The following is a 57,385-nucleotide window of genomic DNA, read 5'->3' on the forward strand; positions in this document are numbered from 1 at the left end:
CGACCCGGTCGACGGGACCGCCAACCTCCTGCACGGCATCCCGCTGTGCGGCGTCTCCCTGGGCCTGGTCGACGGGGACCTGCCCCGGCTCGGCGTGATCGAGCTGCCGTTCCTCGGCTCCCGCTACACCGCGGTGGAGGGCGGCGGGGCGCGGGCCGACGGGGTGGCGATCCGGGCGAGCGGCGCGCAGGACCCGCAGGCCGCGGTGGTCGCCGTCGGCGACTACGCGGTGGGCGACGGCGCCGAGGCCCTGAACCGCCCCCGGCTGGCGCTCACCGCGGGACTCGCCGCCCGCGTGCAGCGGGTCCGCATGTTCGGGTCCGCGGCCGTCGACCTCGCCTGGGTGGCGGAGGGGCGGATCGACGCCGCCGTGATGCTCAACAACCGGCCGTGGGACACGGCGGCCGGAGCGGTCATCGCCCGCGAGGCCGGAGCCGCGGTCGTGGACCTCGACGGCACCCCGCACACCATGCGCTCGCGGATCACCCTGGCCGCGAGCCCGGACCTGCTGGCCTTCCTGCTCGGGCTCGTCGCGAACGCGCACGGGTAGGCGGCACCCGCAGGTCCCGCGACGCCCGGGCACGCAGGTCCCGCGACGCCGGGCCGCGCCGAGAAGGCCGGGCGCGGCCCGGTCGGTCAGATGCCGCCGGGGGTCGTCGGCTGCATCAGGCGGCGGGCCGCCTCGGTGACGGACCCGGACAGCGACGGGTAGACCGCGAAGGTGTGCGCGAGCTGGTCCACGGTGAGCCGCTGCTGCACGGCGACCGAGACCGCCAGGATCAGCTCCGAGGCGCGCGGAGCGACCACGACGCCGCCGAGGATGATGCCGGTGTGCGGACGGCAGAACAGCTTCACGAAACCGTCGTGGAAGCCCTGCATCTTCGCGCGGGCGTTGGTCGCCAGCGGGAGCTTGACCACGTTGGCGTCGATCTCCCCGGCCTCGATCGCCCGCTGGGTGACGCCCACCGCGGCGATCTCGGGGTCGGTGAAGATGTTGGAGGCCACGGTGGCCAGGCGCAGCGGCTGCACGGCCTCGCCGAGGGCGTGCCAGACGGCGATCCGGCCCTGCATCGCGGCGACGGAGGCGAGCATCAGCACCCCGGTGCAGTCACCGGCCGCGTAGACGCCCGGCGCCGAGGTGCGGGAGACCTTGTCCACCTGGATGAACCCGCCCCGGTCGAGGGTGACCCCGGCCTCCTGCAGGCCGATCCCGGCGGTGTTGGGGATCATGCCGACCGTCATCAGGCAGTGGCTGCCCTCGGCGGTCCGGCCGTCCTCCAGGGTGACGACCACGCCGTCGGCGGTGCGCTTGACCGACTCGGCGCGGGAGCGGCCCATGACGTTCATCCCGCGGCGCCGGTAGACCTCCTCCAGGACCTCGGCGGCGTCGGCGTCCTCGTTCGGCATCATCCGGTCGCGCGACGAGACGAGGGTCACCTCGGAGCCGAGCGAGCGGTAGGCGCCGGCGAACTCCGCGCCGGTGACGCCGGAGCCGACCACGATGAGGTGCTCGGGCAGCTCCGCCAGGTCGTACATCTGCCGCCAGGTGAGGATGCGCTCCCCGTCGGGCTCGGCGGTCGGCAGGATGCGCGGGGTCGCGCCGGTCGCCACGATGACCACGTCGGCCCGGATCGTCCGGTCGCCCGCCCTGACCACCTGCGGGTCCACCAGCCGCCCGGGCGCCCGGACCACCTCGACGCCCTCGGCGGCGAGCCGCGCCGCGATGTCGGTGGACTGCGCCCGCGCCAGCTCCTTCACCCGCCGGTTGACCAGCGGCATGTCGGCCACCGGGGTCCCCACGTCGCCGTCGGGGCCCCCGCTGTAGTGCACGCCCAGCGCCGCCGCGTCGAGCAGCGCCTGCTTGCGCGCGGAGGTCGCGATCAGGGTCTTGGAGGGCACGCAGTCGGTGAGCACGCAGGCGCCCCCGGGCCCGTCCTGCTCGACCACGGTGACCTGCGCGCCCAGCTGCGCCGCCACCAGTGCCGCCTCGTATCCGCCGGGTCCGCCACCGATGATCGCGATCCTTGTCACCACCCCATTCTCCCGCATCCCCGGAGCAACCACCGCTCCGGTCCCCTTCGGAAAACACGGAAAGCCTTTGCCGTCCGGGGAAATCGACGACATGGCGCGCGGGGACGGGCCTGCGGGCGATCTTGGATTAGTCTTGGGCACCGTGCCTGTCTACGCCGCCTACGGCAGCAACATGGACCCCGAGCAGATGGCCCAGCGGGCCCCGCACTCCCCCGTCCGGGGGTCGGGCTGGCTGCAGGGCTGGCGCCTGACCTTCGGCGGGGACGACCTCAGCCGGGACGGCGCGCTCGACGGCGCGCTCGCCACCATCGTCGAGGACCCCGACGAGCACGTCTTCGTCGTCCTCTACGACGTCCCCGAGTGGGACGAGACCTCCCTCGACCAGTGGGAGGGCGCCACCCGCGGCCTCTACCACAAGGTACGGCTGCGCGTGCAGACCCTGGACGGCGAGGTCGTGGCCTGGTTCTACGTGCTCGACGGCTACGAGGGCGGCCTGCCCTCGGCGCGCTACCTCGGCATCCTGTCCGACGCCGCCGAGAAGGCCGGCGCCCCCGACGACTACGTCAAGGCGCTCCGCAACCGCCCCTGCACCTCCTTCGGCGGCTGACGCCCACCACCGGCGCGGGACCCGCGGCGGACCACCACCGGCGCGGGACCCGCGGCGGACCGCGACCGGTGGCACGCCGTCGTCCCTGCGGTCCGCCGCCGGTCCGGCGGGTCGCGGCCTCCGGAGTCATGGCGTGGGCGGCCCGGCGAGTACGCTCGGTGAGGTGACCAATGACCCTTATGCACTCGCCACGGACGCCGCGACCGCTTTGCGGAGCGCCACCGGAGTCGAGTCCTTCGACGTCGCGCTGGTGATGGGGTCGGGCTGGGTCCCGGCCGCCGACGCGATCGGTGAGACCGTCGCCGAGATCCCGGTGACCGACCTGCCCGGTTTCGCACCGCCCGCCGTGGCCGGCCACGCCGGCAAGGTCCGCGCCGTGCGGACCGAGTCGGGCAAGAACGCGCTGATCTTCCTCGGCCGCACCCACCTCTACGAGGGCCGGGGCGTCGAGCCCGTCGTGCACGGCGTGCGCACCGCCGTACGGGCCGGGGTCCGCACGGTCGTGCTGACCAACGCCGCGGGCGGCCTGCGCCCGGAGACCCAGGAGATCGGCGAGGCGGTGCTGATCAGCGACCACATCAACCTGACCGGCGCCAACCCGATCACCGGCGCCACCTTCGTCGACCTCACCGAGGTCTACTCCCGGCGCCTGCGCGACCTGGTCCGCGGGGTCGAGCCCACCATGACCGAGGGCGTCTACGTCGCCTTCCGCGGCCCGACCTACGAGACCCCCGCCGAGATCCAGATGTGCCGGGTCCTCGGCGGCGACATGGTCGGCATGTCCACCGTGCTGGAGGCCGTCGCGGCCCGCGAGGCCGGAGCCGAGGTGCTCGGCATCTCCCTGGTCACCAACCCGGGGGCGGGGCTGGTCGGCAAGCCGCTGAACCACGAGGAGGTGCTCCAGGTCGGCCGCACCACCGCGGCCCGGATGGGGGTCCTGCTCGCCGGGATCGTCAGCAAGCTGTAGCGCCCGGCCCGCGGGTCCCCGGACGGGACCCGCGGGCGGGCCGGTAGGGGACAACCGGCGGGGGGACACGCCCTCCCCGCCCGGAGCGTGAGGTGATCATGAGCAGCGATCTCGTACGGCTCGCCCAGGAATGGCTGGCCCAGGACCCGGACCCGCGGACCCGGGAGGAGCTCCGCGCGCTCCTCGACGAGGGGGACGAGGAGGCGCTGCGCGAGCGGTTCGGCGCCAAGCTGGAGTTCGGCACCGCCGGTCTCCGCGGCGAGCTGGGCGCCGGGCCCAACCGGATGAACCGGGTCACCGTCATGCGCGCCGCCGCCGGGCTGGCCGCCGTCCTCGGCCCGGACCGGCACGTGGTGATCGGCTACGACGCCCGGCACAACTCCGACGTCTTCGCCCGCGACACCGCCGCCGTACTGACCGGCGCCGGGCTGCGGGCCTCGCTGCTCCCGGCCCCCCTGCCCACCCCGGTGCTGGCCTTCGCCGTCCGCCACCTCGGCGCCGACGCGGGCGTGACCGTCACCGCCAGCCACAACCCGCCCCGGGACAACGGCTACAAGGTCTACTGGGGTGACGGCTCCCAGATCGTGCCGCCGATCGACGCGGGCATCTCCGCCGCCATCGACGCCGTCGGCCCCGTCTCCGCGCTGCCCCTGGGCGCCCCCGGCGACCCCGGGTGGACCGACCTCGGCGAGGAGATCGTGGCCGCCTACCTGGACGCGGTGACCCTGCTCCCGCTCGGCGACGCCCGCGAACTGAAGGTCGCCTACACGCCCCTGCACGGCGTCGGCGGCGTCACGCTCACCTCCGCGTTCCTGGCCGCCGGGTTCCCGAGCCCGGTGACCGTCGAGGTCCAGGCCGACCCGGACCCCGACTTCCCGACCGTCGCGTTCCCCAACCCGGAGGAGCCGGGCGCGATGGACCTCGCCCTGGAGCTGGCCGAACGGATCGGCGCGGACCTCGTGCTGGCCAACGACCCCGACGCCGACCGCTGCGCCGTGGGCGTGCCCCTGCCGGAGGGCGGCTACCGGATGCTCACCGGCGACGAGCTCGGCGCGCTCCTCGGCGAGCACGTCATCCGGCACACCTCCGGCGACGACCGCCTGGTCGCCACCACCATCGTCTCCTCCTCCCTGCTCGGCCGGATCGCCGCCGAGCACGGCGTGGACTACGCCGAGACCCTCACCGGCTTCAAGTGGATCATGAAGGCCGGGGGCGGGCGCGGGAACCTGGTCTACGGCTACGAGGAGGCGCTGGGCTACAGCGTCGGCGCGGACGAGGGCCTGCCGGTCCACGACAAGGACGGCATCGGCGCGGCCCTGACCGTCGCCGGTCTCGCCGCCCGGGCCAAGCGCGACGGCCGCACCCTGCTCGACCTCCTCGACGACCAGGCCCGCCGGTACGGCCTGCACGCCACCTCCCAGCTCTCGGTCCGGGTGCGCGACCTGTCCCTGATCGCGGGGGCCATGGCCCGCCTGCGCGCCGCCCCGCCGGTGGAGCTCGGCGGCCGCAAGGTCGAGTCGGCCGAGGACCTGAGCCTGGGCGTGGCCGGCCTGCCGCCCACCGACGGCATCCGCTACCGCCTGGCGGGCGGCGCCCGGGTCGTGGTCCGCCCCTCGGGGACGGAGCCCAAGCTCAAGTGCTACCTGGAGACCGTCGTGCCGGTGACCGGCGAGGTCGCCGACGCCCGGGCGCAGGCCGTACGGGAGCTGGGCGCGCTGACCGCCGACCTGTCCGCGGCGCTGGGCCTCTGACGGAACGGAGCCGCCTCCGGGCGGATGCGGAACCGTCTCTGGGCGGATGCGGAACCGTCCCCGGGCGGATGCGGAACCGTCCCCGGTCAGACGCGCGACCCCCTCCCGGCGAGGCGGAAGCGTCTCCGGTCAGACGCGGAACCGGTCGACCAGTGTCCGCAGGTCGGCCGACATGCGGGCGAGGTCCTCGGCGGCGCGCCCGGCCTCGGCCACGCCGCTGCTGGTCAGCCGGACCGTGCCGGCCACGTCGGAGACGGTCTCGGCGATCCGCCCGGTGCCGGAGGCGGCCTGGGCCACCCCGCGGTTCATCTCCTCGGAGGTGGCGGTCTGCTCCTCCACCGCGCTGGAGATGGCCAGCTGGTAGTCGTTGATGCGGGAGATGATCTCGCTGATCTCACCGATCGCCGCCACCGCGTCGCCGGTGTCGGCCTGGATGGCCTCGATCCTCCGGGCGATGTCGTCGGTCGCCTTGGCGGTCTCCTGCGCCAGGTCCTTGACCTCCCCGGCGACCACGGCGAAGCCCTTGCCCGCGTCCCCGGCCCGCGCCGCCTCGATGGTGGCGTTCAGGGCGAGCAGGTTGGTCTGCTCGGCGATGCTCGTGATCGTCTTGATCACGCTGCCGATCTCCGCCGACGAGGCCCCCAGCTTGGCGACCGTCTCGGTGGTGGAGACCGCCGCCGAGACGGCCTGCGAGGCCACCTCGGCCGCCTGGCCGGCACTCTGCGCGATCTCCCCGATCGCCGCGCTCATCTGCTCGGACCCGGCCGCGACGGAGTGCACGTCATCGGAGACCTGCTGGGCGACGGCGGCGACCGCGCCGATCTGGGCGCTGGCCGCCTCGGCTCCGGCGGCGATCTGGCCGCTGGTGACGGTCAGTTCCTCGGAGGCGGTGGCCAGTCCGCCCACCGAGGCGTCGATGGTGTGCACGGCGGTGCGCATGTGCTCGATCGCCTGGTTGAGCGCCTGGGCCATGCGGCCGAGCTCGTCGCGGGAGGAGACGTCGGCGCGCGGGGTGAGGTCGCCTTCGGCCACCGCGGCCAGGACCCGGCCGATGCGGTGCACCGGCCGGGTGATGGAGCGTCCCAGCGGGACGCACAGCGCGACCAGCAGCGCCACCCCGCCGATCCCCACCAGCAGGGAGACCAGGCGGGTCTGCGCGACGGAGTCCTCCATCCCGGCGCGGGCGGCCTCGATCGCGGCGTCCACCGCGGCGTGCACCTCCTCCAGCTTGTCGTCCACCACGCTGTTGCGCTCGGCGATCTGCTGCCGGCGCTCGCGCACGGCGGCCCGGTCGCGCTCGGCATCGGCCACGAACGCCGACACGAAGGCGTTGAAGTCCTCGATGTCGGGGCGCACCGCGTCCAGCCGCTCCCGCACCTGCTCCGGCAGGGCCAGGGCGTCCAGGTCCGCGACGGCCTGCTCCACCGACGCCACGTCCTCGGGCAGGTCCGCGCGCACGTCCCCCAGGTCCGGCTCGCTGATCGCCCGGTAGGCGTCGACCTTCAGCTCGGCCTCGCGGGTGTCGAGATGATTGAGCACCGCCTTGGCGTGCTCCATGGTCCGCAGCCGGTCGGCGTCGCCGATCAGCTGGCTCTGGGAGTACACGCCGATGCCGACGACGGAGCCGACCGTCATCGCTCCGGCGCTGAAGATCAGCGCCAGCCGTTGCGTGACGCTGAGGTTCGCCACTCGTGCCGCCATGGCTTCCTCCAAGGGGTCGGCGGGGACAACACCCGGCCTATCGGCTCCGTTCCCTCGGGACTGAGCGTTCCGCTCCGGGACGAAGGTCATCGGACGCTCCGGCCATGGGCCCGGCGGCACGGCAGGGACCGCGCCGGCGGCGGCTCCGCAGGGGACGGCCGCCGAAGCCGTCCGCACGTGGTTCCCGCGCTCAGGAAAGGCTCGGCCTGGAAACGTCCATCCGGGACGTCACCGCAGGTGAGACGGCGAGCCGCGGGGATACCACGGAAAAGGGTCTCGCCGGTGAGACTCTCACGAACGAGACCGTCGGGGAGCGATGGCCCGGTTCATCGGCAGAGAGCACGAGCTGTCCCGGCTGGAGCGCCTGCTGGGCAGGGTCGCGACGGGCGGCCGGGCGGGACGCCCGGGCCGGGCGGTCCTGATGCGCGGCCGCCGCGGAGTCGGCAAGTCCCGGTTGGTGGAGGAGTTCGTCCGGCGCGCGGACGTGCCCTGCGTCTTCTCCACCGCCTCCCCCGGCACGCGGGCCGAGCAGGTGGCGGGGCTGCTCGCCGAGGGCGCCGCGTCCGGCCTCCCCGGCGCCCGGATCCTGGCGGAGCGGTCCGCCGGGTCGTGGGAGGACGCGCTCCGGCTCCTGGCGGTGGCCGTCCCCCAGGAGTCGCCGAGCGTCGTCGTGCTCGACGGGCTCCCCGTGCTGCTGGCGACCGCCCCCGAACTGGAGGGCGTGCTGCAGGTGCTGTTCGCCCGGGAGCTGTCCCGCCGCCCGGTGCTGCTCGTCCTCGTCGGCTCGGACCAGGAGGCGATGGAGGCGGTGAACCGGCCGGGCCGTCCCTTCTACATGCGCGCCACCGAACTGGTCGTCCACCCCCTCACCCCGGCGGACGTGGCGGACGCGGCGGAACTGCCCGCCGCCGAGGCGATCGACGCCCGGCTGGTCTCCGGCGGCCTGCCGCTGATCTGCCGGGAGTGGCCGCCGGGGCTGCCCGTGCGGGAACACCTCCGGCAGGCCCTGGCCGACCCCGCCTCACCGCTGGTGATCACCGGGGAGCGCGTCCTGGCCGCCGAGGCACCGCCGGGCACCCAGGCCCGGACCGTCCTGAACGCCGTCGGCGCCGGGCACCGCACCCACTCGGCGATCGGCCGCGCCGCGCCGGGGGTGCCCAGGGCCTCGCTCAACCGGGCGCTGCAGTCCCTCGTGGAACGGCGGCTGGTCACCGCCGCGGTCCCGCTCTCCACCCGGCCCTCGCGCGAGACCCGCTACCACGTCGCCGACACGCACCTGCGCTTCTGGCTCGCCTTCGTCGGCCCTGGGCTGGCGGAGATCGAACGGGACCGCGGCGACCTCGCCCTCGCCCGCCTCCTGCGCTCGTGGGACGCGTGGCGGGAGGCGGCCGTCACGCCCCTGGTCCGCCGGTCGCTGCGGCGGATGGGCGGGCTCCCCGGCGAGACGGGCGCGATCGGCGGCTACTGGACCCGCACCGACGACCCGGAGATCGACATCGTGGGGACGGACCGCGAACCGGTCGGGCGCACGGTCACCCTGCTGGGCTCGGTCGTGTGGCGGGAGGACCGGCCCTTCGAGCGGGGCGACCTGGACGCGCTCATCGTCCGCCGCTCCCGGATGCCGGGCGCGGCCCCCGGCACACCGCTGCTCGCCGTCTCCCGGAGCGGCTCGGCGACGGCGGAGGTCGCCCTGGTCACCCCGGAGGACCTCGTCGCCGCCTGGCGGCCCGGACCGCCCTGACCCTGCTCACACGAGGAAGGCGGCCACCACCAGGGCCAGGGCGGCGCCCAGCACGACCAGGGCGCTCGGCGCCCAGGTGATCCTCAGCACCGCGGGCCCCGCACCGGCCTCGGTCGCACCCGCGCCCGCGCCGGCCTCGGTCGCACCCGCGCCCGCACCGGCCTCGGTCGCACCCGCGCCGGTCCGCGGCCTGGCCGCCTCGGCGCGCCGCCTGATCTGCTCGGCCGCCCAGTCGGCGTGCGTCCTGCCCGCCAGCGCCTCGGCCGCCGCCTGCTCCCCCCTGCTCCGGACCGGCTCCGTCGCCGGACCGCCGCCCTCGGAGCCGGAGCGCCCGCGCCGTACGGCCGCCGCCCGCTCCCGCGCGGTGGTCTGCGGCGTCCAGCAGCGGACCACCGCGTCACCGGAGGTGATCGCGATCGCGTGCCCGACCGCCACGCCGTCCACGGCCGTCCAGGGCACGAAGGCGTCCCGGAGCGGGTTGCGGACCAGCACGCCCCCGTCGGTCAGGACGACCGCCGGGCGGATGCACGTCACGAAGACCAGTGCCGTCAGCACCGCCAGGACCGCCCCGGCGGCCAGCGAGGGCGGCCCGCTGTAGCGGACGACCAGGTCGACCGCGTTGAGCGCGGCGAACGCCACCCACACCCAGCCGAGGATCAGCGCGGCCTTCGACCGGAACACCTCTCTCGCAGCGCCGCTCACCGTGCCCGTCCCGCGCCCGCGGTCCCGCTCACGCCTGCCATTTCAGGCGCGCGAAACCCGGCTTGATCACGCCGTTGATGAGGGCCAGCCGGTCGTCGAACGGCAGGAACGCCGACTTCATCGCGTTGACCGTGAACCACTGCAGGTCGTCCCAGTCGTAGCCGAACGCCTCCACCAGCTTGGCGAACTCCTCCGAGACGCTGGTCCCGCTCATCAGCCGGTTGTCGGTGTTGACCGTCACCCGGAAGCTGAGGCGGCGGAGCAGGCCGATCGGGTGATCGGCGATGGAGGGCGCGGCCCCGGTCTGCAGGTTCGAGGTCGGGCACATCTCCAGCGGGATGCGCTTGTCGCGCACGTAGGCCGCCAGGCGGCCGAGCTTGGGCTCGCCGTCGCCGGACACCGCGATGTCGTCGATGATCCGCACGCCGTGGCCGAGCCGGTCGGCGCCGCACCACTGGATCGCCTGCCAGATCGACGGGAGCCCGAACGCCTCGCCGGCGTGGATGGTGAAGTGGGCGTTCTCCCGCTGGAGGTACTCGAAGGCGTCGAGGTGGCGGGTGGGCGGGTAGCCCGCCTCGGCCCCGGCGATGTCGAACCCGGCCACGCCGACGTCGCGGTAGCGGACCGCGAGCTCGGCGATCTCCATGGACCTGGCCTGGTGGCGCATCGCGGTGAGCAGCGTGCCCACCTTGATCCCGCGGCCCTCCGAGCCGGTCCTGAACCCCTCCAGGACCGCCTCGATGACCTCTTCGAGGCTCAGGCCCCGCTCGGTGTGCTGCTCGGGCGCGTAGCGCACCTCGGCGTAGACCACGCCGTCGGCCGCCAGGTCCTCCGCGCACTCGGCGGCGACCCGGACCAGCGCCTCGCGCGTCTGCATGACGCCGACCGTGTGGTCGAAGGTCTCCAGGTAGCGCTCCAGCGAGCCGGAGTCGGAGGCCTCCCGGAACCAGGTGCGCAGCGCGCCGGGGTCGGTCGTGGGCAGTCGGTCGTAGCCGGTCTCGCGGGCCAGCTCGACGATGGTCTCGGGCCGCAGACCGCCGTCGAGGTGATCGTGGAGCAAGACCTTCGGAGCCCGGCGGATCTCCTCAAGAGTGGGTAGCTGCTGGCTCATCTCGTCATCCTACCGTCCGGTATCCAATCGGCGATCTTGCGGAGACCGCCGGAGGTCGCGCGGGCTATCCGTCACGACGTGCCGTCTCCGGGGAGAAGGCGGGCAGGCAGACGGCGACGTACTCGGCGCCCTCGGGGCCGCAGCTGTAGCGGACCTTCTCCCCCGGCTCGCAGGCGAACGCCTGGCCGGCGCGCACCTCGGTCGTGCCCCCGGCGTGCTCGACGACGACCGTCCCGGAGAGCACCACGGTGTACTCCGCGAACTCCGGCGTCTGAGCCGGCTCGTCCCAGCCCGCGGGGGCCTTCATGTGCGCGATCGAGACCCCGGCGTCACCGCTGTTGACCCGGCCGACGTACTCGTCGATGACCTTTCCCCCGGGTACGGGGATCCGCGTCGCGCTGTCGATTCTCCTCACCATCGGACCATCTTGCCACCGCGCCCGACGCTCGGGCTCAGTGGGCCACGTCGATGACCAGGCGGTTCGGCCGCCTCTGCTCGGTGACGCGGAATCCGGCCCTGCGCTCCAGCACGATGCCCACGCCCACCACGGCCTCGAAGTCCCCGGTCTTCACGACGCTGCGCACGTTGCCCAGCCCCGCCTGGAGGATCGGCCCGCCCGTCAGGGTGGGGGTGCCCGACTCCGTGTGCGCGTTCGCCGGGAGCATCGTCACCTGCAGGTAGGCCCCGCCCTCGACGTCGATCGGCTCGCCCGACCCGTCCTGGACCAGCTCGGGCACCCAGTCCACGGTGTATCCGGGCGGGTCCCCCCTGAAGTCGATCACCACCCGGTCGTAGCCTCCGTGCTCGGCGAAGCGCACGGCGGTGACGAGCGGCGGCTCGCCGGGGTTCCGCTCGACCCGGACCGCCGCGGTGCTCGTCGGCGGCTCCGGACCGGTGGGCGGCGCCTGCGGGGCGGAGGTCCTCCCCCGCGGGCTCCGCGCGCCCGGAGAGTCCTGTACGGCGGGCGGATCCTCGGCACCGGGCGAGTCCTGCACGGTCGGCGGGGCCGACCCGGTCCCGCCGGTGGCGGCGACCCCGGAGGAGGGGGATCCGGTGGCCCCGCCGGCCCGACCGGCCGGGTCCGCCTGGCCGGTCGAGCCGCCGCAGCCGGTCAGCAGGGCGAGGGGGATGAGCACGAGTGCGGCGCGAGAGCGGTTCATGTGGGCCTCCTGCCGGGTTAGATGCCCAGGAACACCGGCGGTTTCACCGCTCCGGCCGCCCTTCGGCGGGTGATGACCGGGGCGGGCCGGGCGCCCGCCGTCCTTCGGGCGGCCCGCCCCCGTCATCAGGCGGCCTCCAGGACCGGCTCCCCCTTCCGCTCCGCGGCGGCCGTACGGACCCCGCGCAGGCCGGTGAGGGCGATCACCAGACCGGCCAGCGCGAGGACGCCGGAGACCGCGATCGCGGCGCGGAAGCCGTCGAGCGGGTCGGCGCTCGTGCTGGAGGTCAGCACCGCCGTCACCACCGCCAGCACGACGGCGCCGCCGACCTGGCCCGAGGTGTTGAGCAGGCCGGAGGCCAGGCCCTGCTCGTCGTCGGCGACCCCGTTGGTCGCCTGGATGTTGAGCGACGGGAAGGACAGGGCGAAGGCGACGCCCAGCAGGACCATGCCGGGGATGACCAGCGTGGCCAGGTCGGGCGCCCCGTCCACCCGGAGGAAGAAGGCGTATCCGCCGGCCAGTGCGGCCGAGCCGACCACGATCAGCCGGGCGGTGCCGAAGCGGTCGGCCAGGCCGCCCATCTTCGTCGAGGTGACGGCCACCAGCAGACCGGCCGGGAGGAAGGCCAGCGCGGTCTCCAGCGGGGACCAGTGCAGGAAGTTCTGGAAGTACTGCATGGCGACGAACTGGAAGCCGACGTAGGAGCCGAACAGGATCACCAGGCCGAGGTTGGCCCGGACGATGGGGCCCGAGCGCAGGATGCCGAGCCGTACCAGGGGGTGCCTGACCCTGCGCTCGGTCACCACGAACGCGGCCAGCAGGGCGGCGGCGGCGAGCAGCGAGCCGACCGTGCGCAGCGAGCCCCAGCCGGCCTCGGGCGCCTCCACCACGGCGAAGACCAGCAGCAGCATCGAGGCGGTGATCGTCACGGCGCCGACGAGGTCGTGGCCGCTCTCGGCCCGCTCCTCGGGCCGCTCCTCGGGCCGCTTCGGCAGGAACCGCAGGGCGGCGACCAGGGCGACGACCGCGACCGGGACGGGCATCAGGAACGTCCAGCGCCAGCCGAGCTCGGTGAGGAGCCCGGAGATGACCAGGCCCAGGGAGAACCCGCTGGCGCCGGAGGCGGTGAAGATGGACAGGGCCCGGTTGCGGGCCGGTCCCTCGGCGAACGTGGTGGTGATGATGGACAGGGCGGCGGGCGCGGTGAAGGCGGCGCTGATGCCCTTGACGAACCGGGCCGCGATCAGCAGGGTGCCGTCGCTGACCAGGCCGCCGAGGAGCGAGGCCACGGCGAAGACCGCCAGGGCCGCCAGGAAGACGCGGCGCCGTCCCAGGAGGTCGGCGGTGCGCCCGCCGAGCAGGAGCAGGCCGCCGTAGCCGAGCACGTAGCCGCTGACCACCCACTGCAGGGAGTCGGTGGACAGGCCCAGGTCCGCCTGGATGGACGGGAGCGCGACGCCGACCATGGAGACGTCGAGCGCGTCGAGGAAGACGACGGCGCACAGGACCGCCAGGGCGGCCCACAGGCGCGCGTCCCAGCGTCCTTCGGTGGAGGGAGGGATCATGGGATCCAACGATACATGCACACGCATCTAATGCAACAGAATTTAATTACCATGCATTTGATGTTCAAGCATGCTAAGATCCGCGGCATGAGCGAGGAGTCCGCCGTCCGCGCCTGGCGCGAGGTGCTGGCCAGGCATTCCGCGACCGCCTGCGCGCTGGAGCGGGAGCTCTCGGACCGGCACGGCCTCGGGATGAGCGAGTTCGAGCTCCTGGAGCGCATGGTCGAGGGCGGCCGGCCCGAATACCGGGTCCAGGAGCTCGCCGACGCGGTGCACCTGAGCCAGAGCGCCTGCTCGCGGGTGGTCGCCCGGCTGGAGAAGGCGGGCCTGGTCAGCCGGGGCCTGTGCGAGGCCGACCGGCGCGGCATCTTCGTCTGCATCACCGAGGACGGCCGCGCCCGCCACGCCGCCGCCCTCCCGACCCACCGCGCCGTCGTCCGCGGGATCTTCGACCCCGCGGACGCGTCTCAGGCCTCGCCGCTCACGCCCTGACGCGGACGGTCCCGATCCTCGCCGCTCACGCCCTGATGCGGTCGATCACCAGTGGGAGCTGGTCCACCTCGCCGGGCCCGCCGATCGCGTAGGCGCCGTCCAGCGCGGCCAGCGCCCGGTCGAAGCGGGCCGGGTCGTCGGCGTGCAGGGTCATCAGCGGCTGTCCCTCGCGGACCGCGTCCCCCGGCCGGGCGTGCAGCATGATGCCCGCGCCGAAGGAGACCGGGTCCTCCTTGCGCTCCCGGCCCGCGCCGAGCCGCCAGGCCGCCAGGCCCACGCCGTAGGCGTCGAGCCGGGTCAGCACGCCCGTCGCGGGCGCGATCACCTCCATCGTCTCGGCGGCCTCCGGCAGCGCCGCGTCCGGGTCGCCGCCCTGGGCGACGATCATCCGGCGCCAGGCGTCCATCGCCGAGCCGTCCTTCAGCGCCTGCTCGGGGTCCTTGCCGCCGTCCAGCCCCGCGGCCTGGAGCATCTCGCGCGCCAGCCGCACGGTCAGCTCGACCACGTCCTCGGGCCCGCCGCCGGCGAGCACCTCGACGGACTCGGTCACCTCCAGCGCGTTGCCCACCGCCCGGCCCAGCGGCCGGTCCATCGCGGTCAGCAGCGCCACCGTGTTCACCCCGGCGTCGGTGCCCAGCGCGACCATGGTGGTGGCCAGCTCCCGGGCCCGGTCCACGGTCTTCATGAACGCGCCCGAGCCGACCTTGACGTCCAGCACCAGCGCGCCGGTGCCCTCCGCGATCTTCTTGGACATGATCGAGGACGCGATCAGCGGGATCGCCTCGACCGTGCCGGTCACGTCGCGCAGCGCGTAGAGCTTCTTGTCCGCCGGAGCGAGTCCCTCGCCCGCCGCGCAGATGACCGCCCCGGCCTCCCGCAGCACGCCGAGCATCTCGTCGTTGGAGAGCGAGGCCCGCCAGCCGGGGATCGACTCCAGCTTGTCCAGCGTGCCGCCGGTGTGCCCCAGGCCGCGGCCGGACAGCTGCGGGACGTACCCGCCGCACGCGGCGACCAGCGGGGCCAGCGGCAGCGTGATCTTGTCGCCGACACCGCCGGTGGAGTGCTTGTCGGTGGTACGGCCCGGCAGCGCGGACCAGTCCATCCGGGTCCCGGACCGGATCATGGCCTGGGTCCACTCGGCGATCTCCCGCCGTGTCATCCCGTTGAGCAGGATCGCCATGGCGAGCGCGGACATCTGCTCGTCGGCGACCACGCCCCGGGTGTAGGCGTCGATCACCCAGTCGATCTGCTCGGTGGACAGCTCGCGGCCGTCCCTCTTGGTGACGATGACGTCGATCGCGTCCATGTCTGTCAGGCCCCCCGGCTCAGGTCGTCGGGTCCGAAGGCGTACGGCAGGATCTCCGCCATCGGCTTCGGCCCGTCCACGGTCTCCATCAGCAGTTCAGGACCGCCGAACTCGAACAGTAGCTGGCGGCAGCGCCCGCACGGCATGAGCAGCTCCTCGTGTCCGTCCACGCAGGTGAAGGCGACCAGCCGGCCGCCGCCGCTCGCCTGGAGCGCGGAGACCAGCCCGCACTCCGCGCACAGCCCCACACCGTAGGAGGCGTTCTCCACGTTGCAGCCGGAAACGATCCGCCCGTCGTCCACCAGCGCGGCGGCGCCCACCGGGAACTTCGAGTAGGGGGCGTAGGCGTTGCCCATGGCCCGTACGGCCTCGGCCTTGAGCGCGGCCCAGTCGACGGAGGCGCTCATTTCGCCTGTCCCTTCCGGTACGGCACGCCGTCGGCCGCGGGCGGCCGGAGCCGCTGCGCGGCCAGCGAGAGCACCAGCAGCGTGGTGATGTGCGGGGTGACCGAGGTGAACTGCGCCGGGATGCTGTCGGTCAGCGCGAACAGGGCGAACACGGCGACCGCCCCGGCGGCGGTGAACACCGCGGCCTGCGTACGGCTCTGCTTGACGAGCTGGTAGACGGCCACCCCGGCGAGCAGGACGGCCACGAGCAGCAGCAGCGCGTGGACCGACTCGCCGCCCCGGCGGAGCTGGAGGGCGTCGGTGTAGCCGAACAGCCCCGCGCCGGCCGCCAGACCGCCCGGCCGCCAGTTGCCGAAGATCATCGCGGCGAGGCCGATGAAGCCGCGGCCCGCCGTCTGGCCCTCGCGGTAGGCGCTGGAGGCCACCAGCGACAGGAACGCGCCGCCCAGGCCCGCGAGCGCGCCGGAGACGACGACCGCGACGTACTTGTAGGTGTAGACGTTGACGCCGAGCGACTCCGCCGCGACCGGCCGCTCGCCGCACGAGCGCAGCCGCAGGCCGAACGCCGTCCGCCACAGCACGTAGAACGTCACCGGGATCAGCAGGATCGCCAGGACGGTCACCAGCGAGACGTTGGTGGTCAGGCCGCGCAGGATGCCGGCCAGGTCGGACAGCAGGAACCAGTGCTGGGACTCCAGCGACTTCAGCGGCTCGCCGATCCCCGGGATGCTGACGGGGTCCAGCTTGGGCACCGGGGGCGACTGCGTGTCGCCGCCGCCCTTCATCTCGGCGAAGGTCACCTTCGACAGGAACTGGGTGATGCCCAGGCCCAGGATGTTGATCGCGACGCCCGAGATGATGTGGTCCACCCCGAACGTCACGGTCGCCACCGCGTGCAGCAGGCCGCCGAAGGCCCCGCCCAGCAGGCCCACGAGCACGCCCGCCCAGGGGCTGCCGAACTGGATGGCACCCCAGGCGCCGCCCCAGGTGCCGAGGATCATCATGCCCTCGAGGCCGATGTTGACCACGCCGGCCCGCTCGGACCAGAGGCCACCGAGGCCGGCCAGGCCGATCGGGACGGCCAGCGCCACGGTCGCGTTGATCGCGCCCGCGGAGGTGAGGTCGACGGCCCCGGTGACGAACCGGGTGAACGACAGCAGCAGGACCAGCCCGCCGAGGGCGAGCAGCAGGGTCCGCCAGGTGAAGCGGAACTTCGACGGGACCCGTTCGACCTGCTCCACCCGCATCTCTGCGGTGGTGTCCCTCTCTTCGGTCATGCCGACGCTCCTTCACCCTGGGGCGGGGTCCCGCTCGCCAGTTCCTTGCTCACCCGGCGCTGCCCGGCCACCACCTGGTAGCGGTGGACCAGCTCGTAGGCGACGATGACCGAGAGCACGATGGTGCCCTGCATGATGGCGACGAGCTCCGGTGCGATCTCGTGCAGCTGGAGGATGCTGGACGAGGTGTCGAGGAAGGCCCAGAGCAGGGCGCCGAAGGCGATGCCGACGGGGTGGTTGCGGCCCAGCAGCGCGATCGCGATGCCGGTGAAGCCGAGGCCGGTGGGGAAGTCCAGGCTGTAGGAGTAGGACGCCCCCAGCAGCTGCGGCATGCCGATCAGGCCCGCCGCCGCGCCGGAGAGCAGCATCGCGATGACGATCATCTTCTTGACGTTCACGCCGCTGGCGACCGCGGCCGTCTCCGACTGCCCGGTGGCCCGCAGGTCGAAGCCGAACCTGGTCCGGTTGAGCAGGACGTGGTAGCCGACGCCCACGGCGATCGCCAGGAAGAGCAGGCCGAACACCTTGGCCTCCGTGCCCGGGATGAGCGCCAGGCCCGGCACCCGGCCGGACTCCGCGATCGGCTTGGTGCCGATGTTGTTGCTCCCCGCGACCTCGACGGCCAGGCGCTCCTTGTTGAGCAGCCAGGAGCCCAGCGCGGTGGCGATGGCGTTCAGCATGATCGTGGAGATGACCTCGCTGACGCCGCGCTTGACCTTCAGCAGCGCCGCGATCGACGCCCAGCCGGCGCCGACGAGCATCGCCACGAGGATGACCAGCACGGTGTGCAGCGGACCGGGCAGGACGACCGCGCCGCCCACCGCGGCGGAGATGAGCGCCGCGAGGCGGTACTGGCCGTCGACGCCGATGTTGAACAGGTTCATCCGGAACCCGATCGCCACCGCGATCGCGGCCAGGTAGAAGGTCGTCGCGGAGTTCAGCGTCAGCACGATCGAGCGCGGCTGCACGCCGTACTCACCCATGATGACCAGCGTGTCCAGCGGCGGGGCGCCGGTGGCCAGCAGCACGATCGAGGTGATCAGCGCGGCGAAGAGGATCGCCACGACGGGCGCGGCGAGGGAGAGCAGTCCGCTCAGCCGTACCCGCCCGAGCAGGCGGTCGGCGAAGCTCGACTCAGCGGCTTTCATGCGATGGCTCCGGATCCGGCGTACGCCGTGTGGATGGTCATGCCGCTCCTCCCGCGCCCGTCATGGCCGATCCGAGCCGCTCGGGCGTCACGTCCCGCGGGTCCACGTCGGCGACGATGCGCCCGCGCAGGATCACCTTCAGCGTGTCGGACAGGCCGATGAGCTCGTCCAGGTCGGCCGAGATCAGCAGTACGGCGAGGCCCGCGGCGCGGGCGGCGCGCAGGTGGTCCCAGATCGCGGCCTGGGCGCCGACGTCGACGCCCCGGGTGGGGTGCGACGCGATGAGGAACACCGGGTCCCCGCTCATCTCCCGGCCGACGATCAGCTTCTGCTGGTTGCCGCCGGACAGCGCCGCGGCGTCCACGTCGATGCCGGGGGTGCGGACGTCGTACTCGGTGACGATGCGCCGGGTGTCCTCGCGCGCCCCGGTCCGGTCGATCCAGGGGCCCTTGACGTTGGGCCTGCGGGTCTGGTGGCCGAGGATGCGGTTCTCCCAGAGCGGGGCCTCCAGCAGCAGGCCGTGCCGGTGCCGGTCTTCGGGGATGTAGCCGATGCCGGCCTCGCGGCGGCGGAGCGTCGGCCAGGCGGAGATGTCCTCCTCGCCCAGCCGGATCTCACCGTCGGCCGCGCGCATGCCCATGATGGCCTCGACCAGTTCGGCCTGGCCGTTGCCCTCGACTCCGGCGATGCCGAGCACCTCGCCCTTGCGGATGTCGAAGCCGACCCCGTCCACGAGGCGGCGTCCGTCCGCCGAGTGGACGGACAGGTCGCGCACGGACAGGGCGACCACGTCGGTGACGGTGGACTCGCGGGTCTCCGGGCTGGGCAGCTCGGTGCCCACCATGAGCTCGGCCAGCTGCCGGGCGGTCACGTCCTTGGGGTCGACGCTCGCCACGGTGGTGCCGCGCCGGATGACGGTGATCGCGTCGGCGACCGAGAGCACCTCGTCCAGCTTGTGCGAGATGAAGATGATCGTCAGCCCTTCGCGGACCAGCTCGCGCAGGTTGCCGAAGAGCTCCTCCACCTCCTGGGGAACGAGCACCGCGGTCGGCTCGTCCAGGATCAGGATGCGGGCTCCGCGGTAGAGGACCTTGAGGATCTCCACCCGCTGCCGGGCGCCGACGCCGAGGTCTTCGACCATGGCGTCGGGGTCGATGCCCAGGCCGTAGGTGTCGGAGATCGTCCGGATCCGCTTGCGGGCGGCGCCGAAGTCGATGGCGACGCCCGCTCTGCGCGGCTCGCTGCCCAGGATCACGTTCTCCAGGACGGTCAGGTTGTCGGCCAGCATGAAGTGCTGGTGGACCATGCCGATGCCCGCCGTGATGGCGTCCGCCGGGGAGCGGAAGCCCACGGCCGTCCCGTTGACGCGGATCTCTCCCTCGTCGGGACGCTGCATGCCGTACAGGATCTTCATGAGCGTGGACTTGCCCGCGCCGTTCTCGCCGACGATGGCGTGCACGTGCCCCTGCTGCACGGACATGGATATGTCGCGGTTGGCCACGACGCCGGGGAACCGCTTGGTGATCCCCTCAAGCTCGACGGCCGGAGTCGAGGTGCTGATGACGGCCTCCTCCATGACGGATGGCCACGATGGGTTTACCGGGGGTGTGAAGAGAGCGAAGGGCCCGGGGACTGGTCCACCGGGCCCTTCATCGATACCGGGTCAGGAGGTCTTGGACGGCACGGTGATCTCCCCGTCCGCGATCTTCTGCTTGTACTCGTCGAGCTTGGACTTGATGTCGTCGACCTGGCCACCGGTGGTGGAGTAGTCGACGCCGCCGGCCTTGAGGTCGTAGACGGTCGGACCGGCCTTGGCGCTGCCGGCCGCGGCGGCCTTCAGGAACTCGAAGACGGCCACGTCGACCTTCTTGATCATGGAGGTCATGATCACGGACTGCAGCTCGGGGGCCGCGGTCTTGGCCTGGTCGGAGTCGACGCCGATGGCCTTGGCGTTCGCGGCCTTGACGGCCTCGAACACGCCGCCGCCGGAACCGCCCGCGGCGTGGTAGATCACGTCGGCGCCGCCGTCCAGCATGCCCTCGGCCATCGTCTTGCCCTTGGCCGGGTCGTTGAAGCCGCTGAAGTCCGGCGGCTCGCTGAGGTAGTCGGCGTCGACCTTGATGTCGGCCTTGACCGCCTTGGCGCCGGCGGTGAAGCCCGCCTGGAACTTGTCGATCAGCGGCGTGCGGACGCCGCCGACGAAGGCCACGTGGTTCTTCTCGGACTTCAGCGCCGCGGCGGCGCCGACCAGGAAGGAGCCCTCGTGCTCGGCGAAGACCAGGTTGGAGATGTTCGGCCCCTGCGCCGCCTCGTCGTCGACGATGGCGAACTTGACGTCGGGGAACTCGGTGGCGACCTTCTTCACCGGACCGGAGTAGGCGAAGCCCACCGCGATGATCGGGTTGAAGCCGCCCTGGGCGAGCAGGCGGAGCCGCTCCTCCTTGGCCGCCTCGGTCTCGCCGTTGCCGGCCTCGAGCTCCTTGGTGTCGGCCAGGCCGAGCTCGGTCTTGGCCTTGTCCAGGCCCGCGGCGGCGGCGTCGTTGAACGACTGGTCGCCGCGGCCGCCGATGTCGTAGGCCAGACCGACCTTGGGGCCGGTGGCGGCCGGAGCCGCGCTGCCCGTTCCCGCACCCGGCGAGGCCGTGGTGGCCGGTTCCTCGCTGCCGCCGCACGCGGCGGCGCCCATGAGCATGCTGCCCGCCAGTGCGGTCGCGGCCAGCTTGCCGAGTCGGTTCTGAAGCAAGGTGGACTCCCTTCGCGTCTCAGTGCACGCGCGAAGAGACGCACGGCAACTCTGCACGGAAGATAGTTGTTCGGTGAGCTCGGACCAAACCGGCACACAGGTCCGCAACAGGTCCGTTACCCAGCTCACGCCACCTTGTGACACACGAAGAGAGCCGAATATATCCAGCAATAAGATTTTCTGACGTAACAGAACAATCACGGAACGCTTCCCGCGGCGACCGCCCCGTTCCCGGCCGCCCTCCCGGCAAGGACCAACGGACCCGCGGAGCAGGGAACGGGGCCGATCTCGGGAGATCTCGGCCAGATCACACGGCAGCGCACCTTTTGCAGGGAACCGCAGAACGCCTCACCCGGCTCCGGACGGCTCATGTGTCCAAGTTCACCACGACGAGCGGCTCCTCGACGGTGGGCTGCCGCTCCTCCCAGAGGGCGGTCAGCGCCGTCCCGACCAGGAAGCGCACGCCCGCGCCGATGCAGCTCTCGTCGACGTCGAAGGTCCCCTGGTGGATGTCGCCGGCGTGCGCCGCGCCCGGCGTACGGGTGCCCAGGCGGGCGAACGCCCCGGGGACGGATTCGAGGTACCAGCCGAAGTCCTCGCCGCCCAGGCTCTGCTGGGTCGGCACCGCGGCCCCCTCGCCGAGCATGCTCTCGGCCGCCTCGGACAGCATCTGCACGCTGTCCTCCTCGTTGACCACCGGCGGCACCCCGCGCACGTAGTCGAGGTCCACCTCGACGCCGTAGGCCCCGGCCACCGACTCCAGCAGGGACTTGATCATGTCGGGGGCCGCGTGCCAGGCCTCCTCGTCCAGGCAGCGCAGGGTGCCCTCGGCGAGGCCGTCGTCCGGGATCGCGTTGGCCACCGAACCGGCCTCGACCCGGCCCCAGACCAGGCTGAGCGACGAGCGCGGGTCGACCCGGCGGGAGAGCGCCGCGGGCAGCTCGGTGAGGATCTTGGCGAGCGCGAAGACCAGGTCCACGGTGAGGTGCGGCCGGGCGGTGTGCCCGCCGGGGCCGCTGACCCGGATGTTGACCCGGTCGCAGGCGGAGGTGATGGGCCCGGCCTTGAGGCCGACCTTGCCGACGTCCACCTTGGGGTCGCAGTGCAGGCCGAAGATCCGGTCCACTCCGCTCAGGCCGCCCGCCGCCAGGACCTCCAGCGCCCCGCCGGGCAGCTCCTCGGCGGGCTGGAACAGCAGCCGGACCTTGCCGGGCAGCAGCCCCGCCCCCGCCTGCCGGGCGAGGAAGAGCCCGGCGCCGAGCAGGATCGCGGTGTGCACGTCGTGGCCGCAGGCGTGGCAGACGCCGGGGACCGTCGAGCTGTAGGGCACGTCCTTCTCGTCGGGCACGGGGAGCGCGTCGATGTCGGCCCGCAGCGCCACCGTCGGCCCCTCGCCGCTGCCGATCTCGCAGATCAGCCCGGTGCCGCGCGGCAGCACCGTCGGCACGAGGCCGGCGGCGCCCAGGCGCTCGGCGACGCGCTGCGTCGTGCGGTACTCGGCGAACGCCAGCTCGGGGTTCATGTGGAGGTCGCGGCGGAAGCCGATCAGCTCCGCCTCGCGCTCGGCGAGGAACGCGTCGAGTTCCCCCCGCAGATTACGCCCTCGCATTGGTCACCGTCCCATCCGCGCCAGCGGTCCGAATCCTCGACGCACGTGCCACTGCCCGGAATCACCCGATCCATGGGGCAGTCCTGATTGGAAAAGCGGTCGTCGCACGGAAGGGCGCGGGCGGGTGCCCCGACGGGCAGCGCGGACACGCCGGCGTGGACGACGAATCGCCGGCGCGAGGCGGCAGGCCGAAGCGAGGCCACCGGCGCGTTGACGATGACATCGACTTTATCCCTCTTCAGCGGCCCCGCGCCGACATCTGCACCAAATGTTTTGTCGCCCCATACCTGTCTCCTGTCCCCTCTGACCCATCCGAACCATGGCGGATGACCCGAAGTGGCCAGGGAACGGTAGCCCCACCGGATGACGGACACCCGGCGGCCCGGGTCGCGGGCGGTTGAAACATCGCCCGACCTGGCAACTTCCGTGACCCCCAGGTACCGCTCATCGAACCCGGCGGACTGATGCAACCCGAAAGAATGCGTGGTTCACTCCGCTTATGATCACTAATATCCCATTTGGGGAGAAGCACTCCAGATTGAGCATCTTCGAACCGAACGAGGGAACCGTGGTGGTCATCCCCTCGCTCTCGCTGCCCCAGGACGAGCTCCGGATCATCACCGGGGCGCGCTGCTACGAGGAGCGGCTGCTCTTCCTGCTGTTCACCCTGAAGCGCCCGGCGGTGAAGGTCGTCTACCTCAGCTCGGTCCAGGTGGACCCGGCGATCGTGGACTACTACCTGGGCTTCCTCGACGACCCGGACGAGGCCCGCGGACGCCTGGAAATGATCAGCCTGGACGATCCGCGCCCCCTGCCGCTCACCGACAAGATCCTGGACCGGCCCGACGTCCTGGCGCGGATCCGGGGCGCGCTGGACGACATCCGGGACGCGTGGATGGTGCCCTTCGTGGTCAGCGCGGCCGAGGAACGGCTCTCCGCGCTGATCGGGCTGCCGGTCTACGGCCCGGCCACCGCCCTGGCCCACCTCGGGTCCAAGAGCGGGAGCCGGATGGTCGGCGACGAGGCCGGCGTCCCGCTCGTCCCCGGCTTCACCGACCTGCGGTCGCTGACCGAGGTCGAGCACGCGGCCCGCGCGCTCAGCCGGGGCGGGCGGCTGATGGTCAAGCTCAACAACAGCTACTCGGGACTGGGCAACGCCATCGTGGTCAAGGACGACCCGCGCCTGACCGCCTGCCGTACGAGCTTCTCCGCCGCCGAGGAGAACTGGACCACCTTCGCGGAGAAGATCGCCGCCCGGGGGGCGGTGATCGAGGAGTTCATCGAGGACCGGCCGCTGCGCTCCCCCAGCGCGCTGGCCAGGATCACGCCCGGCGGCGCCCACGCCGTGGTCGCCACCCACGAGCAGATCCTCGGCGGCCCGAACGGCGACGTGTACCAGGGCTGCACCTTCCCCGCCGACCAGGACTACCGCGCCGAGGTGGGCGAGTGCGCCGAGCGGATCGCCGCGGTGCTGGCCCGCCGGGGCGTGGTGGGGCTGTTCGGGATGGACTTCTTCGCCGTGAAGACCGACGGCGGCTACCGGACGCTGCTGTGCGAGATCAACCTGCGCATCGGCGGCACCACCCACCCCTTCGGGGCCGCGCTGCTCACCACGGGCGCCGTCTACGACCCCGGCACCGGCCTGCTGATGTGCTCCGGCCGGCCCAAGTACTACGTCGCCACGGACAACTGCGCCGTCCCCCGCCTGCGGGGCCGCAAGCCCCGGGAGGTCGTCGAGCTCCTGCGCGACCGGGGGCTCGGCTTCGACCGCGAGGCCCGCACCGGGAACGTGCTGCACCTGCTGGGCGCGATCCCCGAGTTCGGCAAGCTCGGCTTCACCAGCATCGGCGACTCGGCGGAGGAGGCCGCCGACCTACACCGGCGGACCCTGCGGGCGTTCCAGCCCGCCGCGTAGCCGCCGCAGGCCCCGCAGGCCGCCCAGCCCGCGCAGGCCGACGGACCCGAGCACGAGCCCGAGCCCGACGTTGACCGCGACCAGGACGCCGTGGACCACGTAGAACGCCGTGGGGTGGCCGTCCTGCAGGTTGAACCCAAGGGTGATCCACTCGACGATCATGAAAGCGGCAAGGGCGACCAGAAATCCGGCGATCTTTCGCGACATTGGCATTATGTCCGTATCCCGCAGCGTGGCTCGTCCCGAGGCCGGGGATGAGCCCCCGCATGCGAACGCAGGCGAATCATCACAAAGCTACCCTGAGATCACTATGGGGATGAAACACGTCGCACCCGCAGGGGTGCTGCTCGCGACGGTCACCTTCCTGGGTGCGCCCGCGCAGGCCGTACCGACGGTACCGGCCGCACCGGCCGCGCACGCCGCACCGGCCGGAAGCCGGGATCCCAGCGGTCGTGAGCCCGTCGGCGGCGCGCGCCTGGGCGAGCGGGGCGTCGTCTTCCCCACCGGGCTGAAGGCCCCGCCCACGACCTCGGCGAAGTCCTACGTGATCGCGGACGCCGACACCGGCGAGGTGCTCGCCGCCAAGAACCCGCACGGCCGCTACCTGCCGGCGAGCACGCTCAAGGCGCTGACCGCCCTGGCCCTCATCCCGAAGCTCGACAAGGCCAGAAAGGTCAAGCCGAGCAGGAACGCCGTCAACGTGGAGGGCAGCGCGGTCGGGCTGGTGCCCAAGCCGCTCTACACCGTCGAGGACCTGTTCAAGGCCCTGCTGCTGGTCTCCGGCAACGACGCCGCGGTGGCGCTGGCCGAGGCCAACGGCGGCCTGGACAGGACGCTCGCCGACATGAACGCCGAGGCCCGGCGGCTGCAGGCCTTCGACACGGTGGCCAAGACGCCCAACGGACTCGACAAGCCCGGCCAGAGCAGCTCCGCCTACGACCTGGCGCTGATCGCGCGCGCCGGCCTGGCCCACCCCGACTTCCGGCGGTACGTCAGCCTGAAGACGGACCGGTTCCCGGCGCCCAAGGGCTACTACGAGATCGGCAACCACAACAAGCTGCTCTGGCGCTACAAGGGCATGATCGGCGTCAAGAACGGCTGGACCTCCAAGGCCCTGGCCAGCTTCGTCGGCGCGGCCAAGCGGAACGGGCACACGGTCATCGTGACGATCATGCGGCACGACGGCTACATGTGGGAGGACATCGCGGACCTGCTCGACTGGGGCTTCGCCGCCCGCGGCAGGGCCGTCCCGGTCGGCCGGCTGGTCGAGCCCGTCCCCGAGCCGGCCCCGCTGCCGACCGCCCAGGCCGCGAACCCGGCCGCCCCGGGGCCCGCCGCAGCGCAGAAACCCGCCGCACGCCCGGTGGAGGATTCCGGCTCCGCGCTGCCCTATGCGGCCGCGGCCGCCCTCGCGGCCCTGCTCGGCGGCGCCGCCTGGCTGATGTACGGCCGCCGCCGCTCGTAGCCCGTGAGGCCGTGCTTCGGTGGGGGCTTCTGTTCTGTTCATGGTCGCGCTCTGCGGGCCGGTGGTCCAGGCGGCCGTCTCAGCTGGGTCTGGTGGGGTCAGGCCTCCGGCCTGGCGGGCGCGCGGGGTTGCGCCTTGCACGCCGCCTGGACCACCGGCCCGCGCCGCGCTCCTTGTGCTCCGCCGTACGGCGTGCGGGCCGTATGGATGCGGTCCTTTCCCGGACGACCGGGGTGCCCGCCGATGCTGAAGCCACCGGCTCGCGTCCGGTTCAGGGCTGCTCGCCGCAGCTGAAGCCACCCTGTCAGAAAGGAGCTCAGGGCCGCTCCCCGTAGAGAGCCCTGCCGGGAGCACGGCATCGCGCCAGGCCGCCCGAATCGACCAGCGCGTCCCGGCCAGGCCAGTCGGCGAGCGCGAAGGCAGTGGTGAGGGACCGCATCAGGCTCCGCCGCAGCTTCTCGGCGGCCGGTGTCGACCTCACCCGACCTCCCTGCGAAAACGTACGGCCTGCCACCGTCCGGACATGACTCGCCCTCGTACTCCCATTCGACCAATCTTAGGCGATCTAACATTAGGTGACGATATCTTTACGCGGTGCTTACGGCCTATATCGACGAGAGTCTTCGTCGCCGTCCTGACGATTGCAGCGTCTACGCGATGGCGGCGGTCATCGCGGACTCCGCCGATCACGACGACATTCGTCTGGCTCTTGAGTCTCTTCGCCTTGGCAAACGACGCCGCCTGCACTGGCGCGACGAATCTCCGGCTCATCGACTCGACATCGCCCGAACGTTAACGAAGCTTCCCTTGCACAGCATCGTCACCGTCTGCATTCACGACAGGGGCATCCGACACGAGCGAGCGAGACGGCTCTGTCTGGAGCGCCTGCTCTGCGAACTCGACGCGAGAGACATCGAAGAGGTGGTCCTGGAGAGCCGCTACGCCGAGGATCGACTCGACCGGAGCCTCCTGACCGGCATGCGCCGGTCCCGTCGCGTGTCGCTGGCCATGGAGGTGCGCTGGATCTCGCCCTACGACGAGCCGTTGCTGTGGGCGGCGGATGCCATGGTAGGCGCCACGACCCGGTGGCTCGACGGACACTCGCAGTGCTTCGACGTGCTTGCCGACCAGATCCGAGTGATCTGCCTGGAGTGAGATGGCAGCGCGAAGGCCGGGCACCCGATATCCCTCGGTAGTCCCGGCCTCACTTCCGCACTCCCAGGGGCGCGGCTTCCCTCAGTGTGCCTTACTAGACGTGATTAGGCAAGCGCGTTCAGCCATGAGCGAGAACGCAAAGGCTGGACGCCCGATTCCGTTGGGAAAGCTGAGGCGGGGGAACACGCGCTCCACGCCGAAGCAGTGGCGCCTGCCGGTCCGCTGCGCACCCGGATCACGCCCTGCGGCGCCCGGCCCTGAGCTCCTTTCTGACAGGGTGGCTTCAGCTGCGGCGAGCAGCCCTGAACCGGACGCGAGCCGGTGGCTTCAGCATCGGCGGGCACCCCGGTCGTCCGGGAAAGGACCGCATCCATACGGCCCGCACGCCGTACGGCGGAGCACAAGGAGCGCGGCGCGGGCCGGTGGTCCAGGCGGCGTGCAAGGCGCAACCCCGCGCGCCCGCCAGGCCGGAGGCCTGACCCCACCAGACCCAGCTGAGACGGCCGCCTGGACCACCGGCCCGCAGAGCGCGACCATGAACAGAACAGAAGCCCCCACCGAAGCACGGCCTCACGATCCAGCCCGCAGAAACCTTCACCGAAGCACGAGGCCCCTCACCCCTGCGAGGAAAGGCCGTCCCCACCCGGCACGGGAGTCGGTTCGGGCGGCGGGCCGAGGGAGGCGGTGGCCGTCCACGCCGCGGTGTACATCACGACCCGGGAGGAGAAGTTGATCCAGATCAGCAGGCCCACCATCACCGCGAACACCCCGTAGACCGGGTTGTTCAAGGTGAACGAGAGCAGGAACGCCGCAAGCTGCTTGAGCAGGCCGAACGCGACCGCGCCGAGCAGCGCGCCGCGCAGCACCACCCGGAACGGCTGGGCGGAACGGCCCAGCCAGCCCAGGACCACGAGGAAGACCACGGTGTCGGCGGCCACGCCGACCGCCAGACCCGCCAGCCAGACGGTGGCGGTCCCGGCGAACGACTCCGACAGGCCCAGCCACCCGGCCACCGTCCCGCTGGCCTGCGTGGCGACACCGCCGACCGCCACCGAGACGAGCATCGTGGCGCCGACCAGGACCAGGGCCGCCAGGTCGCGGAGCTTGCCGGGCAGGAAGCCGAGCGGCGGCCCGGTGGTCATGGAGATCTCGCGCAGCGCCCCGCGCAGGGCGTCGATCGCGCCGAGACCGGCGTAGAGCAGGCCGAGCAGGCCGATGATCCCCGCTCCGGTCCGGGCGTCGGCGATCTGGTCGATCGGGAGCTTGGCGGCCAGGCCGGGGAGGTACTCGTCGATCGCCTTGCGCAGCGTCTCCTCGGCGTTCGGCCGTTCCGCCAGGAGGAAGCCCGCGACGGCGAAGGCCAGCGCGATGATCGGGAAGAAGGACAGGAAGGCGAAGTACGTCACCGCGCCGGCCAGCCGGTCGCCCGACTGGAGCCGGTAGCGCTGCGCCGTCCGGATCAGGTGGTCCAGCCAGGGCCACCTGATCCGGTCGGTCGCGATCTCACGCCCGCCCCGCTCGCGCAGCGCGCTGATCCGCTCCTTCAGACCCGTCACGCCGCTTTCCTACCCCGGCCGCGGGAAGGAACCGCCCAAGGGGACGGAGGAACCGCTCCGCGAGGCCGAGGAGCCGCGCAAGGAGGCCGAGGAACCCCTCAGGGAGTGGGGAGGAACCCCGCTCGGTCGCGGACCTTCTCCATGGTCTCGGCGGCCACCGCACGGGCCCGCGTGGCTCCGGCGGCGAGCAGCCTGTCGAGCTCGTCCTCGTCGGCGAGCAGCTTCTCCGTGCGCTCCCGGATCGGCGCGAAGGTCTCCACGACGGCCTCGGCCACGTCCTTCTTGAAGGTGCCGTAGCCCTGCCCGGCGTAGCGGGTCTCCAGGTCGGGGATCGGCGTGGCGGTCAGCGCCGACAGGATGCGCAGCAGGTTGGCGATGCCGGGCTTGTTCTCCTCGTCGAAGGCGATCTCGGTGCCGGTGTCGGTGACCGCCCGCATGACCTTCTTGCGGAGCGGCCCCGGCTGCTCCAGCAGGTCCAGGATGCCCGCGGGCGAGGAGGACGACTTCGACATCTTGGCCGTCGGCTCCTGCAGGTCGGTGATCTTCTCGACGCCCTTGACGATGTACGGCTCGGGCAGCGTGAAGGTCTCGCCGAAGCGGTGGTTGAAGCGCTGGGCCAGGTCGCGGGTGAGCTCCAGGTGCTGCTTCTGGTCGGCCCCGACCGGGACCTTGTTCGCCCCGTAGAGCAGGATGTCGGCCGCCTGCAGGATCGGGTAGGTGAACAGGCCGACCCCGGCCGAGCTCTCGCCGTACTTGGCGGACTTGTCCTTGAACTGGGTCATCCGCCCGGCCTCGCCCATGCCGGTGAGGCACATCAGGACCCAGGCCAGCTCGGTGTGCTCGCGCACGTGGCTCTGGACGAAGACCGTGGAGCGCTCGGGGTCCAGGCCGGCGGCGAAGAGCTGGGCCGCGGCGATCCTGGAGCGCCGCCGCAGCGCCTCGGGCTGGTAGTCCACCGTGATCGCATGCAGGTCGACGACGCAGTAGAAGGCGTCGTAGCCCTCCTGCAACGCGACGTACTGCCGCACGGCACCCAGGTAGTTTCCCAGGTGGAAGGAGTCGGCGGTGGGCTGGATTCCGGACAGGACACGGGGACTGGCCATAGTCGGTAATTCTGTCAGGCGCCGGGAGTGCTCGGGGACTCCGACGCGGAAGCCGTACCGGAATCCGCGGTCGCCGATCCGGAATCGGGGGAATCGGGAGGAAGATCCGGGGCGGGCGGGCCCTCCTCGGGGCGGCGTTCGATCCGCACCCGCGCCACCCTGCGCCCGTCCAGCTCCGTGACCGACAGCTCGAAGCCGGGGATCTCGACCCGCTCCCCCAGCGCGGGCAGGTGGCCGAGGGCCGCCATCACGAACCCGCCGAGGGTCTCGTAGGGCCCGTCGGGCAGCCGGATGCCGGTCTCCCCCGCCACCTCGTCGAGGTTCGCCAGACCGTCGAGCTCGATCTGCCCGGCCGGCAGCACCGCCGGCTCGCCGGTGACGTCGTGCTCGTCGCGGATGTCGCCGACGAGCTCCTCGACCAGGTCCTCCAGGGTGACGATCCCCGCCGTGCCGCCGTACTCGTCCACCACGATCGCCAGGTGCTGGCCCTCGTCGCGCATCTCCGACAGCGTCTTCAGCACCCGTTTGCTGGCGGGCACCAGTTTGACCGGCCGGATCGGCACCAGCTCGCCGATCGGCTCGATCGACCCGGTCAGGACCGGGTCGAGCAGGTCCCTGATGTGCACGAACCCGATGACGTCGTCGTAGGAGTCGCGGTAGACGGGGAAGCGGGAGTGCGGCATGGCGGCGGCCAGGACGGCGGCCTCGGCGAGCCGGGTGTCGACGGACATGAACTCCACCTCCGTGCGGGGCAGCATCACCTCGCGGAGCTGCCGCTTGCCCGCCGCGAAGACCTCCGCGATCAGGCTGCGCTCGTCCTCGTCCAGCTCCTGGTGGCCGACCACCATGTCCCGCAGCTCCTCGGTGGAGATCTCCTCCCGGTCCGCCTCGGGATCACCGCCGAGCAGCTTGACCACGCCGTCGGTGGACTTCGACAGCGCCCAGATGACCGGCCGCGACAGCGCGGCCACCCGGTCCAGGAACGGCGCCACCAGCAGGGAGAGCCCCTCGGCCCGCTGCCGGGCCAGCCTCTTGGGCGCCAGTTCGCCCAGCACCAGGGAGAAGTAGGAGATCGCCAGGGTCACCAGCACCAGCGCGGCGGGGCCGGCGACCGCGGCCGGCGCGCCCCAGCCGGTCAGCACGGGCACCAGCTCCCCGGCGAGGGTGTCGGCGCCGAACGCCGCCGACAGCATGGTCGCCACGGTGACGCCGATCTGCACGGCCGACAGGAAGCGGTTGGGGTCGCGGGCGAGCCTGGCGGCCCGCGCGCCCCTGCGCCCCCGCTCGCCGAGCCGGCGCACCTGGCTCTCCCGGAGGGAGACCATGGCCATCTCCGCACCCGCGAAGAACCCGCCGATCAGGACGAAGAGCAGGACCAGCGCGATGTTGGCCAGGACACTGTTCACGACACCGACTCCGTCATGGCCGTCGCCCGTTCCGACCGTCACCGATAGGGGATGAGCCAGCATATGCTGGCGGTAGGCTTACATAAATAAACATCTTCAAACACCATCAAACAGGAGGATCCGTGAAGCTGCTGGTCACCGGAGGAGCCGGCTACATCGGGAGCGTCGTGGCGGCGCAGCTCACCGAGGCCGGCCACGAGGTCACCGTGCTCGACGACCTGTCCACCGGCCACGCCGACGCGGTGCCCTCCGGCGCGCGCTTCGTGCAGGGCTCGATCACCGACGCCGCCGCCGTGCTGGAGGGGATGGACGGCGTGCTGCACTTCGCCGCCAAGTCCCTGGTCGGCGAGTCCGTGGAGAAGCCCGGCCTCTACTGGTCGCACAACCTGGGCGGCACCCTGGCCCTGCTGGACGCCATGCGCGCCGCCGGAGTCGGCCGCATCGTGTTCTCCTCCACCGCCGCCACGTACGGCGAGCCGGAGCGCTCCCCCATCGCGGAGACCGACCCGACCCGCCCGACCAACCCCTACGGCGCCTCCAAGCTCGCGGTCGACACCGCGCTCTCCGCCTTCGCCGGGCTGTACGGCCTGGCCCCGGTCAGCCTGCGCTACTTCAACGTGGGCGGCGCGTACACCGCGGCCGACGGCCGGGTCTACCGCGAGCGCCACACCGTGGAGACCCACCTGATTCCCAATGTCCTCGCCGTGGCGCTGGGAGAGCGCGAGTCGGTCAACGTGTTCGGCACGGACTACCCGACCCCCGACGGGACATGCGTGCGCGACTACATCCACGTGTCCGACCTGGCCCGCGCCCACCTGCTCGCGCTGGACGCCTGCACGCCGGGCGAGCACAAGGTCTACAACCTGGGCAGCGGCACCGGCTTCTCGGTCCAGGAGATCGTGTCGGTCTGCCGCCAGGTGACCGGGCACCCGATCCCGGCGGTCGTCGGCGGGCGCCGCGCCGGGGACCCGGCCGTGCTGGTGGCCTCCTCCGCGAAGATCCAGCGGGAGCTCGGCTGGAAGCCGGAGCACCCGCAGGTGCGGGACATCGTCGCCGACGCCTGGGCCGCCCTGCCCCGCTGAGCCGGCCGCCCGGCGCCCCGGCGTCCCGGTGAGCCGGCCGCCCGGCGCCCCGGCGTCCCGGTGAGCCGCGCGGGTCACCGTACGGTGTCCCGCAGCGGGTCACCGGGCGGTGTCCCGCAGCGCGCGGGTCACCGGGCGCCCCGCCGCACCACGCGGGTCACCGTGCGGACCGCGTTGTCGGTCGCGTCGCCGTCCACGACCCGCGAGGAGAGCGCGGCGGTGGCCCGCAGCGGGCCGCGCGCGCCCGGCCGCACCACCCCGGTGATCCGCACCTCGCCTCGGCCTCCCGCCGGCACGTCCCGGCGGGAGGCGCAGACCACCTCGCCCGCCGTCCGGCCCGGACGGCACTCCGCGACGTCGACGTAGCGGATCCGCACCGCCTCCGGCAGCCGGACGGTGAGCACGGGCCGCACCGCCTCGCCCGGTCCCGCGTTGCGCACCCGCACCCGGTAGACCAGCCGCCGCCCCGGCTGCGCGCGCCGCGGCGACGCCTCCATCCGCACGGACAGGTCCGCCCCGCCCCGGGCCGTCCCGCCGACCGCCGCCCTCGGCTCCCCGGCCTCCGCCCGCACCGCTCCCCGTCCCGCGGCCCCCGCCGTCGCCCCCGCCGTCGCCGGCGCTCCCGCGAGGACCAGACCCATCACTCCGGCGACGACCCGCGCCGCACCATGCACCTTCAACACCGCTCCCCTGACGATCAATGATCATTGAACGCGGTGATCATGCTCTGCGGACCGACCGACACGTCATGGCTCCGCCATCACGGAGGCATGTGACGCGAAAGAGCCCCGGACCGCGCGGTCCGGGGCTCCTGCCGCACGCTCGCACCCCGGCCGGAGGAGCAGACCGGGACGCGGACGGCGCCGCGGTCGGATCAGGCCGAGGGCACGGACGGCGTCGCGCTCAGATCAGGCCGAGGGCACGGACGGCGTCGCGCTCCTCCACCAGCTCGCGCACCGAGGCGTCGATGCGCTCGCGGGAGAAGGCGTCGATCTCCAGGCCCTGGATGATCTCCCACCTGCCGCCGCGCGAGGCGACCGGGAAGGACGAGATGAGGCCCTCGGGGACGCCGTAGGAGCCGTCGGACGGGATCGCCGCGGAGGTCCACTCGGTGCCGTTGACCCAGTCGAAGACGTGGTCGATCGCGGCGTTGGCGGCGGAGGCGGCCGAGGACGCGCCCCGGGCCTCGATGATCGCGGCGCCGCGCTTGGCCACGGTCGGGATGAAGGTGTCGCGCAGCCAGGCCTCGTCCACCTGCTCGGCGGCGACCTTGCCGCCCACCTCGGCGTGGAACAGGTCGGGGTACTGCGTGGCGGAGTGGTTGCCCCAGATGGTCATCTTCTTGATCTCGGCGACCGGGACCTGGAGCTTGGCCGCGAGCTGGGAGAGCGCGCGGTTGTGGTCCAGGCGGGTCATCGCGGTGAAGCGCTCGGCCGGGACGTCCGGCGCGTGCCGCTGCGCGATCAGGGCGTTGGTGTTGGCGGGGTTGCCCACGACGAGGACCCGGATGTCGTCGGCCGCGTTGTCGTTGATGGCCTTGCCCTGCGGACCGAAGATGCCGCCGTTGGCCTCCAGCAGGTCGCCGCGCTCCATGCCGGCCTTGCGCGGCATGGCGCCGACCAGCAGCGCGACGTTCGCCCCGGCGAAGGCGACGTTCGGGTCGTCGGTGATCTCGATGCCGCTCAGCAGCGGGAACGCGCAGTCGTCGAGCTCCATCGCGGTGCCCTCGGCGGCCTTCACCGCCTGCGGGATCTCCAGCAGGCTCAGCGCGACCGGGACGTCGGCGCCCAGCAACTGGCCCGACGCGATGCGGAAGAGCAACGCGTAGCCGATCTGACCGGCGGCGCCGGTGACGGTGACCTTTACGGGAGTCTGGGCCATGACCTTCCCCCACTCGAAGGATAATTCTGACGCTGGGGATGTTACTCCGCGGTCCGCGGCGGCCCTGCGGCGAGTGCCCCGATCCGCCCGCCGGGCAGCGCCAGCAGCGCGGCCAGCGCGAGCACGGCCCCGGCCACGGCGAGCCAGGGGACGACGACGGCCGTCGCGGCGGCGTGCGCCGCCTGCGGGCCGTGCGCCGCGGCCTCGTCCCGGACGACCCCGGTGTAGAGGCCGCCGGCCAGGGCCAGGGCGACGGAGCCGCCGATCTGCCGGAAGAAGGTCAGGTTCGCGCTCGCCGTACCGATCAGGCGCGGCGGGACCGCGAACTGGACCGCCACGGTGAGGCCGGACAGCATCGGTCCCGTGCCCAGGCCGAGCAGGGCCATCCAGCAGGCCAGGGCGAGGCCGGAGGTGGCGGTCGTCAGACCGGTGCAGAGCAGCCCGCCGGCCGCGATCAGGAAGGGGCCGGCGACCAGCCAGGGCTTGTACCGCCCGGTCCTGGAAACGAGCGCGCCGGTGACCATGCTGCCGGCCACCATCCCGAGCATGAGCGGGTAGACGCGCAGGCCCGACTCGGTGGCGCTGAGCCCGAGGGCCTCCTGGAAGTAGCGGGGCAGGAAGACCACCCCGGCGTAGAGGCAGAAGGCGCTGAGGAACGAGGCGGCGTTGGCCAGGGCGTAGGTCCGGTCGCGGAACAGCTCCAGCGGGACGATCGGCTCCGCGGCGCGCCGTTCGACCAGGACGAACAGCGCCAGCCCGGCGGCGGCCACCGCGATCGGCCAGAGCACCGGGGCGTCGGTCCACGACTGGCCGCCCCGGCCCTTCTCGGTGAGGCCGAGGAGCAGCGCGCCGATCGCCCCGGTGAACACCGCGATGCCGAGGTGGTCGGGGCGGGCGCCGCGGCCCTGCCCCGCCGTGTGCGGCAGCCGCGCCACGACGATCGCGAGCACGGCCAGGCCGATCGGCAGGTTGACCAGGAACGCCCAGCGCCAGCCGGCCGTGTCGGTGAACACCCCGCCGAGGAACGGCCCGGCGATGTAGCTCAGCGCCATCACCCCGCCGAGCGCGCCCTGCACCCGGCCGCTCCGGCCGGGTGGGAACAGGTCGGCGACCAGGGCCAGCGAGAGCGGGAGCAGCGCCCCGGCGCCGAGTCCCTGCAGGCCCCGGAAGGCGATGAGCTGGGTCATGTCCTGGGCCGCGCCGCACGCCGCCGAGCCGGCCAGGAACAGCCCCACGCCGATGATCAGCAGCGGCTTGCGGCCGTAGACGTCGGAGAGCCTGCCGTACAGGGGGACGGTGATCGTGGAGGTCAGCAGGTAGGCGGTGATCACCCAGGTGTAGAGGTCCGTGCCGCCCAGTTCCTGCACGATCCGGGGCAGCGCGGTGCCGACGATCGTCTGGTCGAGCATCGCCAGGAACATCCCGCCGAGCACGGCGAAGAGCAGCGGCCCGTTGCCGGAGCGGGTCTCCGCGGGAGAAGTTGATATGTCAGTAACCACATGTAGATATTGATATGTCAGTTTCTACATGTCAATCCGTGGCTAAGATGAGGGGCATGTCCCTGCGCATGGCGCTTCTCGGCCTGCTGACGGCGTCAGGCCCGGCGAGCGGCTACGACCTCACGAAACGCTTCGAGAGCTCGGTCAACCACGCCTGGCACGCCGGGCACAGCCAGATCTATCCGGAGCTCGCCAAGATGGCCGCCGAGGGCCTGGTGACGGTCGGCGAGGAGGGGCCGCGCGGCCGGAAGACCTACACGGTCACCGAGGAGGGCTCCCGGCTGCTGCACGACTGGCTGGTGACGAAGGAGAACTTCCGGCCGGTCCGCGACGAGGGGGCGCTGCGCGCCTTCCTGCTGCCCCTGCTGGAGCCCGAGGAGTCCGTGGCGCTGCTGCGCAGGGAGGCGGAGGCCTACGCCGCCAGGCTGGCCGGGCTGGAGGCGCTCTGGCAGGTCAAGCAGGGTTCCGGCTTCGGGACGTACGCCCTGGACCTGGGGATCCGCCAGCTGCGGATGATGCGGGACTGGGCCGGGGAGACCGCCGACCGGATCGAGCACGCCGCCCGGGGTTAGCCGCGGCCGGTCCCGTCAGCCGCAGTCGGCCATCGCGGGCCGCGCGTCCTCCCGCGTCGGGAAGTCGACGCCCGGGAAGTGCCCGTCGAGCATCTCCGTGATCCTGCCCTTCGCGTAGAGATCCTCGATCACCGCCCGGACGGCCCGGCAGGCGCGCTCGTCGCCCTTCTTCAGCGCCACCGCGTAGCGCTCGTCGGTGAGCTTCAGGCCGAGCACCCGCTTGGGGGTCGCCTCCCGCGCGGGGTCGGCGTATCCGGCCAGCACCAGGTCGTCGCCCGGGACCGCGTCGACCTCTCCGGTCCGGAGCTTGTCCATGCACTGGGCGTAGTTGTCGGCGGGGACCGGCGTGAGGCTGGGCACCGCGTCCCGCACCACGCCCACGGCGGCGCTCCCGGTCGGCGCGCACAGCCGCCGGTTCGCCAGACCGGCCCGGGAGACGATCGGCGAGTCGTCCTTGACGAGCACGTCCACGTGGGCGAGGTAGTACGGCCCGGCGAACGCGACGTCGTCGCCCTCGTCGATCGGATAGGTCGCGATGACCAGGTCGACCTTCCCGCTCGCCAGCAGCTCCGGCCGGTCCTGCAGACGGGTGGCCTGGAAGGCGACGCCGTCGGCGGGCACCCCCAGCCTCCGGGCGATCTCCGTGGCGAGGTCCACCTCGAAGCCGGTCCACCTGCCGCCGCTCTGCAGCGCGATGCCGGGCAGGAAGTCCCGCATCCCGACGGTGAGCCGCTTCGTCGCGGCCGCCCGGTCCACGAGCGAGTCGCCCTTCCCCGCACCGGGCTCGCCGGTCGCCTCGGGCGTGGGCCCGGGTCCGGCCCCGGTGAGGAACGACGGGCGCCAGCCGGCGGCGTAGGCGGTCGCCGCGCCGCCGATCAGCAGCACCGCCACCGCCAGGGCGATCCAGCGCGCCCGGCGCGGACGCCCGGGCGCGCTCGGAGCCCCCGGCTCGTCGATCGGGACGGGCCGGGTCGCCTCCCAGCCCGGGGACGCGGCGTCCGCGGGCGGCGGCCGGTCGAACCGCCCGGGACCCGAGGGGTGGGACGGGCGGTACGGCCCCGCCGGGTCGGAGGCGTACGGCGTGGACCGCTCGGGAGCGTACGGCCCCGCCGGGTCGGAGGCGTACGGCGTGGACCGCTCGGGAGCGTACGGCCCCGCCGGGTCGGAGGCGTACGGCGGGAGGTGGTCGTGCCGGGCGGCCGGGGCCAGAGGCCGGAGGCGCGGGTCGCGGATCCCCGTGGAGGGGACGGGCGGCTGCGGACGCGTCCCGGGGACGCGCAGGACGCTGGTGGCCTCACCGGCCTCCTCCTCCCCCTCCGCGTCGCCGCCCGGCGTCCCGGCGGAGCCCTCCGCCGGGCCCTGCCCCGTCGGCGCGAGCCCCTCCGCCGGACGGGTCCCCGTCTCGCGATCGGGCCCCGTGGAGGCCCGCGCCGCCGGGCTGGCGAGCTGCACGCCCTGGGTGAGCACCGCCGGGGAGGCGCTGCCCGCCTCGGGGCGGCCGAGCAGGCGCAGCAGGAGCTGATCGGCCGAGGGCCGGGCGGCGGGGTCCTTGGCCAGCGCCGCCCGGACCGCACCGCGCAGCGGCTCCGGCATCATGCCGACGTCGACCTCCTGGGTCAGGATGCGGCTCAGCACGACCGCGATGGAGTCACCGCCGAAGGTCGTCTCGCCGGTCGCCGCGAACGCGATGGTCGCCCCCCAGGCGAACACGTCGGTGTGCGGCCCGACGTCGTCCCCGGCGATCTGCTCGGGAGCCATGTAGGCGGGAGTGCCGACGGCCCGGCTGGTGATCGTCCCGGTGGAGTCGATGATCCGGGCGATGCCGAAGTCGACCACGCGGGGGCCGTCGGCGGCCATGAGCACGTTGTCGGGCTTGAGGTCCCGGTGCACGATCGAGGCGTGGTGGATCGCGGTGAGCGCGGTGGCCGTGCCGACCGCCAGCCGCTGCAGCGGGGCGCCCCGGAGCGGGCCGCCGGCCTCCACGACCTGCCGTAGCGACCTGCCCTCGATGTACTCGCTGGCGATGTAGGGGGTGTCGCCCTCCAGGTCGACGGCGACGACGGCCGCCGTGCAGAACGAGGCGACCCGCTGCGCCGCCCGCGCCTCACGCGCGAACCGCGACCGGGCGATCGTGTCGCCGGAGAACTTCACGTGCAGCAGCTTGATCGCCACCCGCTCCCCGGCGGCGTCCGTTCCCAGGTAGACGACCCCCTGGCCGCCCTCCCCGATCCGCCCGACGACGCGGAACGGGCCGAGCTGGCGCGGCTCCCCCGCTCCCAGTGGCTCGATCTGCGGCATCTTCGTCCCTACGGTCTCGCCCGGTTCCGATGGGAAAAACTTTACGGCCCGGCAGAGGCCCGTCCCCCCGCGTCACCCCCACGTGACCGCGCCGCGCCCGGTCCCGCCGCTGCGATCTCCGGCTGCCTTCCAGACCGGGTGGCGACGACGGGGACGCACGGACAGGGACACACCGGTACTCTTCCAACCGGCCGACTATAGACAATCGTCCCGATTTGGCGCTCCGGTCACCCGGATCGCTACCGTTTGATCTCCCCAACCATGCGGAGTAAGGCCCAATGCGCCGATACATCGGTTTTCGCGACTTCGTCCAGCGCGATCAGCGTTCCCTCGTCGGCACCGGACTCCTGCTCACCGGCAGTCACGAGCAGGCCATCCGGCTGGCCCTGCGCGCCTATCGCACGGTGGGCCTGGCCTGGCCTCCCACGCCGTGGGAGAACCCCGCCACGCACGCCCACACGGCGCTCTACCGCGCCTTCCTCCGCAGGCCGACCGCCGCCGGCGCCACCGCCCTGGTCCGGCTCCCGCCGCGCCGCCGCCTCATCGCCGTCGCCTGCCTCCACGACGGCAGGACGCCCGAGGAGATGGCCGACGTCCTCGGCCTGCCCGTGGAGACCGTGGAGGCGGAGCTCACCGAGGCGCTCGACACCCTCACCAAGGGGGACCGCACGCGCCTGGTCAACCGGTTCGCCACGCAGGCGGGCGAGGCCTCCGTCCCCGACCTGTCCGACCGGTCGCTGGCGGACCTGCGCGGCCGCGGCAGGCGCAGGGCCCTGCTGACGGCCGCCGCCCTCACCCTGCTGGTCGGGTTCATCGTCATGCTGACCCCGCAGGGCCAGGTGTGGACCACCGCGCTGGCCGCGGGCGACCGCGGGTCCGGCGCCTCGGCCGCGGTCCCGCAGTCCGCCACGGCCTCCCCCGGGCCGTCCGCCTCCGGATCGCCGTCCGCCGCGTCCTCTGAGCCCTCTGAGTCCTCTGCGTCCTCTGCGTCCTCCGCGGAGCCCTCCCGGGGAGAGTCCGCCCAGCCCGCCGTCCCCGCCGCGTGGAAGGCGCCGCGCACGTCCTACGTGATCCGCTACGCGGTTCCCGGCGAGTGCCGGGGCGCGCGTCCCGCGACGCCCGCCCCGGGCAAGGTCCTCTGCGCGGGCTGGACCCTGACGCTCACCTCCGACCACCCGCCGAAGGACCGCCTCGATCTCCCGAAGGCGTCCTGCACGCCGAGGCCCTGCAGGGCCACGCTCCACGTCCCCGACGCGGCCCAGGAGTCGGGGCACGGCGCTGACGGCCGCCGAGAGCCCGGACCGGCCGTCAGCCGGGACGGCCGCCGCCTCGCCTACCTCAGCGCGGCGGAGCTCCGGTACGTCGCGCACGACCTGCCGAGCGGGACGAAGCGCTACCTGTCCCCCGTGCTCACCCCCGCCGACGTCGCGGGCACCTCCGTCGCCGTCTCCCCGGACGGCCGCCACTTCACCGTGCGCCTGGCCGACCGGCGGCTCCGGACCGACTTCGCCACCGGCGCGACCGCACCCGTGCCCGCCGCGGAGACGACGCCCGTGGAGAAGTCCGCGGGCTGGCTCGACGAGGAGTACCCCGCCTGGACGGGCTCCCCCGGCGGGAGGTACGCGGCGGTCGCCGTCCCGGGAGAACCCGGCAACGACAGCCTCCACATCGTGGACGCCGCCTCCCGGCGGGTCGTCAGGCGCCTGCCGCTGCCACCGCTCGGCGAGCCCGTCTCGGCCGAGGCCGTGCAGTGGCTGAGCGCCCGCGAGGTCGTCGTCGAGCTGACCGGCCGGACCAGCCGGGACATCCTGGGCTTCTACCGGGTCGACGTGCGCAACGGCCGGATGCACCGGCTGGCCGGGCTCCCCGCCGACGGCCGGATCGCCATCGGCGCGGTCGCGGACCGGTGACCCTCCAGCCGCGGAGCAGTGACCCCGCGGCCCGGAGCGGAGGGACGGGCCCGGCGCCCCGTCCCGGACTCCGCGGACCCGCAGGCGGACGTCACCTGCCCGGCGCCCTCAGCGCCCCTCCATCCTGGACTCCGCGAACTCGCACGCGGACGTCACCGGCCCGGTGATCCACCGTAATCCGTCCTCGGCGAAGGGCACGTCCGTCTCCGCCGTCCCCCACCACCGCTCCACCCGGACCCGCAGATCGATCACCTCGGGGGCCGTCCCGCAGTCGGTGACGGCGTAGGCGAGCGTCAGCGTCAGCTTCTTCCCCGGTTCGATCACCTGGGGGAGGCGCACACCGGCCGAGCGCAGCCTCAGCCCCGGGCTCGACCCCGACACGGCCGTGACGGTGACCGGCAGGCGGCCGTCGTTGACGACGGTCCGCTCCTCCTCGACGAGCACGTCGGGCCGCCCGAGGCCGTCCGTCCGCGTCTGTCCCCGATGACCCGACGAGAACGCCGAGAGCCGGGGCGCCACCGCGCCCGAGTCCCAGGCGATCAGGCCCGCGACGACCAGGACCAGGCCCGCGCAGCCCGCGGCCGCGAACCGGCGCCGGTCGCGCGGGGTGAGCGCCCCGGCCTTCGCGTCCCACTGCGCCAGGACGGGATTGGACATCACCACAGACCCCTTACCTCCCGATAATTGATCATGTTAGATTTCCGGCTCGGGCGGAAGGGGGACCGTGCTGCCGATCGCGCTCGTACTCGCTCCGATCGTCCTGATCGTCGTGCCGCCGCTCACGGACCTGGTCGAGCCGCGGCAGATCGAGCGGTTCGCCCTCCGCCAGGGCCTCGTGCTCACCCCGTCCAACGGCGACCGCGTCCTGACCTACCTGCGCGTCACCCGCCGCTGGCGCGCCCTCGGCCTGGGCTTCGGCCTGCTCGCCCTCCTCGCCGGGTTCACCGCCGAGTCGATGACGATCAGCCCGTTCCTCCCGTTCCTCCCGTTCCTCCCGTTCCTCGGCTGGTTCACCGGCGTCCTGGTGGCGGAGGCGCGGCTGGCGCGGGCCAGGCCGGCCGGGCGCGCGGGCCTCGGCCTGCGGCTGGTCCCCCGGGGAGTGACCCTGCTGTGGGCCCTGAGCGCGGTGACCGCGGGAGCCCTGGCCTGCCATGGGGTGGCCCGGTACCTGAGATTCGGCGCGGACGCCGCCGCCCTGCCGTGGACCGCCGTCACGGCCGCCGCGGTGGCGGCCGTACCGGTCCTGCTCCGGGGGCTGCGGACGCGGCCGCTGCCCGACGAGCCGGCCGACCGGGTGGCGGCGGAGGTCGCCGCCCGGTCCCGGTCCGCGCACGCGCTGGCGACCGGAGGGGCGGTGGCCGCCCTGTGGTGCGGGTTCCGGAGCACGGCGCCGGACCCGCCGGACGCGATCAGAGCGCTCTTCCTCCTGACAAGCCTGGTGGTGCCGTTCGTCGCCCTGGCCATGGGCACCCACTCGTGGCGGCCCGTCCCGCGCCCGCACCGGGGACGCCGGTGGGCGGCTCCCGCGACCGCCCTCGCGGCGGTCGCCGCGGCCGTCGCGACGGGCGTCGCGCTCGCCTGGTCCGTCCCGGCCCCGCCGCCTCCCGACGCCGTCGCCTGGACCGCTCCCAAGGGCCACGAGGAGACCTCCTCCCGGCCGATCGGCCACGCGGCGCTGCCGAAGTGCGGCACCCGCCTGACCTTCCGGAGGTGCACGGCCTGGGAGCTGTTCTCCGTGGACGACGGGCCCGACGACCCGGGCGACTCGGTCATGGCCCTGCAGGCCGCGACGTTCGCCGGACGGCGGGGGCCGCTGCCCCGCCCCGCGCCGTTCGCGCTCAGCGGCGACGGCTTCCACGCCGTCTACCTGCACTCCCGGACCCGGCGGATGGTCCACCACGACCTGCGCACCGGGGCCCGCCACGACCTCACCGGCCCGCTGACCGACGCGGAGCTGCCGGTGCCGGTGCTCTCCCACGACGGCCGCCTCGTCACCCTCACCACCGCCCGGCCCGGGACGGGCACGACCCTCCTGGCGGGCACCGGCGGCGGGCGGGGCGTGCGGGTGCCCGGGATCGCGCGGGTGCTCGGCGTCGGTCCGCGGGGGTTCACCGCGGTCACCGCGCCCGAGGGCGGCCGGGCCGAGCTGGTCACCGTCGATCCGGCCGGCGCCGTGCGCACGCGGGCGCCCTTCGATCCGGAGGCGGTCGCCGGGCTCTTCCCCGACGGGCGCCGCCTGCTGATCCTGACCCGGGACGGCGAGGCCGCGACGGTGGACCCGGCCACCGGCACGACCACCCGCCGGGTGCGGATCCGGGCCGCGCTCACCGAGGACGGCCACGCCCCGGAGCTGCTCGGCTGGGACGCGCGCGGCCGCTTCCTGGCCAGGCTCGATCTCGACGACGCCGGTGACGACGACCTCCGCCTGGTCGACCCGGCCACCGGCAAGACCTCCGAGGCGCCGGGGGTCGGCCCGGTGGAGAGCCACCGGTTCCCCGTCATCGGCAAGGTCGACCCCTGGTGACCGCGCCCTGGGGCCCGTGGCGCCGGAATCGCTGGGCGGTCGCCGTCCTGGCCGCGCTCGGTCTGGTGATCGGCCTGGCCCTGGCCCTCCGCCCGGACTCCGGACCGGACGGCCCCCGCCCGCTGACCGGCCCCTGGGAGCCTCCGCCGCTCCCGGTGACCGTCAGCCACGCCTGGTGGGAGCAGTGCCCGTACCGCTTCGGCCCCGAGCATGCCCCCCACTGCTCCGGCTGGCAGCTGGCCGTACGGTCCGCAGAACCCGTCGCGGGCGCGAGGCCGGTCGGGGGGAGCGAGGGCCTGTGGCGGATCGAGGTGCCCGATGCCGCCGCGTACCTGTCCGGCGACGACGGGACGCGGCGGATCTGGACCCCGTTCCGGGTGAGCACCGACGGTCGCCGGGTCGCCTACCTCAGCGCGACCGGAGGGCGCTTCGTCGCCCACGACCTCGCGAGCGGCAGGAGGATCGAGCTCGATCCGGGGCTGCTGGACGGCCTGTCCGCGCAGGACCGCCTCGACCTGCACGTCTCCGGGGACGGCCGGTTCTTCTCCGCGGCCCGCCTGGGCGGAGAACCCGAGGTCTACCTCACCGACTTCGAGACGGGGCTCGCCAGGCGGCTGGAAGGCGTCTGCGAGGTCCTCAGCCTGGGCCGGGACGCCCGCGAGATCGTCGGCTTCCCCTGCCACGGCGGGGAGGGCGACCCCGAAGAAGGGGAAGGGAGCCCCGCCGAAGGAGAGGACAGGCCGTGGGCGCTCTTCGACCGGGACGGCACGCGTCTTCGCGGCGTCCCCGGCGAGGCCCGCCACACCGGCGTGCACTCCGACGTCACCCGGGGCCACGCCCTCGTCTCGGCGGACGGCCAGCGGTCGGCCGGTCTCTACTGGGGGGCATTCCGCGCCTACGGTACGGATCTCCCGGACCTGGGCGACGTCCTCACCGTCAGGAGCCTACGGTCGGGCCGGATCCTGCGGAACGTCCGGCTGCCCGGCGCCACGACTCCCTGGAGCCTTCAGGGCATGGCCGGCGACCGCGCGGTGCTGCAGCGCACCGACGACGAGGTCCACCTGGTGGACCTCGTCACCGGCGGGATCCACCAGGTGCTGGACACGCCTCCGGACTCCCGGATGGCGGTCGTCTTCGGTGCCCCGGCGACGAGACCGGTGGCTCCGCCGCCCATGCCGTCCGGCGGCCCGCCCGCGACCTCCCCGCCGGCAGGCGTGCTCTCCGGGTGCACCGGCGACCCGTGCGAACGCTGGCACCTGGCGACGGACGCCGTGCCGGTCCCGCCCTCGCCGGGGGCCCTGCCCGTGCCCGGCCTGTTCGCGGTCAGCCGTGACGGCCGTCACCTGGCCTACGGGCGTACGCAGGATCTGCGCCTGGTCGTCCACGACCTGAGGACAGGGAGGGCGGTCCCCGCCTCGGACCCGCTCGACCCCGACATCGACTTCACCGACCGGCGCGGCCCCCTCTTCACCCCGGACGGCCGCCGTCTGGCGTTCCAACCGGCGCAGGGCCGGCCGGTCCAGATGACCGACCTCCGGACGGGGCGGCGGTCGCGGTTCCGCGTCGGTCCCGGCGACACCCTCATCGGCTGGACACCGACCGGGCCGGTGGTCCACCGGGTCACGGCCGCCGAGGACGGGCCCTACGAGAGCGAGCTGCGCTTCCTCTCCCCCGGCGGCAAGCGCCTGCGGACCGTCCGCACGGACGAGTGGCCGGGCAACCCGCCCTCCGGCGTCTCCCCCGACGGGCGCAGGGTCGTCGCTTCGAACGGCGAGGAGGAACCGGTGATCGTCGACGTCGCGACCGGGCGCGAGGTCCGGCGCGACATCACCCCGTACGGCGGCTGGCGCCACTGGGTCTTCCAGGGCTGGGTCACCTCGGACGAGATCCTGGTCAGGACCGAGGAGAGCGCGACGCGCGAGTACGGCGTGCTGCCCCTCTCCACCGGCGAGCTGGAGACGCTCCGGTGAGCGCGCCCCGGCCCGGACGGACGGGCTGAACGGGGCCGCACGGAGCGGCCGGGTCGAACGGGACGGAACAGCCGGAGGGCAGGAAGGGCCGGGCAAGCGGGAGGGGGCCGCCCGGCGGGCGGCCCCCTCCTGTGCTGCCGGGGGACGGTCAGGCCGTCCCTCCCCCGAGGCGGAAGGCGGTCAGGCCATCTTCCGCTGCAGGTTCTCGTCCAGGGCCGCCAGGAAGTCCTGGGTGGTCAGCCACTGGGCGTCGCCGCCGACGAGCAGGGCGAGGTCCTTGGTCATCTGGCCGCCCTCGACGGTCTCGATGCAGACCTGCTCCAGCTTCTCGGCGAAGTCGGTCACCGCGGGGGTGTTGTCGAGCTTGCCGCGGTGGGCCAGGCCCCGGGTCCACGCGAAGATCGAGGCGATCGGGTTGGTGGAGGTCGGGTTGCCCTTCTGGTGCTCACGGTAGTGACGGGTCACGGTGCCGTGGGCGGCCTCGGCCTCGACGGTGCGCCCGTCGGGCGACATCAGGACCGAGGTCATCAGGCCGAGCGAGCCGAAGCCCTGCGCGACGGTGTCGGACTGCACGTCGCCGTCGTAGTTCTTGCAGGCCCAGACGTAGCCGCCCTCCCACTTCATCGCCGCGGCGACCATGTCGTCGATCAGGCGGTGCTCGTAGGAGATGCCGGCGGCCTCGAAGTCCTTCTTGAACTCGGTCTCGAACACCTCGGCGAAGATGTCCTTGAAGCGCCCGTCGTAGGCCTTCATGATCGTGTTCTTCGTCGACAGGTAGACCGGGTAGTTGCGGGCCAGGCCGTACCGCATCGAGGCGCGGGCGAAGTCGCGGATCGACTCGTCCAGGTTGTACATCGCCATCGCGACGCCGGCGCCCGGGAAGTCGAAGACGTTGAGCTCGATCGGCTCCGAGCCGTCCTTCGGGGTGAAGGTCAGCGTCAGCGAACCCTCGCCGGGGATCTTGACGTCGGTGGCGCGGTACTGGTCGCCGAAGGCGTGACGGCCGATGACGATCGGCTTGGTCCAGCCCGGCACCAGCCGCGGCACGTTGGACATGATGATCGGCTCGCGGAAGACCACGCCGCCGAGGATGTTGCGGATGGTCCCGTTCGGGGACTTCCACATCTTCTTGAGGCCGAACTCCTCGACCCGCGCCTCGTCCGGGGTGATGGTGGCGCACTTGACGCCGACGCCGTACTGCTTGATGGCGTTGGCGGAGTCGATCGTCACCTGGTCGTCCGTGGCGTCGCGGTGCTCGATGCCGAGGTCGTAGTACTTCAGGTCGACGTCGAGGTAGGGGAGGATCAGCTGTTCCTTGATGAACTGCCAGATGATCCTCGTCATCTCGTCGCCGTCAAGCTCGACGACGGGGTTCTCTACCTTGATCTTGGGCATGCGTGTGGTTCCCCTTCTGAACTAACACGGGCCAGACAGTCCTTTTGAGGCTCACTGGCCGTTGAGGCTATCGGACGGACGCGGGGGGCCTGAGGGCCACCCGGTCATCCGACGACTTGTGCGGGTGCGACTTCTACCAGGGCAGCCGGTCCTTGAAGATCAGGATGAGGGCGCCGCCCATGAGCGCGACGCCGAGGATCCCCAGCGTCACGACGTCCGTCGCCTTCTTCCGTACGGCCAGCCGCCCGCCGGCCCCGATCAGCCGGGCGAGCGCGCCCAGGGTGAGCACGGCGCCCAGCGTGAAGCCGCCCCAGTAGACGTCCACCAGGACGGCGTATGCCACGGCGAGGACCGCACCCGCCAGCACCAGCGGATACGGGCCCCAGCGGTCCTCTGTCGTTCGCGCGCTCACCGGTCGCCGATCGGCTTCCACTTCTGGTCCCGCTCGCCGATGTACTCGCTGTCCGGGCGGATCAACCGGTTGTCGGCGTGCTGCTCGATGACGTGTGCGGTCCATCCTGACATGCGGCTGACCGAGAAGACCGGAGTGAACAGGTCGGTCGGGATGCCGAGGTAGTGGTAGACCGTCGCGGCGTAGAAGTCGACGTTCGGGTAGAGGCCCTTCGCCTCGAAGACGACCTCCTCCATCTCCCTGGACATCCGGTGGTACGTGTCGTCCCCGGAGGCCTCGGCGAGCTCCTGCGACATCGTGCGCAGGTGCGTGGCGCGCGGGTCCTCGGTCTTGTAGACGCGGTGCCCGAAGCCCATGATCTTCTCGCCGGCCGCCAGCCTGTCGCGTACGGCCTGCGCCACGCCGCCCGGGTCGAGCGCCTCCAGGGTGCGCATGACCTGCTCGTTGGCGCCGCCGTGCAGCGGACCCTTGAGCGTGCCGATCGCGGCGACGACGGCCGAGTGCATGTCCGACAGGGTCGCGGCGCAGACGCGGGCGGCGAACGTCGAGGCGTTCATCGTGTGGTCGGCGTGCAGCACCAGGCAGGTGTCGAAGATCTCCACGGCGCGGTCGTCGGCGGCGCGTCCGGTGATCTGCAGCAGGAAGTTCGCGGCGACGCCGAGCGCCGGGTCCGGGTCCGGGATCGGCGCACCGGTCCTGGCCGCATGGTAGCGGGCCACCAGGACCGGTTGCTGGGCGGTCAGCCGGGCGGCCTTTCTCCGGTTGGCCTCCGGGCTGCTCGCGTCCTTGTCCGGATCGTCCGCGGCGGCGAGCGAGACCAGCGTGCGCAGCGCCTCCATGGGCGCCTGGGTGGCCGCGATCTCCGCGATGTTGGCTTCGACGAGGGCCCCGAGGGTGCGCCCCTCGACCAGCTCCGCGCCGTAGGCGGCCAGCTGCTCCCGGGTGGGGAGCGCGCCGCGCTGCAGCAGGTGGGCGGTCTCTTCGAAGGTGGTACGGCCGGCCAGATCGTGGATGTCGTATCCGCGATAGAACAGGCGACCGGCCTGACCGTCGATGTCACTGAGCGCTGTGGACGCGGCTACGACATCGGCGAGGCCTTTGGTGGGCTTGTCCGCCATGAGTATTTCCTCCGCTTATCTTCCTCGGAAGTCTACCCGTGAGCAGGGGAAACCTTTTGGAGAGGTCCAGACCAATTTCATGAAGGATTCTGCTTCTGGCAAAGGAGATTCCGCATCCCCTCGTTTGGGTAAGCCGGAGCTGTAGTAACAGTTACGGCGGGCTACCTGGGGAGGAACTGCCGTGGAGGGGCCGTTCATACGCATCGAGGACACCGGTGAGGTGGTCCCGTTGCGCCCCGAGATCACGACGGTCGGGCGAGGCCGGGGAGTCGACATCCGGCTCACCGATCCGAGCGTGTCCCGGCTGCACGCGGAATTCGTCCGGCGCGGACCCTACCTGTACGTCGTCGACCTGGGCCTGTCCCGCAACGGCACCCGGGTGAACGGCAGGCCGATCGCCCGGAGGGTCCTCGACGACGGCGACGTCGTCTCCTTCGGCGCCGCGCGGGGCCGGGTCGGCGGGATCCCGCGCGAGGACTTCGTCCCCGAGGTCGAGCTCCGCCGCGCGGCGGCGCCGGAGCTGACCAGGCGGGAGGTGGACGTCCTGACGTCGCTGTGCCGGCCGGCGCTCTCGGACGAGGCGTTCGTCGCCCCGGCCACGGCACGGGAGATCGCGGACGATCTGGTGGTGACGGAGGCGGCGGTCAAGCAGCACCTCCTCCGCCTCTACCAGAAGTTCCGGATCCCGGAGGGCACCAACCGGCGCACCAGGCTGGCCAACGAGGTCGTGGCCCTGGGACTGGTCAGGCCCACCCCGGTCGTGCCGCCGCAGCGCGCGACCGGCGGCGGCGAGCCCGCCCCGGCGACGACCGCCGTGGGCCGCCGGGCGTCCTAGCCGGGCCGGGTTCCAGGTCCGCCCGGCGGGCGTCAGGCCGTCCCGGCCTGGCGCTCGGCGGCCTCGACCACGTTGGCGAGCAGCAGGGCGCGGGTCATCGGGCCCACGCCGCCGGGGTTGGGGGTCAGGAAGCCCGCGACGTCCGCCACGTCCGGAGCGACGTCACCGGCGATCTTCCCCTCGACCCGGGAGACGCCGACGTCGAGCACGGCCGCGCCGGGCTTGACCATGTCCGCGGTGATCAGGTGCGGCACGCCCGCGGCGGCGACGACGACATCGGCGCGCCGGGTGTGGGCCGCCAGGTCCTGGGTGCCGGTGTGGCAGAGGGTGACGGTGGCGTTCTCCGACCGGCGGGTCAGCAGCAGGCCCAGCGAGCGCCCCACCGTGATGCCGCGGCCGACCACGACGACCTCGGCGCCCTTGAGCGGCACGCCGTACTCCTGCAGGAGCAGGACGATGCCGTGCGGGGTGCAGGGCAGCGGCGCGTCGACCATGTGCACCAGACGGCCCAGGTTGACCGGGTGGAGGCCGTCGGCGTCCTTGGCGGGGTCCATGCGCTCCAGGAGCGCCTGGGTGTCCAGGTGGCGGGGCAGCGGGAGCTGGACGATGTAACCGGTGCACTCGGGCGAGGCGTTGAGGTCGTCGATGACCTCCTCGACCTCGGCCTGGGTGGCGTTGTCCGGCAGGTCCCTGCGGATGGAGGAGATGCCGACCTCGGCGCAGTCGCGGTGCTTGCCGGCGACGTAGATCTGGCTGCCGGGGTCGTCGCCGACCAGGACCGTGCCGAGCCCGGGGGTGATCCCCCGCTCCTTCAGCGCGGCCACCCGCTCCGTCAGATTTGCCTTGATCTTCGCCGCGGTGGCCTTGCCGTCCAGAATCTGCGCGCTCATGATGTCAACTTTCTCATGAGATCGTCCGCGTCCGGCCGTCGGCACCGCCTGCGGGAGCGACCGTGCCGTGCCCGGGTGGCGTGCCCGCGCGCCGCCCGGCGGACCGCGCGTGCGCCCGCCGGACCGCAGGTGCGCCCGCCGGACCGCGTGTGCGCCCGCCGGACCGCAGGTGCGCCCGCCGGACCGCGCGTGCGGCGGATCAGCCGCGCTCGGCCGCCTTGGCCTGGGCCTCGGCCTCGCGCCGCTCGATGATCCGGCGGGTGAAGGGGATGACCTCCACGGCCTTGGCCCCCAGGTAACCCGCACCGAGCGCGAGCGCCACCAGCAGGACGGGGCTCTGCCAGAATCCGGCGATCATCACCAGCGCGGGGAGCAGGAAGTCGAGCACGGCCATGGGAGATCTCCAAGGGGAAGAGAAGGGATGACACAGGCTAAGCGAGTGCCAAACCTCGTCGAGCCGAAAAATTGTGTTCAACTCGCCACTCTTTTGTCTCCTGTCCCAGTGAGCCGCCCCCTGGGCGCCTCGGGTCCCCGAGGTCCGCGGAAGGCGCCGGCCGGGAGGCCTCGCGCGAGTGGCACCCCTCATATCGGCGGACCGGGCTCCCGCCGTAGGACTTTCCGGAGGTTCTCCGCCCGGAGGCGCGCCGGGGCCCGGCCGGGGGCCTGCGGACCCCCGGCCGGGCTCCCCGGGGAAGGCCGGGCTCCTAGTGGAAGAAGTGACGGGTGCCGGTGAAATAGAGGGTGATCCCGGCGGCCTCGGCCGCGGCGATCACCTCGTCGTCCCGGATGGAGCCGCCGGGCTCCACGATCGCCCGCACGCCCGCGTCGGCGAGCACCTTGAGGCCGTCGGCGAAGGGGAAGAACGCGTCGGAGGCCGCCACCGACCCCGCGGCGCGGTCCCCGGCGCGGGAGACCGCGAGCTGGGCCGAGTCGACCCGGTTGACCTGGCCCATGCCGACGCCGACGCTCGCCCCGCCGGAGGCCAGCAGGATCGCGTTGGACTTCACCGAGCGGCACGCCGTCCAGGCGAAGGCCAGGTCCGCGAGGACCTCCGCCGACGCCGCGGGGCCCGCCTTGAGCTCCCAGGTCCCGGCCGCGTCACCGGGGGCGTCCACCCGGTCGGCGGTCTGCACCAGCAGGCCGCCGTCGATCCGGCGGAACTCGGTCGGGTTGGCCGGGCCTCCGGGGCAGGCCAGCAGGCGGAGGCTCTTCTTCTCGGTCAGTACGGCCAGCGCCTCGGCGGTGAAGCCGGTGGCCACCACGACCTCGGTGAAGACCTCGGCGATCTGCCGGGCCAGCGCCTCGGTGACCTCGCCGTTGACCGCGATGACGCCGCCGTAGGCCGAGACCGGGTCGCAGGCGTGGGCCTTGCGGTGCGCCTCGGCGACGTCGGCGCCGACCGCGATGCCGCACGGGTTCTGGTGCTTGATGATCGCGACGGCGGGCTCGGCGAAGTCCCACGCCGCCCGCCAGGCCGCGTCGGCGTCGAGGTAGTTGTTGTAGGACATCTCCTTGCCGTGCAGCTGCTCGGCTCCGGCCAGCCCTCCCGCGCCCGCGGTGTAGAGGGCGGCGCGCTGGTGCGGGTTCTCCCCGTAGCGCAGGGCGGCCGACAGCTCCCAGGAGGCTCCCATGAACGCGGGCCAGGCATCCTCCTCCGCCGTGTAGACGTCGGCGAACCAGGAGGCCACCGCGGTGTCGTAGGAGGCGGTGTGCGCGTAGGCGGCGGCGGCCAGGCGGCGGCGCTCGGTGAGGGTGAAGCCTCCGGCGGCGACCGCGGCGAGCACGTCGCCGTAGGCGGCCGGATCCACCACGACCGCGGCGGTGCCGTGGTTCTTGGCGGCGGCGCGGATCATCGCCGGGCCGCCGATGTCGATCTGCTCCACGCACTCGGCGTCGGAGGCGCCGGAGGCGACGGTCTGCTGGAAGGGGTAGAGGTTGACCACGACCAGCTCGAACGGGGCGATCTCCAGTTCCTCCAGCTGCGCGACGTGGGCGGGGTTGCCGCCGTCGGCGAGCAGTCCCGCGTGCACGCGCGGGTGCAGGGTCTTGACGCGGCCGTCGAGGCACTCGGGGAAGCCGGTCAGCGCCTCCACGGGGGTCACCGGGACGCCGAAAGCGGCGATCTTCGCGGCGGTGCCGCCGGTGGAGACGATCTCCACCCCCGCGGCGTCGAGCCCGCGTGCCAGCTCCTCCAGCCCGGTCTTGTCGTACACCGCGATCAACGCGCGCCGGATGGCGATGCGGGTCACTTCTCGGTCCTCCTGTTGGGTTCCGGTTCTCCGGGGGCGCCCGGCTCATCCGCCGGGTCGCCCGGCCGCCTGGTCGGCGGGGGTCGAGCGGGGGATCAGCGGGGGTCGGCGGGCCGCCCGAGGCGGACGGTCCGGCCGGTGACCGTCCAGCCCTCGCGGGCCATCCGGCCGACGGTGTCGACGAGCAGGCCGCGCTCCACGGTCTTGATGCGCTCGTGCAGGGTGTGCTCGTCGTCGCCGTCGTAGACGCGGACGGCCTCCTGCGCGATGATCGGGCCGGTGTCGACCCCCGCGTCGGCGAGCATCACGGTGCAGCCGGTGACCCGCACGCCGTACGCGAGGGCGTCGCGGACCCCGTGCGCGCCCGGGAAGGACGGCAGCAGCGCGGGGTGGGTGTTGAGCACGGGAAAGGCGGTCAGCGTCGGCGCGCCGAGGATCTTCATGAACCCGGCGCAGACCACCAGGTCGGGCTCGTGCTCGCCGATCCTGGCCGCGAGCGCCCGGTCCCACGCCGCGCGGTCCGGATGGTCGGCGACGCGCTCGACGAAGACCGGCACCCCGGCGCGCTCCGCGCGGGCCAGTCCTTCGATCCCGTCGCGGTCGGCGCCCACCGCCACGATCCGGGCGCCGTAGCCCTGGTCTGCCACGGCGTCCAGCAAGGCCTGTAGGTTTGTTCCAGAGCCGGACACGAGAACCACGAGCCGAGCGGCCTGGGATGACACCGACGCACTCCATTCGGACGGGGACTCACGCCGCTGCAAGGGTATAGGTCCGTCCGCTCGGGCGACGCAAGGAGGTTGGCAGTGACGACACCCGTCCAGCTACGGCCGGCGGAGAGCGCGGGACGGCGGGCCCTGTGGCTCGCGTTCGCGTCGGCGGTGATGACCCTCATGCTCCCGATGGCGGGACTGGTCATGTCGATCTTCGCGCTCGTCGTCTCGGTCCGGGCGATCCCGGCGCTCAGGTCGGTGGCCAAACCGATCGGCACGGCCGTGGCCGGCATCGCCGTCGCGTCGGCGGCGCTCCTGTTCTCGATCATGGCGTCGGCGTTCCAGCTCTACCTGCGCGACGAGCTGTCCGCCTACGACGAGTGCCGCCGGGGCGCGGGCACCGTCACCGCCCAGGACGAGTGCCTCAACCGGCTGGAGGACGCGATGAGGAAGAAGCTTCCCTTCGTCGAACCCGGTCAGCTGCGCTTCCCGTTCGGCCCCTGATCCGGGGGGTTTCCGACCCGGCCACGGCCTGACGCACCCGGTCCCCGTCCGGCCGGTTTCCGACCCGGTCGCCTGACGCGCCCGGTCCCCGTCCGGCCGGTTTCCGACCCGGTCGCCTGACGCGCCCGGGGACGACTCAGTCGCGGTCCCAGGCGTAGGGATCCACGTAGATCACGTGTCCGCCCTTGTCGTCGGACTCGTCCACGATGTCGCGCCGGGGCGGCCTCGGCGGCTCCGGACGCCGCTTCCGCCGCGGCTTCTCCGGGGCGGCGGAGGCGTGCTCGTCCTCCCAGTCGTCCCGGATGACCGGGATCGGCTGGGTGTCGCACTCGGTGGCGTCCAGCCAGTGGCCGGGGAGCGCGCGCTGCTCCTCCGCGTCGGCGGCCCTGGCCCGGCCGGCCACCGACCCCGCGGCCATGGCCAGTTTCGCGCCCGCCTTGCGGACGGGGGCCGCCGCCGAGGCGGCCTTCGCCGCCGCCCTGGCGACGGCGGTGTTCTGGCCCCGGAAGATCAGCCACCAGTTGGCCAGTCCCGCCGAGATGCCCGCCGCGACCCCCGTCTCCAGCGTCACCGAGAGCATGACCTCCCAGGCCGCGGGGCCCATCGCGGCGAGCCTGCCGCCGCCGAGCGCGCCGCCGGACAGGGCCGCCAGCGCCCCCGCCGCGCACCCGGTGGCGATGCCGCAGGCGAAGCCCCACAGCGGCGCGCCCTCGTACGTGGGAGAGGGCGCGATCCTGACGAGCACGACGCCCGCCACCGCTCCGGCGACGAACGGGACCGCGATCACCGCCATGAGCCAGGCCGGCGTCGGCCCCGCCTCGGGCAGCGCCCCCAGGACCGGCAGGCTGGGCACGGTGCCCAGTTGCACCCCGGTCGGGGCGATCAGCGTGCCGGTCCCGACCGCGAACCCCGGCCCGGCGATGTAGGACATCCCCCAGATGAACGCGTTGGGCAGGTAGAGCCCCTGGATCAGCAGGAGCAGCAGGCCGCCGACGATCCCGGGGGCCAGCACGTCCGTCAGGTGCCGCACCTCGCCGAACCCCGCCACCACGGCGCCGAGCACCAGCAGGGCCCCCGCCAGCAGCATGATCCCCATGGCCGCGGCGGTACCGCCCGCGACCGCGCGCAGCCGTTCGGGCAGCAGACGCGGCATCACCCGCCACGGCCCGATCGCCCTGACGGTCGCCAGCGAGCCCGCGACGAAGGCCAGGATCAGGTGGCTGACCAGCACCTCGCCCAGGAACGGCTGGGTGATCGGGTTGCGGGCGACGAGCCCGACCACCCCCGCCAGCAGCGCGTACGGCGCCGCCAGCGAGATGCCCGCCTGCGCGATCAGGACCAGCTGGGCCCGCCGCCGGGCGTTGGCCTGCTCCTTGGGACTGTTCCTGGGCAGCCGGGCGGGCAGCCGCAGCCGCAGGTCCGCGTCGCGGGCCATCCAGATCCCGGCGCGGTAGAGCAGGAACGCGGGCAGGGCCACCAGCCCGAGCGGGATCAGCCCGACCGATCCGCCGGGGATCGCGAACCCCGCGTGGTGCGCGGCCAGCCAGAGCTGCGCCGCCGTACGGAACACCTCGGGCAGGCCGCCGCCGAGCGCGCCCCGGGGGGCGGCGATCCAGCCGATCAGCGTGAGCGTGGTGAGCACCGCCAGGCCGACGCCGAGCGTCCAGGCGGCGGCGAGCATTCCTGAGACGGGGAGCGGCCTGCGGACGTCGTCGTCACCCGTGGCGCCGGGCAGGGGGATGCGACTGAGGACGGTTCGGGGAGCCGTCCGGAAATGGTCGAGAAGGGCCGTCACAGTACCCGATGGTCTCACCGATCTTCCGGTAGGAGGGCTCTCATCGGTCCGCGTGTCGCACGCCGTACGGGAGGAATGCCGTACATCAGACGGATTTCCGGAAGGGCGGGTCCCGGAGAGGTCCTCCCGGGACCGCCCGCCGGGGAGGGACGCGCGGGAGGCGCCCGGCGCGATGCACCGGACGCCTCCCGTGGACTGCTCGCCGAACCCGCCGGACGGCCGGCGGTCCCGCACGGCTCGGTACGGTCCCGCACGGCTCGGTACGGTCCCGCACGGCTCGATGCGGTCCCGCACGGCGCGGGCGGTCAGCGGGACCGCATGACCTCGCGCATGAGGCGGGCGGTCTCGCTGGGGGTCTTGCCGACCCGCACCCCGACCTTCTCCAGCGCCTCCTTCTTGGCCTGCGCCGTCCCGGCCGACCCCGAGACGATCGCGCCCGCGTGCCCCATGGTCTTGCCCTCCGGCGCGGTGAACCCCGCCACGTAGGCCACCACCGGCTTGGTCACGTGCTGCTCGATGTAGGCCGCGGCCCGCTCCTCGGCGTCTCCGCCGATCTCCCCGATCATCACGATCGCGTCCGTGCCCGGGTCGGCCTGGAAGGCCTCCAGCGCGTCGATGTGCGTCGTGCCGATCACCGGGTCGCCGCCGATGCCCACCGCCGTGGAGAACCCGAAGTCCCGCAGCTCGTACATCAGCTGGTAGGTCAGCGTGCCCGACTTCGACACCAGGCCGATCCGGCCCGCCGTGGTGATGTCGGCCGGGATGATGCCGGCGTTGGAGGCGCCCGGCGAGGCGATGCCCGGGCAGTTCGGGCCGATGATGCGCGTCCTGCCGCCCTTGGCCACCGCGTACGCCCAGAACTCGGTGGTGTCGTGCACCGGCACGCCTTCGGTGATCACCACGCAGAGCGGGATCTCGGCGTCGATGGCCTCCTTGACCGCGTCCTTGGTGAACGCCGGCGGCACGAACACCACCGACACGTCCGCGCCGGTCTCGGCCATGGCCTCGGCCACGGTGCCGAACACCGGCAGGCCCTCGTGGACGGTGCCGGCCTTGCGGGCGTTGACGCCGCCCACCACCCGGGCTCCGGCGGCGAGCATGCGGCGGGTGTGCTTGGTGCCCTCCCCGCCGGTCATGCCCTGAACGATGATCTTGCTGTTCTCGGTCAGCCAGATAGCCATTACGCACCTACCGCAGCGAGCTCGGCGGCGCGCTTGGCCGCCTCGTCCATCGTGTCGACCAGCTCGACGCCGGCAAGCTTGGCGTCGGCCAGGATCTGCCGCCCGAGCAGGGCGTTGTTGCCGTCCAGGCGGACGACCAGGGGGCGGGTGACGGCCTCGCCGCGGCTCTCCAGCAGCTGGAAGGCGGCCACGATGCCGTTGGCGACCGCGTCGCAGGCGGTGATGCCGCCGAACACGTTCACGAAGATCGACTTCACCGACGGGTCGGAGATGATGATCTCCAGGCCGGCCGCCATCACCTCGGCCGAGGCGCCGCCGCCGATGTCGAGGAAGTTGGCGGGCTTGGGCTGCCCGGGGAACGCCTCGCCCGCGTAGGCGACGACGTCGAGGGTGCTCATGACCAGGCCCGCGCCGTTGCCGATGATGCCGACGCTGCCGTCGAGCTTGACGTAGTTGAGGTCCTTGGCCTTGGCCGCGGCCTCCAGCGGGTCCTCGGCCGCCTTGTCCGCGTAGGCCTCGTGCTCGGGCTGGCGGAAGGCGGCGTTGTCGTCGAGGGTGACCTTGCCGTCGAGGGCCTTCACCTGGCCGTCGGCGGACAGGATCATCGGGTTCACCTCGACCAGGGAGGCGTCCTCGTCGACGAAGGCGGCCCAGAGCTTCTCGATGAGCTCGGCCGCGCCGTCGAGCGCCTTCTCCGGCAGTCCGCCGGCCGCGGCGATCTCACGGGCCCTGGCCCGGTCGACGCCGGTGAGCGGGGAGACCGGGATCTTGGCGACCTTCTCGGGGGTGCTGTGCGCGACCTCTTCGATGTCCATTCCGCCGGCGGCGGAGCAGATGGCGAGGAAGGTGCGGTTCGCGCGGTCGAGGAGGAAGGAGAAGTAGTACTCCTCCGCGATCGCGCTGGCCTCCTCGATCAGGACCTTGTGGACCGTGTGGCCCTTGATGTCCATCCCGAGGATGTCGGTGGCCTTCCGCTCGGCGTCGGCGGCGTCGTCGGCGACCTTCACGCCGCCCGCCTTGCCTCGGCCACCGGTCTTGACCTGGGCCTTGACGACGACGCGGCCGGTCAGCTCCTCCGCTGCCGCGCGCGCCTCCTCCACGGTGTGCGCGACGATGCCGCGCGGCACGGGGATGCCGTACTCCGCGAAGAGCTCCTTCGCCTGATGTTCGAACAGGTCCACGAGGGGTCCGTCCTTGCTTGTCCGGCTGGTGTACAGATGTCGGCGGTCCGGCTCCACAGACAGTGAGGGGAGCCTGGCGATTTTTGCGCCAATGAAGCCTAGCCTCCCCGGCGCCCCCGCGAGGTCACCGGGGCCATCCTGCGGCTCGTACCGCGTACCCGGCGGGGCGCGCGGCATCGGCGGTCCCCGCGTACCCGGCGGCCCGCACCGCGTCGACGGACCGCACAGCCTCGGCGGGCCGCACCGCGTCGACGGACCGCACAGCCTCGGCGGGCCGCACCGCGTCGACGGGGCGCACAGCCTCGGCGGGGCGCACAACCTCGGCGGGCCGCACGGCGGGAAGGCCGGTCAGACCCGGGCGGGCACGGCGCTCCGCACCCATTCGACGATCTCCTCCGTGGTCGCCCCCGGGGTGAAGATCCGGGCGACGCCCATCCTCTCCAGTTCGGGCATGTCGTCCT

At 73.1% G+C, this 57,385-nt stretch carries 51 protein-coding genes (2 of these 51 only partly in view); 16 read left to right on the forward strand and 35 right to left on the reverse strand.

The genetic code is table 11. The annotated features are described in order from the left end of the window. On the forward strand, positions 1-550 hold the 3' portion of the coding sequence (locus tag HS045_RS04355; protein WP_196449862.1) for an inositol monophosphatase family protein. The gene continues 248 nt to the left of window position 1, outside the view; the window shows 550 of its 798 coding nt (coding positions 249-798); its start codon lies beyond the left edge, outside the window; the stop codon is at positions 548-550. An 86-nt stretch (positions 551-636) separates the two neighbouring features. Here HS045_RS04355 and HS045_RS04360 read toward each other — a convergent pair whose 3' ends face one another. Then, a complete protein-coding gene (locus tag HS045_RS04360; protein ID WP_196449863.1) occupies positions 637-2,031 on the reverse strand; it encodes an NAD(P)H-quinone dehydrogenase in 1,395 nt (464 codons plus the stop codon). A gap of 142 nt (positions 2,032-2,173) precedes the next feature. Between HS045_RS04360 and HS045_RS04365 the strand changes: the two genes are divergently transcribed. From HS045_RS04365 to HS045_RS04375, 3 genes are all read left to right on the forward strand, one after another. Continuing rightward, the gene (locus tag HS045_RS04365; protein WP_196451052.1) at positions 2,174-2,638 is read left to right on the forward strand and encodes a gamma-glutamylcyclotransferase; all 465 of its coding nucleotides are present in this window, start codon (positions 2,174-2,176) and stop codon (positions 2,636-2,638) included. 163 nt (positions 2,639-2,801) lie between these two features. Then, complete coding sequence (locus tag HS045_RS04370) at positions 2,802-3,605, forward strand: purine-nucleoside phosphorylase (RefSeq protein WP_196449864.1); 804 nt, start codon at positions 2,802-2,804, stop codon at positions 3,603-3,605. A gap of 98 nt (positions 3,606-3,703) precedes the next feature. Continuing rightward, the gene (locus tag HS045_RS04375) at positions 3,704-5,356 is read left to right on the forward strand and encodes a phospho-sugar mutase (protein WP_196449865.1); all 1,653 of its coding nucleotides are present in this window, start codon (positions 3,704-3,706) and stop codon (positions 5,354-5,356) included. Positions 5,357-5,485: 129 nt separating this feature from the next. On the opposite strand, the gene HS045_RS04380 is transcribed toward HS045_RS04375, so the two are convergent. Further along, a complete protein-coding gene (locus HS045_RS04380) occupies positions 5,486-7,057 on the reverse strand; it encodes a methyl-accepting chemotaxis protein (RefSeq protein ID WP_196449866.1) in 1,572 nt (523 codons plus the stop codon). Positions 7,058-7,373: 316 nt separating this feature from the next. On the opposite strand from HS045_RS04380, the gene HS045_RS04385 reads away from it, so the two are divergent. Then, entirely contained in the window at positions 7,374-8,798 is a 1,425-nt protein-coding gene (locus HS045_RS04385) for an ATP-binding protein (RefSeq protein ID WP_196449867.1), read from the forward strand. Positions 8,799-8,804: 6 nt separating this feature from the next. Here HS045_RS04385 and HS045_RS04390 read toward each other — a convergent pair whose 3' ends face one another. From HS045_RS04390 to HS045_RS04410, 5 genes are all read right to left on the reverse strand, one after another. After that, positions 8,805-9,500: a PH domain-containing protein gene (locus HS045_RS04390; protein ID WP_196449868.1), complete on the reverse strand. Its 696-nt coding sequence runs from the start codon at positions 9,498-9,500 to the stop codon at positions 8,805-8,807. A 28-nt stretch (positions 9,501-9,528) separates the two neighbouring features. Further along, positions 9,529-10,611: an adenosine deaminase gene (locus tag HS045_RS04395; RefSeq protein ID WP_196449869.1), complete on the reverse strand. Its 1,083-nt coding sequence runs from the start codon at positions 10,609-10,611 to the stop codon at positions 9,529-9,531. A gap of 64 nt (positions 10,612-10,675) precedes the next feature. Then, positions 10,676-11,029 (reverse strand): cupin, encoded by a 354-nt coding sequence (locus HS045_RS04400; RefSeq protein ID WP_196449870.1) that lies wholly within the window; start codon positions 11,027-11,029, stop codon positions 10,676-10,678. Positions 11,030-11,063: 34 nt separating this feature from the next. Then, a complete protein-coding gene (locus HS045_RS04405) occupies positions 11,064-11,771 on the reverse strand; it encodes a hypothetical protein (protein WP_196449871.1) in 708 nt (235 codons plus the stop codon). Positions 11,772-11,896: 125 nt separating this feature from the next. Beyond that, complete coding sequence (locus HS045_RS04410; protein WP_230883426.1) at positions 11,897-13,336, reverse strand: MFS transporter; 1,440 nt, start codon at positions 13,334-13,336, stop codon at positions 11,897-11,899. Between the two features lie 60 nt (positions 13,337-13,396). Between HS045_RS04410 and HS045_RS04415 the strand changes: the two genes are divergently transcribed. After that, positions 13,397-13,828: a MarR family winged helix-turn-helix transcriptional regulator gene (locus HS045_RS04415; RefSeq protein WP_230883427.1), complete on the forward strand. Its 432-nt coding sequence runs from the start codon at positions 13,397-13,399 to the stop codon at positions 13,826-13,828. A 25-nt stretch (positions 13,829-13,853) separates the two neighbouring features. Here HS045_RS04415 and HS045_RS04420 read toward each other — a convergent pair whose 3' ends face one another. From HS045_RS04420 to HS045_RS04450, 7 genes are all read right to left on the reverse strand, one after another. Further along, a complete protein-coding gene (locus tag HS045_RS04420) occupies positions 13,854-15,134 on the reverse strand; it encodes a thymidine phosphorylase (RefSeq protein WP_196449874.1) in 1,281 nt (426 codons plus the stop codon). Positions 15,135-15,139: 5 nt separating this feature from the next. Continuing rightward, positions 15,140-15,541 carry a cytidine deaminase gene (locus HS045_RS04425; RefSeq protein WP_196449875.1) on the reverse strand — a complete coding sequence of 134 codons (402 nt, stop codon included), beginning with the start codon at positions 15,539-15,541 and terminating at the stop codon, positions 15,140-15,142. Next, positions 15,538-16,788, reverse strand: coding sequence for an ABC transporter permease (locus HS045_RS04430; protein WP_196451053.1), 1,251 nt, complete (start codon positions 16,786-16,788; stop codon positions 15,538-15,540). The genes HS045_RS04425 and HS045_RS04430 overlap by 4 nt, the downstream gene beginning before the upstream one ends. Before the next feature lie 26 nt (positions 16,789-16,814). Continuing rightward, complete coding sequence (locus HS045_RS04435) at positions 16,815-17,966, reverse strand: ABC transporter permease (protein WP_196449876.1); 1,152 nt, start codon at positions 17,964-17,966, stop codon at positions 16,815-16,817. Between the two features lie 37 nt (positions 17,967-18,003). Further along, positions 18,004-19,542 carry an ABC transporter ATP-binding protein gene (locus HS045_RS04440; RefSeq protein ID WP_196449877.1) on the reverse strand — a complete coding sequence of 513 codons (1,539 nt, stop codon included), beginning with the start codon at positions 19,540-19,542 and terminating at the stop codon, positions 18,004-18,006. Positions 19,543-19,629: 87 nt separating this feature from the next. Continuing rightward, positions 19,630-20,709, reverse strand: coding sequence for a BMP family protein (locus tag HS045_RS04445; RefSeq protein WP_196449878.1), 1,080 nt, complete (start codon positions 20,707-20,709; stop codon positions 19,630-19,632). Between the two features lie 367 nt (positions 20,710-21,076). Next, entirely contained in the window at positions 21,077-22,318 is a 1,242-nt protein-coding gene (locus HS045_RS04450; RefSeq protein WP_196449879.1) for a M20 family metallopeptidase, read from the reverse strand. A gap of 538 nt (positions 22,319-22,856) precedes the next feature. Between HS045_RS04450 and HS045_RS04455 the strand changes: the two genes are divergently transcribed. Continuing rightward, entirely contained in the window at positions 22,857-24,233 is a 1,377-nt protein-coding gene (locus HS045_RS04455; protein ID WP_230883428.1) for a peptide ligase PGM1-related protein, read from the forward strand. Here the strand turns inward: HS045_RS04455 and HS045_RS04460 are convergent. Further along, positions 24,192-24,440 (reverse strand): SCO4848 family membrane protein, encoded by a 249-nt coding sequence (locus HS045_RS04460; RefSeq protein ID WP_230883429.1) that lies wholly within the window; start codon positions 24,438-24,440, stop codon positions 24,192-24,194. The two genes, HS045_RS04455 and HS045_RS04460, sit on opposite strands and share 42 nt — an antisense overlap. Positions 24,441-24,549: 109 nt before the next feature. On the opposite strand from HS045_RS04460, the gene HS045_RS04465 reads away from it, so the two are divergent. Next, positions 24,550-25,698 (forward strand): D-alanyl-D-alanine carboxypeptidase family protein, encoded by a 1,149-nt coding sequence (locus HS045_RS04465; protein ID WP_230883430.1) that lies wholly within the window; start codon positions 24,550-24,552, stop codon positions 25,696-25,698. Between the two features lie 316 nt (positions 25,699-26,014). Here HS045_RS04465 and HS045_RS04470 read toward each other — a convergent pair whose 3' ends face one another. Beyond that, positions 26,015-26,179, reverse strand: a complete 165-nt coding sequence (locus tag HS045_RS04470) for a hypothetical protein (protein ID WP_196449882.1) — start codon at positions 26,177-26,179, stop codon at positions 26,015-26,017. Between the two features lie 113 nt (positions 26,180-26,292). Here HS045_RS04470 and HS045_RS04475 point away from each other — a divergent pair, with 113 nt between their 5' ends. Further along, complete coding sequence (locus HS045_RS04475) at positions 26,293-26,853, forward strand: hypothetical protein (protein ID WP_196449883.1); 561 nt, start codon at positions 26,293-26,295, stop codon at positions 26,851-26,853. A gap of 614 nt (positions 26,854-27,467) precedes the next feature. Here HS045_RS04475 and HS045_RS04480 read toward each other — a convergent pair. The 3 genes from HS045_RS04480 to HS045_RS04490 form a co-directional block, all read right to left on the reverse strand. Then, a complete protein-coding gene (locus HS045_RS04480) occupies positions 27,468-28,409 on the reverse strand; it encodes a YihY/virulence factor BrkB family protein (RefSeq protein WP_196449884.1) in 942 nt (313 codons plus the stop codon). A 98-nt stretch (positions 28,410-28,507) separates the two neighbouring features. Next, on the reverse strand, positions 28,508-29,512 hold the full coding sequence (gene trpS / locus HS045_RS04485) for a tryptophan--tRNA ligase (RefSeq protein ID WP_196449885.1): 1,005 nt from the start codon (positions 29,510-29,512) through the stop codon (positions 28,508-28,510). Between the two features lie 14 nt (positions 29,513-29,526). Continuing rightward, positions 29,527-30,918, reverse strand: coding sequence for a hemolysin family protein (locus tag HS045_RS04490; RefSeq protein WP_196449886.1), 1,392 nt, complete (start codon positions 30,916-30,918; stop codon positions 29,527-29,529). Between the two features lie 122 nt (positions 30,919-31,040). Between HS045_RS04490 and galE the strand changes: the two genes are divergently transcribed. Continuing rightward, on the forward strand, positions 31,041-32,000 hold the full coding sequence (gene galE / locus HS045_RS04495; protein ID WP_196449887.1) for a UDP-glucose 4-epimerase GalE: 960 nt from the start codon (positions 31,041-31,043) through the stop codon (positions 31,998-32,000). A gap of 128 nt (positions 32,001-32,128) precedes the next feature. Here galE and HS045_RS04500 read toward each other — a convergent pair whose 3' ends face one another. From HS045_RS04500 to HS045_RS04510, 3 genes are all read right to left on the reverse strand, one after another. Next, positions 32,129-32,683: a DUF11 domain-containing protein gene (locus tag HS045_RS04500; protein WP_196449888.1), complete on the reverse strand. Its 555-nt coding sequence runs from the start codon at positions 32,681-32,683 to the stop codon at positions 32,129-32,131. Between the two features lie 220 nt (positions 32,684-32,903). Then, a complete protein-coding gene (locus HS045_RS04505; protein ID WP_196449889.1) occupies positions 32,904-33,881 on the reverse strand; it encodes a malate dehydrogenase in 978 nt (325 codons plus the stop codon). A 41-nt stretch (positions 33,882-33,922) separates the two neighbouring features. Further along, positions 33,923-35,314, reverse strand: coding sequence for an MDR family MFS transporter (locus HS045_RS04510; protein WP_307827383.1), 1,392 nt, complete (start codon positions 35,312-35,314; stop codon positions 33,923-33,925). A gap of 122 nt (positions 35,315-35,436) precedes the next feature. Between HS045_RS04510 and HS045_RS04515 the strand changes: the two genes are divergently transcribed. Continuing rightward, positions 35,437-35,952 (forward strand): PadR family transcriptional regulator, encoded by a 516-nt coding sequence (locus HS045_RS04515; RefSeq protein WP_196449891.1) that lies wholly within the window; start codon positions 35,437-35,439, stop codon positions 35,950-35,952. Between the two features lie 15 nt (positions 35,953-35,967). Here the strand turns inward: HS045_RS04515 and HS045_RS04520 are convergent, their stop codons facing one another. Next, positions 35,968-38,250: a serine/threonine-protein kinase gene (locus tag HS045_RS04520; RefSeq protein WP_196449892.1), complete on the reverse strand. Its 2,283-nt coding sequence runs from the start codon at positions 38,248-38,250 to the stop codon at positions 35,968-35,970. 278 nt (positions 38,251-38,528) lie between these two features. On the opposite strand from HS045_RS04520, the gene HS045_RS04525 reads away from it, so the two are divergent. Continuing rightward, complete coding sequence (locus HS045_RS04525) at positions 38,529-40,160, forward strand: hypothetical protein (RefSeq protein ID WP_196449893.1); 1,632 nt, start codon at positions 38,529-38,531, stop codon at positions 40,158-40,160. 108 nt (positions 40,161-40,268) lie between these two features. Here HS045_RS04525 and HS045_RS04530 read toward each other — a convergent pair whose 3' ends face one another. Then, a complete protein-coding gene (locus HS045_RS04530) occupies positions 40,269-40,817 on the reverse strand; it encodes a hypothetical protein (protein WP_196449894.1) in 549 nt (182 codons plus the stop codon). A gap of 67 nt (positions 40,818-40,884) precedes the next feature. On the opposite strand from HS045_RS04530, the gene HS045_RS04535 reads away from it, so the two are divergent. Next, on the forward strand, positions 40,885-42,684 hold the full coding sequence (locus tag HS045_RS04535) for a hypothetical protein (protein WP_196449895.1): 1,800 nt from the start codon (positions 40,885-40,887) through the stop codon (positions 42,682-42,684). Next, positions 42,681-44,654: a hypothetical protein gene (locus HS045_RS04540; protein WP_196449896.1), complete on the forward strand. Its 1,974-nt coding sequence runs from the start codon at positions 42,681-42,683 to the stop codon at positions 44,652-44,654. Before HS045_RS04535 ends, HS045_RS04540 begins: the two co-directional genes overlap by 4 nt. Positions 44,655-44,834: 180 nt before the next feature. On the opposite strand, the gene HS045_RS04545 is transcribed toward HS045_RS04540, so the two are convergent. The 3 genes from HS045_RS04545 to HS045_RS04555 form a co-directional block, all read right to left on the reverse strand. After that, entirely contained in the window at positions 44,835-46,049 is a 1,215-nt protein-coding gene (locus tag HS045_RS04545; protein WP_068896655.1) for an NADP-dependent isocitrate dehydrogenase, read from the reverse strand. Positions 46,050-46,182: 133 nt separating this feature from the next. After that, the gene (locus tag HS045_RS04550; protein ID WP_196449897.1) at positions 46,183-46,461 is read right to left on the reverse strand and encodes a DUF3017 domain-containing protein; all 279 of its coding nucleotides are present in this window, start codon (positions 46,459-46,461) and stop codon (positions 46,183-46,185) included. Continuing rightward, positions 46,458-47,579, reverse strand: coding sequence for a citrate/2-methylcitrate synthase (locus HS045_RS04555; RefSeq protein WP_196449898.1), 1,122 nt, complete (start codon positions 47,577-47,579; stop codon positions 46,458-46,460). Before HS045_RS04555 ends, HS045_RS04550 begins: the two co-directional genes overlap by 4 nt. 181 nt (positions 47,580-47,760) lie before the next feature. Between HS045_RS04555 and HS045_RS04560 the strand changes: the two genes are divergently transcribed. Further along, positions 47,761-48,414: an FHA domain-containing protein gene (locus tag HS045_RS04560; RefSeq protein WP_196449899.1), complete on the forward strand. Its 654-nt coding sequence runs from the start codon at positions 47,761-47,763 to the stop codon at positions 48,412-48,414. Between the two features lie 32 nt (positions 48,415-48,446). Here HS045_RS04560 and HS045_RS04565 read toward each other — a convergent pair whose 3' ends face one another. From HS045_RS04565 to purN, 4 genes are all read right to left on the reverse strand, one after another. Then, positions 48,447-49,304, reverse strand: a complete 858-nt coding sequence (locus HS045_RS04565; protein WP_196449900.1) for a bifunctional methylenetetrahydrofolate dehydrogenase/methenyltetrahydrofolate cyclohydrolase — start codon at positions 49,302-49,304, stop codon at positions 48,447-48,449. Positions 49,305-49,503: 199 nt separating this feature from the next. Then, positions 49,504-49,698 (reverse strand): hypothetical protein, encoded by a 195-nt coding sequence (locus HS045_RS04570; RefSeq protein WP_196449901.1) that lies wholly within the window; start codon positions 49,696-49,698, stop codon positions 49,504-49,506. Positions 49,699-50,008: 310 nt separating this feature from the next. Beyond that, positions 50,009-51,553 (reverse strand): bifunctional phosphoribosylaminoimidazolecarboxamide formyltransferase/IMP cyclohydrolase, encoded by a 1,545-nt coding sequence (purH, locus tag HS045_RS04575; protein WP_196449902.1) that lies wholly within the window; start codon positions 51,551-51,553, stop codon positions 50,009-50,011. Between the two features lie 95 nt (positions 51,554-51,648). After that, positions 51,649-52,275 (reverse strand): phosphoribosylglycinamide formyltransferase, encoded by a 627-nt coding sequence (gene purN / locus HS045_RS04580; RefSeq protein WP_196449903.1) that lies wholly within the window; start codon positions 52,273-52,275, stop codon positions 51,649-51,651. An 81-nt stretch (positions 52,276-52,356) separates the two neighbouring features. Here purN and HS045_RS04585 point away from each other — a divergent pair, with 81 nt between their 5' ends. After that, complete coding sequence (locus HS045_RS04585) at positions 52,357-52,767, forward strand: hypothetical protein (RefSeq protein ID WP_196449904.1); 411 nt, start codon at positions 52,357-52,359, stop codon at positions 52,765-52,767. Positions 52,768-52,903: 136 nt separating this feature from the next. Here HS045_RS04585 and HS045_RS04590 read toward each other — a convergent pair whose 3' ends face one another. The 4 genes from HS045_RS04590 to HS045_RS04605 all read right to left on the reverse strand — a co-directional run. Continuing rightward, positions 52,904-54,562, reverse strand: coding sequence for a DUF6350 family protein (locus HS045_RS04590; protein WP_196449905.1), 1,659 nt, complete (start codon positions 54,560-54,562; stop codon positions 52,904-52,906). A 305-nt stretch (positions 54,563-54,867) separates the two neighbouring features. Next, a complete protein-coding gene (sucD, locus tag HS045_RS04595) occupies positions 54,868-55,743 on the reverse strand; it encodes a succinate--CoA ligase subunit alpha (RefSeq protein ID WP_196449906.1) in 876 nt (291 codons plus the stop codon). Continuing rightward, a complete protein-coding gene (sucC, locus tag HS045_RS04600) occupies positions 55,743-56,924 on the reverse strand; it encodes an ADP-forming succinate--CoA ligase subunit beta (RefSeq protein WP_196449907.1) in 1,182 nt (393 codons plus the stop codon). Before sucC ends, sucD begins: the two co-directional genes overlap by 1 nt. A 348-nt stretch (positions 56,925-57,272) precedes the next feature. After that, a protein-coding gene (locus tag HS045_RS04605; protein ID WP_068896643.1) for a cobalamin B12-binding domain-containing protein crosses the window boundary here: on the reverse strand, positions 57,273-57,385 show its end. Its footprint extends 295 nt past the window's final position; the window shows 113 of its 408 coding nt (coding positions 296-408); its start codon lies beyond the right edge, outside the window; its stop codon occupies positions 57,273-57,275.

Source organism: Planomonospora sp. ID82291 (assembly GCF_015711645.1).
Lineage (GTDB): Bacteria > Actinomycetota > Actinomycetes > Streptosporangiales > Streptosporangiaceae > Planomonospora.

What these genes read in the sequence shown, in the direction of transcription:
- HS045_RS04380 (WP_196449866.1), bottom strand. Translation starts at nt 7,057, where the DNA reads ATGGCGGCACGAGTGGCGAACCTCAGCGTCACGCAACGGCTGGCGCTG.
- HS045_RS04465 (WP_230883430.1), top strand. Translation starts at nt 24,550, where the DNA reads ATGAAACACGTCGCACCCGCAGGGGTGCTGCTCGCGACGGTCACCTTC.
- HS045_RS04525 (WP_196449893.1), top strand. Translation starts at nt 38,529, where the DNA reads ATGCGCCGATACATCGGTTTTCGCGACTTCGTCCAGCGCGATCAGCGT.
- HS045_RS04440 (WP_196449877.1), bottom strand. Translation starts at nt 19,542, where the DNA reads ATGGAGGAGGCCGTCATCAGCACCTCGACTCCGGCCGTCGAGCTTGAG.
- HS045_RS04395 (WP_196449869.1), bottom strand. Translation starts at nt 10,611, where the DNA reads ATGAGCCAGCAGCTACCCACTCTTGAGGAGATCCGCCGGGCTCCGAAG.
- HS045_RS04410 (WP_230883426.1), bottom strand. Translation starts at nt 13,336, where the DNA reads ATGATCCCTCCCTCCACCGAAGGACGCTGGGACGCGCGCCTGTGGGCC.
- HS045_RS04405 (WP_196449871.1), bottom strand. Translation starts at nt 11,771, where the DNA reads ATGAACCGCTCTCGCGCCGCACTCGTGCTCATCCCCCTCGCCCTGCTG.
- HS045_RS04505 (WP_196449889.1), bottom strand. Translation starts at nt 33,881, where the DNA reads ATGGCCCAGACTCCCGTAAAGGTCACCGTCACCGGCGCCGCCGGTCAG.
- HS045_RS04515 (WP_196449891.1), top strand. Translation starts at nt 35,437, where the DNA reads ATGTCCCTGCGCATGGCGCTTCTCGGCCTGCTGACGGCGTCAGGCCCG.
- HS045_RS04430 (WP_196451053.1), bottom strand. Translation starts at nt 16,788, where the DNA reads ATGCGGGTGGAGCAGGTCGAACGGGTCCCGTCGAAGTTCCGCTTCACC.
- HS045_RS04375 (WP_196449865.1), top strand. Translation starts at nt 3,704, where the DNA reads ATGAGCAGCGATCTCGTACGGCTCGCCCAGGAATGGCTGGCCCAGGAC.
- HS045_RS04530 (WP_196449894.1), bottom strand. Translation starts at nt 40,817, where the DNA reads ATGTCCAATCCCGTCCTGGCGCAGTGGGACGCGAAGGCCGGGGCGCTC.
- HS045_RS04415 (WP_230883427.1), top strand. Translation starts at nt 13,397, where the DNA reads ATGTTCAAGCATGCTAAGATCCGCGGCATGAGCGAGGAGTCCGCCGTC.
- sucD (WP_196449906.1), bottom strand. Translation starts at nt 55,743, where the DNA reads ATGGCTATCTGGCTGACCGAGAACAGCAAGATCATCGTTCAGGGCATG.
- HS045_RS04425 (WP_196449875.1), bottom strand. Translation starts at nt 15,541, where the DNA reads ATGAGCGCCTCCGTCGACTGGGCCGCGCTCAAGGCCGAGGCCGTACGG.
- HS045_RS04450 (WP_196449879.1), bottom strand. Translation starts at nt 22,318, where the DNA reads ATGCGAGGGCGTAATCTGCGGGGGGAACTCGACGCGTTCCTCGCCGAG.
- HS045_RS04400 (WP_196449870.1), bottom strand. Translation starts at nt 11,029, where the DNA reads ATGGTGAGGAGAATCGACAGCGCGACGCGGATCCCCGTACCCGGGGGA.
- HS045_RS04385 (WP_196449867.1), top strand. Translation starts at nt 7,374, where the DNA reads ATGGCCCGGTTCATCGGCAGAGAGCACGAGCTGTCCCGGCTGGAGCGC.
- HS045_RS04435 (WP_196449876.1), bottom strand. Translation starts at nt 17,966, where the DNA reads ATGAAAGCCGCTGAGTCGAGCTTCGCCGACCGCCTGCTCGGGCGGGTA.
- HS045_RS04565 (WP_196449900.1), bottom strand. Translation starts at nt 49,304, where the DNA reads ATGAGCGCGCAGATTCTGGACGGCAAGGCCACCGCGGCGAAGATCAAG.
- HS045_RS04545 (WP_068896655.1), bottom strand. Translation starts at nt 46,049, where the DNA reads ATGCCCAAGATCAAGGTAGAGAACCCCGTCGTCGAGCTTGACGGCGAC.
- HS045_RS04460 (WP_230883429.1), bottom strand. Translation starts at nt 24,440, where the DNA reads ATGTCGCGAAAGATCGCCGGATTTCTGGTCGCCCTTGCCGCTTTCATG.
- HS045_RS04555 (WP_196449898.1), bottom strand. Translation starts at nt 47,579, where the DNA reads ATGGCGGACAAGCCCACCAAAGGCCTCGCCGATGTCGTAGCCGCGTCC.
- HS045_RS04420 (WP_196449874.1), bottom strand. Translation starts at nt 15,134, where the DNA reads ATGGACGCGATCGACGTCATCGTCACCAAGAGGGACGGCCGCGAGCTG.
- trpS (WP_196449885.1), bottom strand. Translation starts at nt 29,512, where the DNA reads ATGGCCAGTCCCCGTGTCCTGTCCGGAATCCAGCCCACCGCCGACTCC.
- HS045_RS04570 (WP_196449901.1), bottom strand. Translation starts at nt 49,698, where the DNA reads ATGGCCGTGCTCGACTTCCTGCTCCCCGCGCTGGTGATGATCGCCGGA.
- HS045_RS04520 (WP_196449892.1), bottom strand. Translation starts at nt 38,250, where the DNA reads ATGCCGCAGATCGAGCCACTGGGAGCGGGGGAGCCGCGCCAGCTCGGC.